At 59.6% G+C, this 56,026-nt stretch carries 51 protein-coding genes, 4 tRNA genes and 1 pseudogene (2 of these 56 running past the window's edge); 24 read left to right on the top strand and 32 right to left on the bottom strand.

Going from position 1 to position 56,026, the window contains the following annotated elements; genetic code table 11:
* The 3 genes and pseudogenes from J4D25_RS21275 to J4D25_RS21265 form a co-directional block, all read right to left on the bottom strand.
* Window positions 1–62, bottom strand: a pseudogene (locus J4D25_RS21275) (hypothetical protein); its annotated part reaches 259 nt to the left of the window's first position; the annotation flags it as partial.
* 23 nt (window positions 63–85) lie between these two features.
* Complete coding sequence (locus J4D25_RS21270) at window positions 86–319, bottom strand: PP0621 family protein (protein ID WP_057713250.1); 234 nt, start codon at window positions 317–319, stop codon at window positions 86–88.
* Between the two features lie 125 nt (window positions 320–444).
* A complete protein-coding gene (locus J4D25_RS21265) occupies window positions 445–1,467 on the bottom strand; it encodes an outer membrane protein assembly factor BamD (RefSeq protein WP_057713251.1) in 1,023 nt (340 codons plus the stop codon).
* Window positions 1,468–1,618: 151 nt separating this feature from the next.
* Here J4D25_RS21265 and rluD point away from each other — a divergent pair, with 151 nt between their 5' ends.
* The 7 genes from rluD to J4D25_RS21230 all read left to right on the top strand — a co-directional run bounded on the left by rluD (window position 1,619) and on the right by J4D25_RS21230 (window position 6,872).
* Window positions 1,619–2,581: a 23S rRNA pseudouridine(1911/1915/1917) synthase RluD gene (gene rluD / locus J4D25_RS21260; protein ID WP_008052092.1), complete on the top strand. Its 963-nt coding sequence runs from the start codon at window positions 1,619–1,621 to the stop codon at window positions 2,579–2,581.
* A complete protein-coding gene (gene pgeF, locus J4D25_RS21255) occupies window positions 2,578–3,297 on the top strand; it encodes a peptidoglycan editing factor PgeF (protein WP_057713252.1) in 720 nt (239 codons plus the stop codon). Before rluD ends, pgeF begins: the two co-directional genes overlap by 4 nt.
* Window positions 3,298–3,592: 295 nt before the next feature.
* Window positions 3,593–6,157, top strand: a complete 2,565-nt coding sequence (gene clpB, locus J4D25_RS21250; RefSeq protein WP_057713253.1) for an ATP-dependent chaperone ClpB — start codon at window positions 3,593–3,595, stop codon at window positions 6,155–6,157.
* 300 nt (window positions 6,158–6,457) lie between these two features.
* Window positions 6,458–6,533, top strand: a tRNA-Asn gene (locus tag J4D25_RS21245).
* Between the two features lie 9 nt (window positions 6,534–6,542).
* Window positions 6,543–6,619, top strand: a tRNA-Pro gene (locus J4D25_RS21240).
* Between the two features lie 5 nt (window positions 6,620–6,624).
* A tRNA-Lys gene (locus J4D25_RS21235) sits at window positions 6,625–6,700 on the top strand.
* Window positions 6,701–6,795: 95 nt separating this feature from the next.
* Window positions 6,796–6,872: transfer RNA gene (locus tag J4D25_RS21230), tRNA-Pro, on the top strand.
* Between the two features lie 176 nt (window positions 6,873–7,048).
* On the opposite strand, the gene J4D25_RS21225 is transcribed toward J4D25_RS21230, so the two are convergent.
* From J4D25_RS21225 to J4D25_RS21210, 4 genes are read right to left on the bottom strand one after another with little or no spacing between them, the layout of a single operon-like run.
* Complete coding sequence (locus tag J4D25_RS21225; RefSeq protein ID WP_057713254.1) at window positions 7,049–8,347, bottom strand: NAD(P)/FAD-dependent oxidoreductase; 1,299 nt, start codon at window positions 8,345–8,347, stop codon at window positions 7,049–7,051.
* Between the two features lie 60 nt (window positions 8,348–8,407).
* Window positions 8,408–8,581: a DUF3094 domain-containing protein gene (locus J4D25_RS21220; protein ID WP_007970531.1), complete on the bottom strand. Its 174-nt coding sequence runs from the start codon at window positions 8,579–8,581 to the stop codon at window positions 8,408–8,410.
* Between the two features lie 53 nt (window positions 8,582–8,634).
* Complete coding sequence (locus J4D25_RS21215) at window positions 8,635–9,162, bottom strand: MOSC domain-containing protein (protein WP_057713255.1); 528 nt, start codon at window positions 9,160–9,162, stop codon at window positions 8,635–8,637.
* A complete protein-coding gene (locus tag J4D25_RS21210; RefSeq protein WP_007970534.1) occupies window positions 9,159–9,785 on the bottom strand; it encodes a DUF1780 domain-containing protein in 627 nt (208 codons plus the stop codon). The genes J4D25_RS21215 and J4D25_RS21210 overlap by 4 nt, the downstream gene beginning before the upstream one ends.
* Before the next feature lie 219 nt (window positions 9,786–10,004).
* Here J4D25_RS21210 and J4D25_RS21205 point away from each other — a divergent pair, with 219 nt between their 5' ends.
* From J4D25_RS21205 to J4D25_RS21195, 3 genes are read left to right on the top strand one after another with little or no spacing between them, the layout of a single operon-like run.
* A complete protein-coding gene (locus tag J4D25_RS21205; RefSeq protein ID WP_057713256.1) occupies window positions 10,005–11,348 on the top strand; it encodes an aromatic acid/H+ symport family MFS transporter in 1,344 nt (447 codons plus the stop codon).
* 3 nt (window positions 11,349–11,351) lie between these two features.
* A complete protein-coding gene (locus J4D25_RS21200; protein WP_057713257.1) occupies window positions 11,352–12,572 on the top strand; it encodes a benzoate/H(+) symporter BenE family transporter in 1,221 nt (406 codons plus the stop codon).
* A 16-nt stretch (window positions 12,573–12,588) separates the two neighbouring features.
* Entirely contained in the window at window positions 12,589–13,857 is a 1,269-nt protein-coding gene (locus J4D25_RS21195) for an OprD family porin (RefSeq protein ID WP_057713258.1), read from the top strand.
* A gap of 9 nt (window positions 13,858–13,866) precedes the next feature.
* Here J4D25_RS21195 and J4D25_RS21190 read toward each other — a convergent pair whose 3' ends face one another.
* Window positions 13,867–14,109, bottom strand: a complete 243-nt coding sequence (locus J4D25_RS21190; protein WP_057713259.1) for a DUF2790 domain-containing protein — start codon at window positions 14,107–14,109, stop codon at window positions 13,867–13,869.
* Window positions 14,110–14,230: 121 nt separating this feature from the next.
* Here J4D25_RS21190 and J4D25_RS21185 point away from each other — a divergent pair, with 121 nt between their 5' ends.
* Both J4D25_RS21185 and J4D25_RS21180 read left to right on the top strand, forming a co-directional pair.
* On the top strand, window positions 14,231–15,163 hold the full coding sequence (locus tag J4D25_RS21185; protein WP_057713260.1) for a LysR family transcriptional regulator: 933 nt from the start codon (window positions 14,231–14,233) through the stop codon (window positions 15,161–15,163).
* 71 nt (window positions 15,164–15,234) lie between these two features.
* Complete coding sequence (locus J4D25_RS21180; protein WP_007990394.1) at window positions 15,235–15,924, top strand: energy-coupling factor ABC transporter permease; 690 nt, start codon at window positions 15,235–15,237, stop codon at window positions 15,922–15,924.
* Window positions 15,925–15,959: 35 nt separating this feature from the next.
* Here the strand turns inward: J4D25_RS21180 and yacG are convergent, their stop codons facing one another.
* Genes yacG through J4D25_RS21160 form a run of 4 tightly spaced genes read right to left on the bottom strand, consistent with a single transcriptional unit; the run spans window position 15,960 to window position 18,868 of the window.
* Window positions 15,960–16,160 carry a DNA gyrase inhibitor YacG gene (gene yacG / locus J4D25_RS21175; RefSeq protein WP_007970539.1) on the bottom strand — a complete coding sequence of 67 codons (201 nt, stop codon included), beginning with the start codon at window positions 16,158–16,160 and terminating at the stop codon, window positions 15,960–15,962.
* Window positions 16,157–16,780: a dephospho-CoA kinase gene (gene coaE / locus J4D25_RS21170; protein WP_057713261.1), complete on the bottom strand. Its 624-nt coding sequence runs from the start codon at window positions 16,778–16,780 to the stop codon at window positions 16,157–16,159. Before coaE ends, yacG begins: the two co-directional genes overlap by 4 nt.
* Window positions 16,777–17,649: an A24 family peptidase gene (locus J4D25_RS21165; protein ID WP_057713262.1), complete on the bottom strand. Its 873-nt coding sequence runs from the start codon at window positions 17,647–17,649 to the stop codon at window positions 16,777–16,779. Before J4D25_RS21165 ends, coaE begins: the two co-directional genes overlap by 4 nt.
* A 1-nt stretch (window position 17,650) precedes the next feature.
* On the bottom strand, window positions 17,651–18,868 hold the full coding sequence (locus J4D25_RS21160) for a type II secretion system F family protein (RefSeq protein ID WP_057713263.1): 1,218 nt from the start codon (window positions 18,866–18,868) through the stop codon (window positions 17,651–17,653).
* 227 nt (window positions 18,869–19,095) lie between these two features.
* Between J4D25_RS21160 and J4D25_RS21155 the strand changes: the two genes are divergently transcribed.
* Both J4D25_RS21155 and J4D25_RS21150 read left to right on the top strand, forming a co-directional pair.
* Entirely contained in the window at window positions 19,096–19,515 is a 420-nt protein-coding gene (locus J4D25_RS21155; protein ID WP_057713264.1) for a pilin, read from the top strand.
* 300 nt (window positions 19,516–19,815) lie between these two features.
* The gene (locus J4D25_RS21150) at window positions 19,816–20,172 is read left to right on the top strand and encodes a BON domain-containing protein (RefSeq protein ID WP_057713265.1); all 357 of its coding nucleotides are present in this window, start codon (window positions 19,816–19,818) and stop codon (window positions 20,170–20,172) included.
* Between the two features lie 199 nt (window positions 20,173–20,371).
* Here J4D25_RS21150 and J4D25_RS21145 read toward each other — a convergent pair whose 3' ends face one another.
* The 16 genes from J4D25_RS21145 to dksA all read right to left on the bottom strand — a co-directional run bounded on the left by J4D25_RS21145 (window position 20,372) and on the right by dksA (window position 41,438).
* Window positions 20,372–20,665 (bottom strand): DUF2845 domain-containing protein, encoded by a 294-nt coding sequence (locus tag J4D25_RS21145; RefSeq protein WP_173677975.1) that lies wholly within the window; start codon window positions 20,663–20,665, stop codon window positions 20,372–20,374.
* Window positions 20,665–23,622 (bottom strand): DUF748 domain-containing protein, encoded by a 2,958-nt coding sequence (locus J4D25_RS21140; RefSeq protein WP_057713267.1) that lies wholly within the window; start codon window positions 23,620–23,622, stop codon window positions 20,665–20,667. The genes J4D25_RS21145 and J4D25_RS21140 overlap by 1 nt, the downstream gene beginning before the upstream one ends.
* A gap of 93 nt (window positions 23,623–23,715) precedes the next feature.
* The gene (locus J4D25_RS21135; protein ID WP_057713268.1) at window positions 23,716–24,732 is read right to left on the bottom strand and encodes a class I SAM-dependent rRNA methyltransferase; all 1,017 of its coding nucleotides are present in this window, start codon (window positions 24,730–24,732) and stop codon (window positions 23,716–23,718) included.
* Between the two features lie 193 nt (window positions 24,733–24,925).
* Window positions 24,926–25,798 carry an oxygenase MpaB family protein gene (locus J4D25_RS21130; protein ID WP_057713269.1) on the bottom strand — a complete coding sequence of 291 codons (873 nt, stop codon included), beginning with the start codon at window positions 25,796–25,798 and terminating at the stop codon, window positions 24,926–24,928.
* Window positions 25,799–25,928: 130 nt separating this feature from the next.
* Window positions 25,929–27,866 carry an acetate--CoA ligase gene (gene acs, locus J4D25_RS21125; RefSeq protein WP_057713270.1) on the bottom strand — a complete coding sequence of 646 codons (1,938 nt, stop codon included), beginning with the start codon at window positions 27,864–27,866 and terminating at the stop codon, window positions 25,929–25,931.
* A 231-nt stretch (window positions 27,867–28,097) separates the two neighbouring features.
* On the bottom strand, window positions 28,098–29,762 hold the full coding sequence (gene pgi, locus J4D25_RS21120) for a glucose-6-phosphate isomerase (protein WP_057713271.1): 1,665 nt from the start codon (window positions 29,760–29,762) through the stop codon (window positions 28,098–28,100).
* Between the two features lie 224 nt (window positions 29,763–29,986).
* Window positions 29,987–30,367: an aspartate 1-decarboxylase gene (panD, locus tag J4D25_RS21115; protein WP_003228271.1), complete on the bottom strand. Its 381-nt coding sequence runs from the start codon at window positions 30,365–30,367 to the stop codon at window positions 29,987–29,989.
* A 234-nt stretch (window positions 30,368–30,601) separates the two neighbouring features.
* The gene (panC, locus tag J4D25_RS21110) at window positions 30,602–31,462 is read right to left on the bottom strand and encodes a pantoate--beta-alanine ligase (protein WP_057713272.1); all 861 of its coding nucleotides are present in this window, start codon (window positions 31,460–31,462) and stop codon (window positions 30,602–30,604) included.
* The gene (panB, locus tag J4D25_RS21105; RefSeq protein WP_057713273.1) at window positions 31,459–32,259 is read right to left on the bottom strand and encodes a 3-methyl-2-oxobutanoate hydroxymethyltransferase; all 801 of its coding nucleotides are present in this window, start codon (window positions 32,257–32,259) and stop codon (window positions 31,459–31,461) included. Before panB ends, panC begins: the two co-directional genes overlap by 4 nt.
* Window positions 32,260–32,623: 364 nt before the next feature.
* Window positions 32,624–33,109 carry a 2-amino-4-hydroxy-6-hydroxymethyldihydropteridine diphosphokinase gene (gene folK / locus J4D25_RS21100; RefSeq protein WP_057713274.1) on the bottom strand — a complete coding sequence of 162 codons (486 nt, stop codon included), beginning with the start codon at window positions 33,107–33,109 and terminating at the stop codon, window positions 32,624–32,626.
* 3 nt (window positions 33,110–33,112) lie between these two features.
* Window positions 33,113–34,513 (bottom strand): polynucleotide adenylyltransferase PcnB, encoded by a 1,401-nt coding sequence (locus J4D25_RS21095; RefSeq protein WP_056728631.1) that lies wholly within the window; start codon window positions 34,511–34,513, stop codon window positions 33,113–33,115.
* Between the two features lie 710 nt (window positions 34,514–35,223).
* Window positions 35,224–36,657, bottom strand: a complete 1,434-nt coding sequence (locus J4D25_RS21090; protein ID WP_057713275.1) for a sigma-54 dependent transcriptional regulator — start codon at window positions 36,655–36,657, stop codon at window positions 35,224–35,226.
* Between the two features lie 22 nt (window positions 36,658–36,679).
* Entirely contained in the window at window positions 36,680–39,634 is a 2,955-nt protein-coding gene (locus J4D25_RS21085; RefSeq protein WP_167362842.1) for a sensor histidine kinase, read from the bottom strand.
* Entirely contained in the window at window positions 39,618–39,794 is a 177-nt protein-coding gene (locus tag J4D25_RS21080) for a hypothetical protein (RefSeq protein WP_003176118.1), read from the bottom strand. The genes J4D25_RS21085 and J4D25_RS21080 overlap by 17 nt, the downstream gene beginning before the upstream one ends.
* A 77-nt stretch (window positions 39,795–39,871) precedes the next feature.
* Complete coding sequence (gluQRS, locus tag J4D25_RS21075; protein WP_057713277.1) at window positions 39,872–40,768, bottom strand: tRNA glutamyl-Q(34) synthetase GluQRS; 897 nt, start codon at window positions 40,766–40,768, stop codon at window positions 39,872–39,874.
* A 229-nt stretch (window positions 40,769–40,997) separates the two neighbouring features.
* Complete coding sequence (dksA, locus tag J4D25_RS21070) at window positions 40,998–41,438, bottom strand: RNA polymerase-binding protein DksA (RefSeq protein WP_008053890.1); 441 nt, start codon at window positions 41,436–41,438, stop codon at window positions 40,998–41,000.
* A 333-nt stretch (window positions 41,439–41,771) separates the two neighbouring features.
* On the opposite strand from dksA, the gene J4D25_RS21065 reads away from it, so the two are divergent.
* The gene (locus J4D25_RS21065; RefSeq protein WP_057713278.1) at window positions 41,772–42,944 is read left to right on the top strand and encodes a pyridoxal phosphate-dependent aminotransferase; all 1,173 of its coding nucleotides are present in this window, start codon (window positions 41,772–41,774) and stop codon (window positions 42,942–42,944) included.
* Window positions 42,944–43,657 carry a DNA/RNA nuclease SfsA gene (gene sfsA / locus J4D25_RS21060; protein ID WP_057713279.1) on the top strand — a complete coding sequence of 238 codons (714 nt, stop codon included), beginning with the start codon at window positions 42,944–42,946 and terminating at the stop codon, window positions 43,655–43,657. Before J4D25_RS21065 ends, sfsA begins: the two co-directional genes overlap by 1 nt.
* Here the strand turns inward: sfsA and J4D25_RS21055 are convergent.
* The 4 genes from J4D25_RS21055 to J4D25_RS21040 form a co-directional block, all read right to left on the bottom strand.
* Window positions 43,654–43,971, bottom strand: a complete 318-nt coding sequence (locus J4D25_RS21055; RefSeq protein WP_057713280.1) for a Rieske (2Fe-2S) protein — start codon at window positions 43,969–43,971, stop codon at window positions 43,654–43,656. The two genes, sfsA and J4D25_RS21055, sit on opposite strands and share 4 nt — an antisense overlap.
* 481 nt (window positions 43,972–44,452) lie before the next feature.
* The gene (locus J4D25_RS21050) at window positions 44,453–44,725 is read right to left on the bottom strand and encodes a TfoX/Sxy family protein (protein ID WP_057713281.1); all 273 of its coding nucleotides are present in this window, start codon (window positions 44,723–44,725) and stop codon (window positions 44,453–44,455) included.
* Between the two features lie 247 nt (window positions 44,726–44,972).
* Window positions 44,973–45,317 (bottom strand): pentapeptide repeat-containing protein, encoded by a 345-nt coding sequence (locus tag J4D25_RS21045; protein ID WP_008053898.1) that lies wholly within the window; start codon window positions 45,315–45,317, stop codon window positions 44,973–44,975.
* 91 nt (window positions 45,318–45,408) lie between these two features.
* On the bottom strand, window positions 45,409–46,965 hold the full coding sequence (locus J4D25_RS21040; protein ID WP_057713282.1) for a bifunctional aminoglycoside phosphotransferase/ATP-binding protein: 1,557 nt from the start codon (window positions 46,963–46,965) through the stop codon (window positions 45,409–45,411).
* 116 nt (window positions 46,966–47,081) lie between these two features.
* Between J4D25_RS21040 and mrcB the strand changes: the two genes are divergently transcribed.
* The 8 genes from mrcB to msrP form a co-directional block, all read left to right on the top strand.
* Entirely contained in the window at window positions 47,082–49,400 is a 2,319-nt protein-coding gene (gene mrcB, locus J4D25_RS21035; protein ID WP_057713283.1) for a penicillin-binding protein 1B, read from the top strand.
* Window positions 49,401–49,416: 16 nt separating this feature from the next.
* A complete protein-coding gene (locus tag J4D25_RS21030) occupies window positions 49,417–50,154 on the top strand; it encodes a tetratricopeptide repeat protein (RefSeq protein WP_057713284.1) in 738 nt (245 codons plus the stop codon).
* Window positions 50,154–50,489 carry a YqcC family protein gene (locus tag J4D25_RS21025; protein WP_057713285.1) on the top strand — a complete coding sequence of 112 codons (336 nt, stop codon included), beginning with the start codon at window positions 50,154–50,156 and terminating at the stop codon, window positions 50,487–50,489. Before J4D25_RS21030 ends, J4D25_RS21025 begins: the two co-directional genes overlap by 1 nt.
* Before the next feature lie 483 nt (window positions 50,490–50,972).
* Entirely contained in the window at window positions 50,973–52,697 is a 1,725-nt protein-coding gene (locus tag J4D25_RS21020; RefSeq protein ID WP_057716561.1) for an acetolactate synthase 3 large subunit, read from the top strand.
* 2 nt (window positions 52,698–52,699) lie between these two features.
* Window positions 52,700–53,191: an acetolactate synthase small subunit gene (gene ilvN, locus J4D25_RS21015; protein WP_003205610.1), complete on the top strand. Its 492-nt coding sequence runs from the start codon at window positions 52,700–52,702 to the stop codon at window positions 53,189–53,191.
* Between the two features lie 45 nt (window positions 53,192–53,236).
* Window positions 53,237–54,253, top strand: a complete 1,017-nt coding sequence (gene ilvC / locus J4D25_RS21010) for a ketol-acid reductoisomerase (protein ID WP_003228216.1) — start codon at window positions 53,237–53,239, stop codon at window positions 54,251–54,253.
* A 143-nt stretch (window positions 54,254–54,396) separates the two neighbouring features.
* Window positions 54,397–55,251, top strand: coding sequence for a CDP-diacylglycerol--serine O-phosphatidyltransferase (pssA, locus tag J4D25_RS21005; protein ID WP_007971084.1), 855 nt, complete (start codon window positions 54,397–54,399; stop codon window positions 55,249–55,251).
* Between the two features lie 58 nt (window positions 55,252–55,309).
* On the top strand, window positions 55,310–56,026 hold the 5' portion of the coding sequence (gene msrP, locus J4D25_RS21000) for a protein-methionine-sulfoxide reductase catalytic subunit MsrP (RefSeq protein ID WP_057713286.1). 297 nt of this gene lie beyond the right edge of the window; only the first 717 of its 1,014 coding nucleotides appear in the window; it begins with the start codon at window positions 55,310–55,312; its stop codon lies beyond the right edge, outside the window.

The following is a 56,026-nucleotide window of genomic DNA, read 5'->3' as shown; positions in this document are numbered from 1 at the left end:
TGAATAATCTGTGTCAGACGTCGATCTGCGCCTTTCAGTTCCTTGGGTGCGCGCGATAGTTCTTAATCGGCCGCTAGGTGACGTGTCAGCGGCCGCTGGAATCCTTGTCTTGCTCGAGGTGAGCCTGGCTGCAATACCAACGTTGGTCGAGGCTCAGCGCGCGGTCGCGGGGCAGGTGGACGCCACAATGGGCGCAACGGACCATGGGCGCCGCGTCCCGCTCGGCAGGGGGCCTGGGGGTGGAAGCCTGACCCTTGAACTTGCGCCAGAACCACACTGCAGCGGCAATCAGGGCAATCCAGAACAATAAACGAAGCATGGTGAGCTGCTTTTTGATTGATGAAGCGGCAGTTTAGCCAAGGACCTGACAGGCGCACAGTGTAATAAAGCGCCGAAATAAAAAAGGGAGACTCGAAAGTCTCCCTTTTTGCACAACCCGGGGTGTCAGTCGAACACGCCGAAGGTCATGTAGCTGAACCACGAGCGGTCACTGTTGTTGCCTTCCGCTTCGTGATTTTCTTCTTCGATCGCGTCGCCATTGTCGTCTTTAGGCTTGAGCTCGCTCGGGATGGCGTCCTTGGCGTCCTGGAACTGCCTCTGTACGTCCTGGTTGGCGCGGGTTTCGCCTGGTGGCAGCGGCGGACGGGACTCGATCAGGCCCAGGGTCGCCTTGCTCAGCCACGAACGGTTGTCCGCTTCGGCGACGGTCGGTACGAACTGGCCGTCCACCAGCGTCGGGTGGTTCGGGTAGTTGAGCTTCAGGGTTTCCAGGCTGGTGGCAGCCAGTTCGTCCAGGTGCAGGCGCTGGTAGGCCTCGGTCATCACCGCCAGGCCGTCGCCGACCGAAGGGGTTTCCTGGAAGTTTTCCACCACGTAACGACCGCGGTTCGCGGCGGCGACATAGGCCTGACGGGTCAGGTAGTAGTCGGCCACGTGAATTTCGTAGGCCGCCAGCAGGTTGCGCAGATAGATCATGCGCTGCTTGGCATCCGGTGCGTAACGGCTGTTCGGGAAGCGGCTGGTCAGCTGGGCGAACTCGTTATAGGAGTCGCGGGCGGCGCCCGGGTCACGCTTGGTCATGTCCAGCGGCAGGAAACGCGCCAGCAGGCCGACGTCCTGGTCGAAAGAAGTCAGGCCTTTGAGGTAGTAGGCATAATCGACGTTCGGATGCTGTGGGTGCAGACGAATGAAGCGTTCCGCAGCGGACTTGGCCGCTTCTGGCTCGGTGTTCTTGTAGTTGGCGTAGATGAGTTCGAGTTGCGCCTGATCGGCATAGCGACCGAACGGATAACGCGATTCCAGAGCCTTCAGCTTGGCGATGGCACTGGTGTAGCTACTGTTGTCCAGGTCATTTTGAGCCTGTTGGTACAGCTCGACTTCACTGAGGTTTTCGTCTACGACTTCCTTCGATGAGCAAGCAGCGGTCAATGCGAGGATGGCGATCAGCAGCAGGTGTTTCACTTGCATGGCGGCTTGCGTCCCTATGACGGCCGCTGTCTTGGGCGTGGCCGTCCTGTTATGATGAGCGCCCCGTTGAATAGCCTCGGGGCAAAAGACGCCGTATTTAACCACAAGCGCGCAGCCGAAACCAAAGGCTGTGCCGACGCCTAGTCTGAGCATGTCCGATAAAATTGAACTTCGCGCAGAGGTGCCGTCCGAATTGGGCGGCCAACGCCTCGATCAAGTCGCCGCACAATTATTCGCTGAGCACTCGCGCTCGCGCCTTTCCGCCTGGATCAAAGACGGCCGCCTGACTGTGGATGGGGCGGTTATCCGCCCGCGAGACATCGTCCACGGCGGCGCCATCCTTGAGCTGACTGCCGAGCAGGAAGCTCAGGGCGAATGGGTCGCTCAAGACATAGCCCTGGATATCGTCTATGAAGACGACGATATCCTGGTGATCAACAAGCCTGCGGGCCTGGTGGTGCACCCGGCTGCCGGTCATGCCGACGGCACCTTGCTCAACGCCTTGCTGCACCACGTGCCGGACATCATCAATGTGCCCCGCGCCGGTATCGTGCATCGCCTGGACAAGGACACCACCGGTCTGATGGTGGTGGCCAAGACCATTCAAGCGCAGACGCAGCTGGTTACACAGTTGCAGAGCCGCAGCGTCAGCCGGATCTACGAGTGCATCGTGATCGGTGTGGTGACAGCCGGTGGCAAGATCAACGCGCCGATCGGTCGTCACGGCCAGCAACGCCAGCGCATGGCCGTGATGGAGGGTGGCAAGCAAGCCGTCAGCCATTACCGCGTGCTCGAACGCTTCCGCTCCCACACCCACGTGCGGGTGAAGCTGGAAACCGGTCGTACGCACCAGATTCGCGTGCACATGGCGCACATCAACTATCCGTTGGTCGGAGATCCTGCCTATGGCGGTCGTTTCCGTATTCCGCCGGCCGCCAACCCAACCATGGTCGAGTCGCTGAAAAACTTCCCGCGTCAGGCGCTGCATGCGCGTTTCCTGGAACTGGATCATCCGACCACCGGTCAGCGCATGAGCTGGGAATCGCCATTGCCGGAAGATTTTGTCTGGTTGCTGACCCTGCTCAAGCAAGACCGTGAGGCGTTCATCGGATGAGTGACTGGCTGATTCCTGACTGGCCCGCGCCGGCCGGGGTCAAAGCCTGTGTGACCACCCGTGCGGGCGGCGTCAGTGTGGCGCCGTTCGACAGCCTCAATCTCGGCGATCACGTCGACGACAGCCCTGAAGCTGTTGCCGAGAATCGCCGTCGTCTGACCGATCATTTCTCCATTCAACCGGCCTGGCTGCAGCAGGTCCACGGGATTGTCGTAGCCCATGCCAATCCAGGCCGGGTGGACACTGCCGATGCCAGTTGGACATCAACGCCGGGCGTCGCCTGCGCGGCGATGACCGCTGATTGCCTGCCTGCGCTGTTTTGCGACCGTGCCGGTACTCGCGTCGCGGCAGCTCATGCCGGTTGGCGCGGGTTGGCGGCGGGTGTGCTGGAAGCTACGCTCGACAGTCTGGCGGTACCGCCTGCCGAGGTATTGGTATGGCTCGGTCCGGCCATTGGTCCACAAGCGTTTGAAGTTGGCTCCGAAGTGCGCGAAACCTTCGTGCAGCAACTGCCTCAAGCCGCAGAAGCCTTCGTGCCAAGTCAAAACCCCGGCAAGTTCATGGCTGACATCTATATGCTGGCGCGTTTGCGTCTGGCGGCTCGCGGTGTAACGGCTGTCTATGGTGGCGGTTTCTGCACCGTGACCGATCCTCGCTTCTTTTCTTACCGCCGTGCGCCCCGCACTGGCCGATTCGCCTCCCTGATCTGGCTGTAGCGCCCTGTCTCACGAATACTGTTCCTCTTTGACGGCGTCTGTTGCCGTCATGCTGCGTTGCCGCTCCTCGCCATAGCGGGCTATGACTCGTCGCGGCGCCTTGCCTGACGACAACAGCCACTCGCCAAAGAGGAACGTATTCGTAAGGCAGGGCGCGACCGCTAGACTTGCCTGACCTGCATCAACGTCCCGACGCTTGAAACTCCCAGAATCGACCACATCTATTGTGGTATCTGGCAGGTTTCTTCATTCAGGATGTTTTATAGGTCCGGCCTGCTCAAAAGGAAGGTGACCCATGCGTATAGACCGTTTAACCAGCAAATTGCAGTTAGCGTTGTCCGATGCCCAATCCCTGGCAGTCGGCCTCGATCATCCGGCCATCGAGCCGGCGCACTTGATGCAAGCCTTGCTCGAACAGCAGGGCGGCTCGATCAAGCCCCTGTTGATGCAGGTGGGCTTCGACGTCAACAGCCTGCGTAAAGAGCTGACCAAAGAGCTCGACCAGCTACCGAAAATCCAGAACCCGACCGGCGACGTGAACATGTCGCAGGATCTGGCGCGCCTGCTCAACCAGGCCGACCGTTTGGCCCAGCAGAAGGGCGACCAGTTCATCTCCAGCGAGCTGGTGCTGCTCGCCGCCATGGACGAGAACAGCAAGCTCGGCAAGCTGTTGCTCGGCCAGGGCGTGAGCAAGAAAGCCCTGGAAAATGCGATCAACAACCTGCGTGGCGGCGAAGCGGTAAACGACGCCAACCACGAAGAATCGCGTCAGGCGTTGGATAAATACACCGTCGACCTGACCAAGCGCGCCGAAGACGGCAAGCTCGACCCGGTGATCGGCCGTGACGATGAGATTCGCCGGACCATCCAGGTGCTGCAACGTCGTACCAAGAACAACCCGGTGCTGATCGGTGAGCCTGGCGTGGGTAAAACCGCCATCGCCGAAGGCCTGGCCCAGCGCATCATCAATGGCGAAGTGCCGGATGGCCTCAAGGGCAAGCGCCTGTTGTCCCTGGACATGGGGGCGCTGATCGCCGGTGCCAAGTATCGCGGTGAGTTCGAAGAACGCCTGAAATCCCTGCTCAATGAGCTGTCGAAGCAGGAAGGGCAGATCATCCTGTTCATCGACGAACTGCACACCATGGTCGGCGCCGGCAAGGGCGAAGGCTCGATGGATGCGGGCAACATGCTCAAGCCGGCCCTGGCCCGCGGTGAGCTGCACTGTGTGGGCGCCACTACGCTCAACGAGTACCGCCAATACATTGAGAAGGACGCCGCTCTCGAGCGACGTTTCCAGAAAGTGCTGGTGGACGAGCCGAGCGAAGAAGACACCATCGCCATCCTGCGTGGCCTCAAGGAGCGTTATGAGGTTCACCACAAGGTGGCGATTACCGACGGCGCGATCATTGCCGCGGCCAAGCTCAGCCATCGCTACATCACTGACCGGCAGTTGCCGGACAAGGCCATCGACCTGATCGATGAAGCCGCCAGCCGCATCCGCATGGAGATCGACTCCAAGCCGGAAGTGCTGGACCGTCTGGAGCGGCGCCTGATTCAGTTGAAGGTGGAATCCCAGGCGCTGAAGAAAGAAAGCGACGACGCGGCGAAGAAGCGTCTGGAAAAATTGCAGGAAGAAATCGCACGTCTAGAGCGTGAGTACTCGGATCTCGAAGAAATCTGGAATTCGGAAAAAGCCGAAGTCCAGGGTTCTGCGCAGATCCAGCAGAAAATCGAGCAGTCCCGTCAGGAGCTGGAAACGGCCCGCCGCAAAGGCGACCTGAACCGCATGGCGGAGTTGCAGTACGGGGTGATCCCGGACCTGGAACGCAGCCTGCAAATGGTCGACCAGCATGGCAAACCCGAAAACCAGCTGCTGCGCAGCAAGGTGACGGAGGAAGAGATCGCCGAAGTGGTTTCGAAGTGGACCGGTATTCCAGTGTCGAAAATGCTCGAAGGCGAGCGCGAAAAACTGATGAAGATGGAAAGCCTGTTGCACCAGCGTGTGATCGGCCAGGACGAAGCGGTCGTTGCGGTTTCCAATGCGGTGCGGCGTTCCCGCGCCGGGTTGTCCGACCCGAACCGGCCAAGCGGCTCGTTCATGTTCCTCGGCCCGACCGGTGTCGGTAAAACCGAGCTGTGCAAGGCCCTGGCCGAATTCCTCTTTGATACTGAAGAGGCGATGGTGCGGATCGACATGTCCGAGTTCATGGAGAAACACTCCGTGGCTCGCTTGATCGGTGCGCCACCAGGCTATGTGGGGTATGAAGAGGGTGGTTACCTGACCGAGGCCGTTCGTCGCAAGCCGTATTCGGTGATCCTCATGGACGAAGTCGAGAAGGCGCACCCGGATGTGTTCAACATCTTGCTGCAAGTGCTCGAGGATGGTCGTCTGACCGACAGCCATGGCCGCACGGTGGACTTCAAGAATACCGTGATTGTCATGACCTCCAACCTGGGGTCGGTACAGATCCAGGAACTGGTCGGTGACCGTGAGGCGCAGCGCGCGGCGGTGATGGATGCGATTTCCAGCCACTTCCGGCCGGAGTTCATCAACCGGGTCGACGAAGTGGTGATCTTCGAGCCGTTGGCGCGGGATCAGATCGCCGGCATTACCGAGATCCAGCTGGGCCGTCTGCGCAGCCGCCTGACCGAGCGCGAGCTGAAGCTTGAACTCAGCCCGGAAGCCATGGACAAGCTGATCGCGGTCGGTTACGACCCGGTATATGGCGCACGGCCGCTCAAGCGCGCTATCCAGCGCTGGATCGAGAACCCGCTGGCGCAGTTGATCCTGTCCGGTCGATTCATGCCGGGCGATACCGCTCACGGTGTGGTGGAAAACGACGAAATCGTCTTCGTCTGATCCAGATCGGCAACAAAATTGAAAAGGCCTCGCATTGCGAGGCCTTTTTTTCGTTAGGCTGTTGAACTCAAAGGAAAAGGCTTGTAAAGTGCGCCCCGCAGTAAGTCACCCGCCAGGGTTTCCGCTCCCCAAGCAGGAATCCAAAATAAGTTGCAAATCATTAACTTGAAAGCAATTTAGGGGGTTGACAGAGGTGCTGAAGATTGTAGAATAGCGCGCCTCAGACACACGAACGCAGCGATGCGAACGGGTTGAAGAGAACGCAGTAAAGCTTCAAAGTTGTAAATTGAAATGTGTAGTTCCGTGATAGCTCAGTCGGTAGAGCAAATGACTGTTAATCATTGGGTCCCAGGTTCGAGTCCTGGTCACGGAGCCAATTTCAAACCGGGGTATAGCGCAGTCCGGTAGCGCGCCTGCTTTGGGAGCAGGATGTCAGGAGTTCGAATCCCCTTACCCCGACCATTTTTGGGTCGTTAGCTCAGTTGGTAGAGCAGTTGGCTTTTAACCAATTGGTCGTAGGTTCGAATCCCACACGACCCACCATTTTTGAAACCAGTTAGCGCTGGAATCGAATCTTAAGATCAGAGGCCAAAAGCGCTGATCGAAGAAGGCGCCTTTCAAAGGTGCCTTTTTTTTACCGGGGTATAGCGCAGTCCGGTAGCGCGCCTGCTTTGGGAGCAGGATGTCAGGAGTTCGAATCCCCTTACCCCGACCATATTAAAAATCCTTGTATCGAAAGATACGGGGATTTTTTTTGTCTGCAGGAAACTGAAGAACGCCGCAAACCAGTGTGAGAGCGAGCTTGCTCGCGATGACGGCCTGACATTCAACACATGTACTGAATGCCAGACCGCTATCGCGAGCAAGCTCGCTCCCACAGTGGTTGAGGTGTTAGTGCAACTTGAGCCTTGGCTCGGTGCCGCGTCCGATCTTGCTGCCCAGCATCAGCATCGCTGTGCGGAACGGCCCGTACAGCGCCATCTGGTGCATGCGGTACAGCGACACGTAGAACATCCGCGCCAGCCAGCCTTCGAGCATCACGCTGCCGGTGAGGTTGCCCATCAAGTTACCCACAGCCGAAAAACGCGACAGCGAGATCAGCGAGCCGTAGTCGGTGTACTTGTACTCCGGCAACGCCTTGCCTTCGATGCGCAGTTTCAACGATTTGGCCAGCAACGAAGCCTGTTGGTGAGCGGCCTGGGCGCGTGGCGGCACATTGCGGTCGCTACCCGGTTGCGGGCAGGCGGCGCAATCACCGAACGCGAAGATGTTTTCGTCACGGGTGGTTTGCAGGGTCGGCAGCACTTGCAGCTGATTGATGCGGTTGGTTTCCAGGCCATCGATGTCCTTGAGGAAACCCGGTGCGCGAATCCCCGCGGCCCAGACTTTCAGGCTGGCCTTGATTTCGTTGCCGTCGGCGGTGATCAGGCTGTCGGCCGTCACTTCGCTGACAGCGGCATTGGTCATGACGTTGACCCCGAGTTTCTCCAGGGTTTTATGCACAGGCCCGCCAATGCGCTCCGGCAGCGCCGGCAGCACCCGTGGACCGGCTTCGATCAGGGTGATGTGCATGTTTTCCGGTTTGATCCGGTCCAGACCATAGGCTGCCAATTCGTGGGCGGCGTTGTGCAGTTCTGCGGCCAGTTCGACCCCGGTGGCACCGGCGCCGACGATGGCCACGCTGATTTGCTCGATCGTGTCGGTCTGAGCGGCGTGCGCGCGCAAATAGTGATTGAGCAGTTGCTGGTGGAAACGCTCGGCCTGTTTGCGGGTGTCGAGGAACAGGCAGTGTTGCGCCGCGCCCTGGGTGCCGAAATCGTTGGTGGTACTGCCGACGGAAATCACCAGCGAGTCGTAAGGCACTTCGCGGGCCGGCACCAGCTCCAGACCGGCTTCGTCGTAGGTGGCGGCCAGCTGGATTTTTTTCTTCGCGCGATCGAGCCCGCTCATGCGCCCCAGCTGGAACTCGAAGTGGTTCCATTTGGCCTGGGCGACATAGTTGAGTTCGTCTTCGGAAGAGTTCAGGGAACCGGCCGCCACTTCGTGCAACAACGGTTTCCAGATGTGGGTCAGGTTCGCGTCGACCAGCATCACGCTGGCCGTACCGCGCTTGCCCAGAGTCTTACCCAGACGGGTAGCCAACTCCAGACCGCCGGCGCCGCCGCCGACAATGACAATACGATGGGACATGGGGATAACTCGCAAGGCTAAAGGAAATCGGTGCAATTACCCGAGCGAGCGCAAGGCAGCTCATAGCGTCAGGTAACTGATAAGTCGGCTCAACAGGCCCAGACCAATGGTCACTGCCAATACCAGTACAAGGAGCATCCACGGCCGGAAAGGCCGGCGCTCGACTTGGTGCTGGGACAACTGCAGGTACTCTTCGACATGCTTTTGGTCGTCGGGGTTCAGGCGGCTGGTCATATCGGGCCTCGTCAGGAGTAGACGTTGCTGAATGTGTAGAAGCTACAGTGTTTTTACCCAGGGTTGAACGCAGCATAGCCGCTGTCCGGAATGGGTTCGACGCTAACGATGTCGTCCAGGCGAATGATGCCACTTTGTAACACCCGGGCAGTGATTCCGCCATGTCCGCGCACGGCCTGAAAGGTGCCGATGCCCAGGTTGCTTTCCAGGCGCGCGCAGGGCTGGCACCAGCCGGTGGTTTCGAACGTTGCCTGGCCGATCCGGAAGCGGCGGCCCTTGAGGCTGAACAGATTGATGCCACTGATAACGAGATTGCGCCGCAGATCTTCAGGCCGGACCGGATGATCCTGTGCTCGCCCCATCAGTGAACTGATCACCGCCAGGTGCTCCCACTGAATCAGCGTTACCTGCCGCGCATTGCGCACGCCGGGGCGGGCGTGGTCGCCGGTCAGGCCGGCCTCCAGGCGCGCTTCCACGGCATCGAGTTCAAGCATCGCCGAACGTGATTGCGGGCGCACGCCGATCCAGCGTACACGACCCTGTTGTGGCACCTCGGCGATCAGCTCCTGCAGCGGGCTCACAGACTGATCCCGACGTCGAACACAATGCTGCGCCCCAGGTTGCTGCGCAAGAAGTCCGGCGCATCCGGGTGAGCGAACAGCACGCGGGCGAATGTCGGCCCAACCAATGACAGCGAGCGCCAGCCCTGGCGCAGGTATTCGGTCGGCGGCGGGAAATGGCTGTTGAGGTCCAGTACTTCGCGTTTGAGGCTGGCGAAGGCAATGATGTCCAGCTCACCCAGATCCATGCCGCGCTCTTTGTAGTTGTGCGCTTTTTTGCGCAAGGTCGGCGCCAATCGCAGCAAGAACTCGTTGGCGGGGATGCGTCGTGGCTTGGCCTCGCGGCGCACCAGTTGGCTCAGGGAAAACGCGCTGCGTCGGCGTTGTAATTCGTCGCGCCATTCATCGTTGAGGCGCCGGCCCTCGTCGAGCACGAAGAACACCTCGAAACTGGCATCGCGAAACAACACATCCGGCGGCTCCCCGGCGGGGGCGAACTCATCGGCGCGATAGGGAATGTTCAAGCCTTGCAGCAGGCGCTGGCAGACCCAACGCTCACGCTCCCACTTGCGGGCATTGGACAGGAACGCGTTGGCTTGCTCGGCCGCGATGGTCAGCAGGCGTAAGTAATCTGAGTCATCCATAGGCCCAAGCTTAGCGTTCAAATGTGATCGCAAAGAAGACAATTTGTCGGAGAGGGTCAATGCCTCCCGCTCCCATGCCCGTTTCAGGGCCCTGCACAAAATGGATAGTGATCTGCGCGCACTGGATATTGCCACGTATCGGGCGGCTCTACCCTCGGCTGTACGGACGTAAGCCGTGTTACCGCCGCTCTAAAAAAACAACAACAAGAGATATATGCCATGCGCAAGATCGACGTACATGAGGTTATCGACAACGCTCGTTTCAACCGCTTTCACTGGATGGTGCTGTTCTGGTGTGCCCTGATCATCATCTTCGACGGTTACGATCTGGTGATCTACGGCGTGGTCTTGCCGATGCTGATGAAAGAGTGGGGGCTCAGTCCTCTGCAAGCCGGTGCACTGGGCAGCTATGCACTGTTCGGCATGATGTTCGGTGCGCTGTTCTTCGGTCCGCTGTCGGACAGGATCGGTCGCAAAAAAGCCATCACGATCTGCGTGATGCTCTTCAGTGGCTTCACCGTACTCAATGGTTTCGCCCGAAACCCCACCGAGTTCGGCCTCTGTCGCTTCATTGCCGGGCTCGGCATTGGCGGCGTGATGCCTAACGTCGTGGCACTGATGAACGAGTACGCGCCGAAAAAAATCCGCAGCACTCTGGTCGCGATCATGTTCAGCGGTTACTCGGTGGGCGGCATGCTGTCCGCCGGACTGGGCATTGTGCTGATCCCGAGTTTCGGCTGGCAGTCGGTGTTTTACGTGGCGGTCCTGCCGTTGCTGTTGTTGCCGCTGATCATGTATTTCCTGCCCGAATCGGTGGGTTTCATGTTGCGTCAGGGGCGCAATGAAGAGGCGCGCAATATTCTTCAGCGCATCGATCCGGCCTACGTCGCGCAAACCTCTGATCAATTGCAGATGGCCGAAGTGAAAGGCACGGGCACCCCGGTGTTGCAGTTGTTCCGTGAAGGCCGTGCGCTGCGCACGCTGATGCTGTGGCTGGCGTTTTTCTGCTGCCTGTTGATGGTGTACGCGCTGAGTTCCTGGCTGCCGAAACTGATGGCCAACGCCGGTTACAGCCTGGGTTCGAGCCTGTCGTTCCTGCTGGTGTTGAACTTCGGGGCGATCTTCGGCGCGGTCGGTGGCGGGGTGCTGGGCGACAAACTCAATCTGCCGAGAGTGCTGGCGGTGTTTTTCGCCATGGCGGCGGTGTCGATCACGCTGTTGGGCTTCAACAGCCCGATGCCGGTGTTGTACTTGCTGATCGCCATTGCGGGTGCCACCACCATTGGCTCGCAGATTCTTTTGTACGCCTGTGCCGCGCAGTTTTACTCCATGACGATTCGGTCTACCGGTCTGGGCTGGGCGTCGGGCATTGGGCGCAACGGGGCCATCGTCGGTCCGCTGCTGGGTGGTGCCTTGCTCGGGATCAGCTTGCCCCTGCAACTGAACTTCATGGCGTTTGCCTTGCCCGGTGCGGTGGCGACCCTGGCCATGACCGTGTTCGCCATCAGCAGCCGACGTAGCGCCGCTGGCGTCAACCCAGCGTTGTCAGCGACCGGTGCCTGAATCATGAAAGCGTTTTTCCAGGACTTCTCGTTGTCAGCCGCCGTGGCTGGATTCATTGCCACGGTGATTTCCTACGCCGGCCCGTTGGTGATCATCTTTCAGGCGGCAGAAGCGGCACATCTTTCGCGGGAAGTGTTGTCGTCCTGGATCTGGGCGATCTCCATTGGCAGTGCCGTGCTCGGCATCGGTTTGAGCCTGCGCTACCGCGTTCCGGTGATCATCGCCTGGTCGGCGCCGGGCTCGGCGTTGCTGGTGACGCTGTTGCCGGACATCTCCATGGCAGAGGCCGTGGGGGCGTATCTGGTCAGCAGCCTGATCATTTTCGTGGTTGGCATCTCGGGCGCTTTCGACCGGATCATCAGCAAACTGCCCGCCGCCATCGCGGCGGCGATGCTGGCGGGGATCCTGTTCAGTTTCGGCACTGGCTTGTTCGTGTCGATGCAGCGCAAGCCGTTGCTGGTCCTGGCGATGTTTGCCTGCTACCTGATCTGCAAGCGTGTGATGCCGCGTTATGCGGTGATGATGGTGCTGCTGATGGGCTGTTCGATTGCCGCGTTCACCGGTGATTTGCATCGTGACGCGCTGGTGATCGGCCTGGCCACGCCGGTATGGATCACGCCCGAGTTCAGCCTGGGCGCGATCCTGAACATCGCCTTGCCGCTGGTGATGGTGGCGCTGACCGGTCAGTTCGTACCCGGCATGGCGGTGCTGCGCGCCAGTGGCTATCCGACGCCAGCGAGCCCGATCATCGCCAGTAGCGCGCTGGGCACCGCATTGCTGGCGCCGTTTGGTTGCCATGGGCTGAATCTGGCGGCGATCACCGCGGCGATCTGCACCGGTCGCGAAGCTCACGAAGATCCTCGCAAACGCTACGTGGCCGGGGTCGTCGGCGGCCTGTGCTACCTGCTGCTGGGGATCTTCGGCGCCACGCTGGTCTCGCTGTTTTCAGCGTTCCCCAAAGAGTTGATTGCGGCGCTGGCCGGGCTGGCCTTGTTCGCCGCCATTGCCGGCGCGTTGACCGGCGCGATGGCGGTACCGAGCGATCGCGAAGCCGCGCTGGTGACCTTTCTGGTCACGGCTTCGGGCATGTCGTTGTTCGGGTTGTCCGCGGCGTTCTGGGGGCTGATTTTCGGCATGGTCACCCATGTGCTGTTGGGCGCTCGTCGTACCGTTCCCCTTCGCAAATCCACTGCAACTGAAGTCCTTCAATCAGTCGATCAATAACAATAAGAGAAAAACGATGAAACAGATTCTCCCAACAACCGGTTCGGCGTTGTCCCTGGCTGTCGTCTCGGGTTTTTCCACGGGGGCGATGGCAGCTGAAACCGGCTTTATCGAAGACACCAGCGCAACGTTGCAGGCGCGCAATTACTACTTCAGCCGCGACTATTCCGACATCGTCGGCGCCAACCAGCAATCGAAGGCTGAAGAGTGGGCCCAGGGTTTCATCCTCAACGTGAAGTCAGGATACACCCAAGGCACCGTCGGGTTTGGGGTGGACGTCATCGGCTTGCTCGGTCTCAAGCTCGACAGTGCTCCGGACCGGACCAATACCGGTTTGTTGCCGGTGCAGGACGACGGCCGCGCGGCAGACAACTACAGCCGTCTGGAAGGCGCGTTGAAGATGCGCTACTCCAAAACCGAGCTGAAAGTCGGTGAGTTGCAACCCAACCTGCCGGTGTTGGCATTCAGCGATATTCGCCTGCTGCCACCCAGTTATCAGGGCGCAAGCATCACCTCCAACGAGATCAATGGCCTGACGCTGCAGGGTGGTCACTTGAGTTCAACCAGCCTGCGCAACGAGGCTGGCGACGAAAAGATGCAGGCGATGCTGGGTCACGTGCCGCAGCGTCAGGTCAGCAGTGACGGTTTCAATTTTGCCGGCGCTGATTATGCGTTCAATGACAAGCGCAGCTCGGTCAGCGCCTGGTACGGGCAACTGGAAGATATCTACAACCAGCGTTTTCTGGGCTTAAAGCACAGTGAGCCAGTGGGCAACTGGATCCTCGGCGCCAACCTCGGTTACTACGATTCGCGCGAAGACGGCAAAAAACTGCTGGGCAATATCGACAACCAGGCGTTCTTCTCGTTGCTGTCGGCCAAGCGTGGCGGCCATACGTTTTACGTCGGCTATCAGGGCATGTTCGGCGACAGCGCATTTCCACGGGTATTTGCCAACATCTCGCCGCTGGGCAACGAAGTGCCGACCTATGAGTTCGCCTTCACCGATGAACGTTCCTGGCAGGCGCGCTACGACTACGACTTCGCAGCGCTAGGCGTACCGGGGCTGACCAGTACCGTGCGCTACATCAGCGGCAACAATGTCGATACCGGCAAGGGCTATGGGGGCAAGGATCGCGAACGTGACCTGGACATCGGCTATGTGTTGCAGAGCGGCAGCCTCAAAGGTTTGGGCATTCGCGTGCGCAATGCGATGGCGCGTTCAAACTACCGCAGTGATATCGACGAGAACCGCTTGATCCTCAGCTACACGTGGACCTTGCTGTGAGCCCGGTGATCACAGGTTGCTGGTGCAATCACCCATGACGTTGTAGGTCACACGGTGGGTCTGGCCTTGATGATCGACATACTCCATGGTCGCCGGTACAACCCCGCACGCGGTCGCGGTGTCGGACACTGAAACCACCTTGGCGATGTCCAGTGGCTGCGCCGGGTTGTAAAGGACTGCGAGGGGCTCGTTGTCAGCGGCCATGGCCGAGGTGGCGATGACGGTCAGCAACAAGCTGATCAACGTTTTCATGTTGGCGTGCTCCGTGTCGGTTTTGATGTCTGAATTTTAGTCTTTGCCACCGACGGATAAAGAGGCGAACGGCGGATGCAGCCTTACATAAAACGTAACAGTCATCGCCCGAGGGGGGCTTATGGATGTGCTTAACAACTTGCGCGTATTCATCCGGGTGGTGGACTGCGCCAGTTTCACCGGGGCTGCCGATGCGCTGGATCTGTCGACCGCGCAGGTATCCCGATTGGTGGCGGATCTGGAGGAACATGTACAGGCGCGGCTGCTGCAACGCACCACGCGGCGCTTGAGCCTGACCGACGCCGGCGAGCGCTTCCTGCTGCGCAGCCGGCAAATCGTCGAAGCCATGGATGAGGCGACGGCCGAGGCCCGTGGCGCTCATATCAATCCGGCCGGACGCCTGCGGGTGCACAGCATGAACGGCCTGGGTGTGCTGCTCACGCCGTTGATCGCCCGCTACAGCGAGCTTTATCCCGATGTGGTGTTCGAGCTGACCTTGTCGCAGCGCAATCCCGATCCGCTGGAGGAGGGGCACGATGTGGTGATTTCGATCGCTCCGGAACTTGCCGATTCGCAAATGGTTGCGCAAGCCATCGGGCAGATCTACAGCGTGCCCTGTGCCTCCCCGGCCTATCTGCGACGCCGGGGTGTGCCGCAGCAGCCGCTGGCGCTGAGCGATCATCAGTGCCTGCGCATGCTCGACCCGCTGTACGGCGATCAATGGCTTTTCCAGGACCAGGACGGCGAGCACGCCGTCAGCCCGGCCAAGACCTTTCAGTGCAATGTTGCCGAGTCGATGGTCAAGGCTTCGGAGGCGGGCATGGGCATCAGCCTGCTGCCGTTCTACACCGCGACGCGGCCCTTGAGCGACGGTACTTTGCTGCGTGTGTTACCTGCATGGCGCCTGCGCGAGCGCAATGTGTATGCGCTGTATCCTTCGCGACGCTTTCTCGATGCCAAGGTCCGCACCTGGGTGGACTTTCTCAAGTCTGAGCTACCGAAGCTGTTCGCCGAACATGACGCGGTGATGAACGATCCGCGGCATTGGGCTTGAAGTCGAAGGGCATGCGGGCGGCAGTGTAGACTGAGTGCCTGTTGTTCTTCGCCTGGGAGGCGCACGTAGCCATGATCGGTGCAGAGTTGCTGTCATCGCAAACCCTTGCGGTCGGCTGGCTGATCTATGTGCCGGTGTTGATCTGGGCGATCTGTCGCGCGCCGTGGGTTGAACTGTTCACCGACAGCCGTCGTCAGCATCTGCTGTTTGGAACGGTGTTTGCGCTGTTTCTGTTGTGGCTGGTGCGGCGCGACTTTGATACCGGCGTGTCTTACCACTTCATCGGCATGACCGCAGTGACGCTACTGCTGGACTGGCCGTTGGCGCTGGTGGGTGGCCTGGTGGCGCAAACGGGGCTGGTGTTGCTCGGGCGACAGGACCTGGCGGCGGTCGGGGTCAATGGCGCGCTGTTGATTGCGTTGCCGGTGCTGGTCACCGAGTGCTGCGCCATTCTGGTGGAGAGGGCGCAGCCACGAAATCCCTTCGTGTATATCTTCGTTTCCGGATTTTTTGCCGCCGCGCTGTCGGCATTGCTGTGTCTGTTGCTTGCGCTTTGGTTGTTATGGTTCGACGAGCGTTTTGCCATGCCGTACTGGCTGGAAGATTTTGTCGGATATCTATGGCTGATCATTTTTCCCGAAGCGTTTATCAACGGCATGATCGTCAGTGCGCTGGTCGTGTTTTGTCCGGAGTGGCTTGAGACGTTCAACCGCACACGCTACCTCTCGGCTCCCTGGAAGGACGACGATCCCAAGTCCTGATCCGCATCAAAACCTGGAATCGCCCACTCGATGGATCAATGGCGCGGGTCGAAGTCACCGCTGAACATCTCGTCCTCGGCATCGGGTGCCACTGGAATCTTGTGTTCTTCGGACGCCCAGGCACCCAGGTCGATCAGTTTGCAGCGGTCGGAGCAGAATGGCCGGAATTTGCTCTCGGCGGTCCATTCCACGGGGGCGCCACAGGTTGGGCATTCGACGGTTGTTGGTTGGCTCATGACTGGCCTCCACGCAAAGAAAGATAAAAATGATGCAGGCGTTCGACCTCGCTGTGCAGCCAGGCAAGGTCGCGGTCGTTGACCACGACGTCGTCGGCATGGTTCACGCGATCCTGGCGGCTGGACTGGGCCTTGAGGATCGCCTGGACTTGCTGCTCGCTGGTCTGGTCACGTTGCAGGGTACGTTCGATCTGCAATTGTTCGGGCGCATCGATCACCAGCACCCGTTGGGTCATGGCGTATTGCCCGGACTCGATCAGCAGCGGCGAAACCAGAATCGCATAAGGCGATTTTGCCAGCGCCAGGTGGTGAGCGATTTCTTCGCCGATCAGCGGATGCAGGAGGGCCTCCAGCCAGCGGCGTTCTTCTGGCACTTCGAAGATCAATTTGCGTAGCGCGGCGCGGTCCAGTTGCCCGTCGGCCTGCAGCACGCCGGGGCCGAAGTGTTCGGCGATTTGTGCCAGTGCCGGGCGACCGGGTTCAACGACCCAGCGAGCGGCATGATCGGCGTCGACCACATGCACGCCCAGATCGATGAAGTGTTGGGCGGCCGCACTTTTGCCGCTACCGATGCCACCGGTCAGGCCGAGAATCCAGGGTTTTTCCACAGGGCTATTCATTTCAAACCGACAAACTGCCAATAGAGGTCGGTTATTTGACCACCCCAGAGCAACGCAATCCAGCCGGCAATGGCCAGATAGGGACCGAAAGGGATCGGCGTCGAGGTTTTTGCATTGCGCCAGCGCAGCAGCATCAGCCCGATAATGGCCCCCACCAGCGAGGACAGCAGGATGGTCAGCGGCAAAATCTGCCAGCCACCCCAGGCGCCCAGCATCGCCAGCAACTTGAAATCACCGTAGCCCATGCCGTCCTTGCCCGTGATCAGCTTGAACAGCCAGAACACCGACCACAGCAGGCTGTAGCCGGCTATCGCCCCCCAAAGCGCCTCGTGCAACGACACGAACAGGCCGAAACTGTTGACGATCAACCCCAGCCATATCAACGGCAGCACCAGTACGTCCGGCAATATCTGATGCTCGGCGTCGATCAGGCTCATCGCCAGCAAACCCCAGCTCAGGACCAGCATCAGGCAGGCGGGCCAACCGAAGCCGAAGTGCCAGGCAACAAACGCCGACAACAGGCCGCAGGCCAGTTCGGTCAACGGATAGCGGGGGCTGATCGCTGCCGCACAGGCTGAGCAGCGGCCGCGCAAAAACACATAACTGAGCAGCGGGATGTTTTCCCAGGCGCGGATTCGGTGACCGCAGTTCGGGCACTGGGAGTGGGGCAGCAACAGGTTGTAGGTCGGCAGCGGCGTTTCGCCTGGCAGCCCGAGAATGTCATGGGCCTGCTCGCGCCAGTCGCGTTCGAGCATTTTTGGCAGGCGCCAGATCACGACATTGAGGAAGCTGCCGACCAGCAGGCCGGTGATGCCTGCGAGAAGGACAAAGGCCAGCGCAGATTGAGTCAGGATTTCATTCAAGGGCATGTCAGATCGCTGAGCCAAGTTGGAAGATGGGCAGGTACATGGCAACTACCAGTCCACCGACGATAACACCCAGCACCACCATGATGAACGGCTCCATCAGGCTGGTGAGGTTATCGACCATGTTATCGACGTTGTCTTCGTAGAACCCCGCGACTTTGTCGAGCATAGCGTCCAGGGTGCCGGACTCTTCGCCGATTGCAGTCATTTGTATCGCCATGTTCGGAAATACGCCGCAGGTGCGCATGGCGAAATGCAATTGCATGCCGGTCGAGATGTCCTGCCGGATGCGCAGTACCGCGCGCTTGAACACGCTATTGCCGGTCGCACCGGCCACTGATTCCAGAGCCTCCACCAGCGGCACGCCGGCAGCGAAAGTGGTCGACAAAGTACGGGCGAACCGGGCCACGGCGGACTTGTGCATCAGGGTGCCCACCAGCGGCAGTTTCAGCAGCCAGGTGTCCATCCGGTCACGCAAGGCCGGGGATGTCCTGAGGGCGTGGCGTACACCGAAGGTCATCGTGATCAGCGTGCCAAGGACCACCCACCACCAGGCCTGCATGAATTGCGAGAGGCCAATGACCATCACGGTGAAGGCCGGCAGTTCGGCGCCAAAGCCTTTGAACACCGATTCGAACTGCGGCACGACATTGACCAGCAGAATCCCGGTGACAATCGTCGCGACGAACACCACCACCAGCGGGTAGGTCATGGCTTTCCTGATCCTGGCCTTGAGGCTTTCGCTTTTTTCCTTGTAGGTCGCGACTCGCTCCAAAAGGGTGTCCAGGGCACCGGCCTGCTCGCCGGCATCCACCAGGTTGCAATACAGCTCATCGAAGTACCGGGGCTTCTTGCGCAGGGCGGCGGCGAAGCTGCTGCCTGCAGCAACTTCCTGTTTCAGTTCGTCCACCAGCTTGCGCATGGCCGGATTGTCGAAGCCCTCGCCGATGATGTCGAAGGACTGCAACAACGGCACGCCGGCCTTCATCATCGTCGCCATTTGCCGGGTGAACAGGGCAATGTCCTGGGCCTTGATACGCTTGCCCATGCTGAAAACCGAATGGTTTTTTTTGCGAACCTTGCCCGGACTGATGCCTTGCTTGCGCAGTTTCGCCTTGATCAGCGCCGGGTTTTGAGCGCTGAGTTCGCCGGTCACTTTTGTGCCTTTGCGGTCGATGCCTTCCCATGCATACACGCTGATTTTCGCTGCCTTGACCGCCATGTTCAGTCCTGGGTATTCCGATTGAATTGCTCTTATAGCCTAGTCAAAGGATGGGGCCAAACCCGCAAGGGTGATGTGACAAAAAACGTCAGATAGTACTGATCTTGGTAGTAAGTAAGGGCTTTGCGAACACCACGCCCCCGGTCAACAGGGGCTTCTGGCTTTGGCACAGGCTGTGCTGCCATGGGGCAGGTCATGAGCCTTCGACTCATGCATGGAGCTTGTACATGAACTATCAGAAAGGTTTTACCCTGATCGAGTTGCTCGTCGTGGTAGCGATCATCGGGATCCTGGCAACCCTGGGCCTGCCGATGTATTCCAAGTACCAGGCGCGGGCCAAGGTCACGGCGGCGATGGCCGAGCTGACTGCAATGAAGGTGCCGTTCGAGGATGTGATCAGCCAGGGGGAAACGCCGACAATTGCCAACGTGGCGCCCGCTGGCAAGACATCGACCAACCATTGCGCCCTGTCTGTGACGGCTACAACGCCGGGGGCGGGATCAATCGTTTGTACGTTGCACAATGCCCCGGGGGTGGTCCAGGGCAAAACCGTCACCCTGACACGGGACGAAGCCAAAGGCTGGTCATGCAAGAGCAGCGTTACCGAGGACTACTTGCCTAAAGGGTGTTCCGGTTCTGCGGCATGAATTGCTGAATCAAGTCCCCGCTTTTGCGGGGATTTTCCTGTTTGTCGACCCGTCGTCAAATGTTGCAGATAAAGCTCAGAAATTTCAGCATCTTAGGAACTTTCCATAAACCCGCAACTTGCATGCAGTGTTTGTGCTTCTCGTGCATTTTGCATGATTCCGAAAGTTGGCTGGTTTTGTAACTTATTGATTAATAAGGTTTTAGTTCCTTCTCCAAAGTTGGCACAGCGTTCGCAATATCCTTGGTAACCCTGCCGACAAGACATCCGGCAGACTTTCCGAAAAACAGGAGTTACTCGTATGAAGAAGTTCGCTATCACTGCCGCTGCTGCTACCGCGCTGACCCTGACCATGGCCAACGCCGCGTTTGCTCAAACCACCCAGGCAACCCAGTCGCCAATGGTGCTGGCTGCCGGTGAAATGACCGAAGTGAAAGAAGATACTTCCGATACCTGGATCACCACCAAAGTCAAGGCTGACCTGATGACTGAAAAAGGCATTCCAGGTAGCGACATCAAAGTTGAAACCAACAAAGGCGTGGTATCGCTGTCGTCGACCACCGCCGTGACCGATTCGCAAAAAGAAGCGGCTGTGGCCATCACCAAGAAAATCAAAGGCGTCAAGGCGGTCTCCGCTGACGGCCTCAAAGCCGAGTAAGGCAGGCTTCTCGCCTGGACCGGGAGAAGGCGCGACAGACGGGCAGAGTCATACGTCTGTTGCAACCTGAGTGTTCATGCGAAGGGCCATAAGGATGTGGCCGTCACAGGCCCCGCGCTTTTTTCCGGGGCCTGTTTTATGTGTAGTGCTGAAAATCAATTGTGGGAGCAAGCCCGCTACCACATTGGATAGTGGCTAATTAATTTCCGCGTTTACTGGTGATCTGCTTCAACCGATTACCTTCGAACCGCAAGTATTGATACATCCCGCCATTCGGTCCGTAGGTCCACTCCTCGACCTGAAACTCCTCGCGTCGATCGGCACTGCGCTTGTACCCCAGCAAGTCGCGGCTGACAGGCTCACCGCATTTCTGCACGACCTCACTCGAGCGGTCGCCGACGCTGATCAACTGGCTGCCACAGCGCAGGGTATCGGCCGCCCAGGCCTGACTGACGGAGAGCGCCAGAGCCAGGCCTGCCAGCTGCCGATGCATCACTCGGCATCCAGATGCATCGGCGTCACCACGCGGCCGTCGCTTTGCGCCTCGCCCAGATTGGCATCGATGAAGTACACCCGGTCATCTTCCAACTGGGCCTTGTCGACCAGATAATCTTTGATGCTGCTGGCGCGTTCCTGGCCCAGTTGACGCAACAGTACGTCGCTGGCACTCCAGAACTTGATCACCTCGGCACGCATTTTCGCGGTGCGTTCTTCCTTGCCCAGGTCCTTCCATTCGGCAGGGGGCTGGGTTTTCAGGCGGGTGCGGTAGATACCTTCGAGCAGCGGGCCCTTTTCTCCGTCCGGCACTTCCAGCAACGAAGCCTGGGCCGGGACCTTGTCACCGCGGCGCTGGAGCATTTTGTAGTAGTTGTACTGGTATTCACGCTCCAGGCGTTGTTCGGCGATCAGCGGGCCATCGCTGCTCTGGGCGGCGGTGCCTTCGATTTCCAGGCGCAGGGCCGGGCGTTCCTTGAGCGCCTTGGACAGTTTGTCTAGGGCGCCTTCGGCGTCCTTGCTCAATTCGCTGGAACCGGCTGCGAATGAAACGCTGCCCAGGTCTTCCGAACCACCACCGTTGACCAAGCCGCCAATGAGTTTGAACGGTGCTGCCGCGGCCTTGACGATCAGGTTGCGCAGGGTCTGCCAGATAATCGGCATGACGCTGAACTGAGGGTTGTTCAGGTCGCCAGTGACCGGCAGTTCGATGGAGATCTTGCCGTCGACGTCCTTGAGCAAGGCAATGGCCAGTTTCAGTGGCAGGCTCACGGCATCCGGGCTGTCGACTTTTTCACCCAGTTGCAGTTGTTCGACCACCACTTTGTTTTCAGCTTTGAGCTGACCCTTGGTGATCTGGTAGTGCAGGTCGAGATTGAGCCGGCCCTTGCGGATACGGTAGCCGGCGAACTTGCCGGAGTAGGGCGTCAGCGTGGTCAGTTCCACGCGTTTGAAGCTGGTGGCGATGTCGAGGCTGGCCATCGGGTCGAACGGATTGACCGAGCCCTTGATGGTCACCGGTGCGTAGCGATCGACCTTGCCCTTGACGTCGACACTGGCCGGTTTCGGCCGGCGGCTGTCGATGGTGCCGATCTGCCCGTTGAGTTGCTGGATGGCGGTGGCGAAGTTCGGGGTCAGGCTGAAGTCGGCGAAGTTGGCCGAACCGTCATTGATGAAAATGCCGCCGATGTGGATGCCCAGCGGTTTTTCGTTGCTGGCCGGTTTGTTCGCCGCCGGTTTTGCCCCGGAATCCGCTGGCTGTGGAATCAGCAGGTCATCGATGTTGGTGGTGCGATCATCGTTGATCATGAAACGCGCATAGGGCTGGAACAGGTTGATCTTGTCGATCGACAGGCTGTCCCCATGCTGATAGTTCAGGCCTTCGACCACGACCTGCTGCCACTTGAGGAAGTCGCGGGTTTTCAAGGTGTCCAGGGTATGCAACTGATCGACCTGGGCACGGCCGGTGACGCCGAAGGCCAAGGGCTCGGTGCTTTTCAGGTCGACCGCCAGATCGCTGCCGAGCATGCCGCTGCGCAGTTCCAGGCGAATGAACGGCGTGATGTAGGACTGGGCAACCCGCAGGTCGATGTCCTTGGTCTGTACCTTCAGCCTGGCGCTGACCGGGGCCAGGTTGACCTCGCCGTCGGCCATGATCTTGCCTTGCTTGCCTACACCGGTATCGAGCTTGAGGGTAAAGGGGGAACCGTTGAGGCTGTCGAAATTTTGCAGGTCGAGGTTCAGCGGACTCAGTTCCAGGGCGACGGCGGGTTGTGCCTTGCGGTCAGCCAGATGCACCTTGTAGTCGCGCAGTTGCACATCCTTGAGCAGCACCTGCCAGGGTTTGTCTGGCGCGGCCGGTTCAGGTTTCGGTGAGTCTGCCGCCGCCGGAGTGCCGGTCGGTTCGGCATCTGCCTTGGCTTTGGCGGTGGGTTTTGACGGCTGGCTGGCGAACAGTTTCTGCCAGTCGAGTTGGCCGTCCGATTCCAGCGCGGCCCAGGTTTCCAGTTTGTGGCTGCGGATCTTGCCCACCACCACTTGCTGTTTGGCCAGGTCCACGGTGGTTTCGCTGACGTCCAGGCGCTCGAGCTTTACCAGCGGCCGGCCATCCGGCGCCTTGATCGCGAAGGGGGCGATGCTGACCGCTACATTGCTCAGTAGCAGCTCGGTTTCCTTGGCCAGGTTGAGTTTGTAGTCGGTGCTGATGCTCATGACGCCGTTTTCGAGATCCAGTGGCACGGCATCGCGCACATAGGGCCAAAAGGCTTTCATCTTGCCGTCAGTGATTTTCAGCTTACCTTCGGAGGCGATCGGAATCAGGCTGAAGTTGCCGGTCCAGTCGATCTGTCCGCCATTGGGGCCGATGGCCACCAGGGTCATGTCTGCGCTGTCATCGGGCAGGGTACTGAGGTTCTTCAGTTCGAAATCGAGTGTGTCGTAGAGAAACTCGATGGGCTCGCTGGGCCGGGCATCTTCAAAATGCACGGCACCGCCCGCCAGTTTGATCCGCTCGATGCGCAGTGGAAACGGCTTGGCATCCGGGTCGGCCGGCGTGGGTTCGCTCTCTGGCAGTTTGAACAGCCCGAGCAGATTGAGTTTGCCGTCCTTGCTGAACAGGATTTCGGTCTTGGGCTTGGTCAGTTCGACATCAGACAGGTGCACCGCCTTGGTCCACAGGCTGTCGAATTGCAGATTGGCGTACAGGCGCTCGAAACCGACCTGCTCCTTGCCGGGTTCGCCGATGTTCAAGCCCCAAAGGGTCAGTTCAAGGCTGAACGGATTGAATTCGATCCGCTGGATGGTCGCGGGTGTAGTGGCGTAGTTGGCCAGTTGCTGGTTGGCAACGCGCAACGCGACACCCGGTAAAATCAGAAAACCCAGCAAGCTGTAGAGGGCCAGAGCAGTCAACAAGGCGCCGATGGCGCGAATCAATCCTTTGTACATGTGAGGCTTCATCTGTCTGAATCGGAGTGCGTTGGAGTATGGCACGCGTTTCCGGTTCCGAAGTGATTGGCCTGTTCATGAATTTTCAGATTTCTCCGACGACGGTCAGAGCTGCAGGATCAGGGTTTTCAGCGGTGGCTGTTGATCCATTGACGGAAAATCGGCGCCCGGTTTCATCACGGTCCATTCACGCACCGGCCGCCCGGCCTTCTCTGCACAACGCAAAACCTGTTCACGCCAGTCGTCCATGCTGACTTTCGCCAGGTTGTTGCAGCAGATCAGCACGCCGTTGTCGGCGGTGGTCAGCAAGGCCGGTTTGAGCAGGCTCTGGTAGTCGCGCAACAGGTCGACGGTGCCGAATGCACTCTTGGCCCAGGCTGGAGGGTCCAGCAGCACCAGATCGTACTGGCGCTGTTCCAGGCGCTGATAGCTCGGCAGCTTTTGCCCGCGGCGCTGGCTGATCGGCAGGCCGGCCAGTTGGCGAATGGCCGGGAAGTAGTCGGACTGGATAAATTCCATGGTCGGCAACTGCGGGTTGAGCTGCCCGTTCTCCCGACCGACCGCCAGGTTGCCTTCGGCGAAGTCCAGGTTGCACACCTCGCGTGCGCCACCGGCGGCGGCACTGAGGCCGACACCACAGGTGTAGGCAAACAGGTTCAGCACGCTTTTGTTCTTGCTGTGATCCTTGACCCAGCCGCGGGTGTTGCGCAGGTCGAGGAACAGCAGCGGGTCCTGTCCGGCATGGCGACCGCGCACCCGATAGTTCAGGCCCCATTCGTGGCCGACCAGGTCTTGCAGGGCGGCTTCGTCGGCGCGGTAGACGATGTCATCGCGATCGATGCGCGAGTTGCCACGGGAGCGGTCGTTGTAGACCAGCAGGGTTTCAAAACCCAGGTGTTGATTGATCGCTTCGTGCAGTTGCAGCAGCGTCTCGCGCTCCAGCGCCTGGTGGAAACTTTGCACCAGCAGCTGCGGGCCGTAGCGGTCGATGGTCAGGCCAGCGGCGCCTTCCTGGCTACCGTGGAACAGGCGATAGCAATCGGTGCCTTGCAGGTGCAGTTCGGCGAGCAGGTCCTGGCGTTGATCGAGGGCGGCGCGCAGCGCCTGATTCAAGGAAGACATGCTGGGCGCCTTGCAGGAGAGAATTGGGCGCGGGAGTTTAACACTGTGGCGAGGGGGCTTGCCCCCGTTCCAGTGCGTAGCACTGGCAAAATTTCGGAAACGCTCGAGAGCTTGGGGCCGCTTCGCAGCCCAACGGGGCGGTGCGGCGATCCGACAAGCCCCCTCGCCACAGAAAAAATCGCAGCAATACCTGTTAGGTCAATAACCCCATCCGCCGTTTAGCCCGCTGCACCGAACCGTTACGCACCGCCCAGCGCAACATCGGCGCACTGCGATTGACGCTGGCGCGGATCAGCTTGCGTTGCAGCGGGTTCTGGCTGACGCCGAGCATGTCGCTGGCCCAGTCCGGCAGCAGGTCGATCCCGGCCTGCATCATCAGGCCGCCGAAAGGCTTGGCCAAGCGACTGGGGGAAGGGGCGTTCAGCAACAGGCGCAGGACTTCCCGACTGCGTTCGTCGCACAGCAACTGAGGGCGCATACGCTCAAGATAGTCGGCAATTTCCTGCCGCGAGCGGGGCACATCCCGGGCGCCCAGGCGTTCGGCGACCAGGGCGATTTCCGCGTAATAGCGATCCTGGTCGGCAGGTGAAAGATGCGGGTTGCGATAGCGCAAATGCGCGGCGAGGAAGTTGCTGACTTCCGCCACATGCACCCACGTCAGCAGTTCGGGATCGCTGGCGGCGTAGGCACGTCCGTCCGGCGCTGTACCGGTGATCTGCAAATGGATGGTGCGGACTTTTTCGATCAGCCAGTCGGCATCCTGTCGAGAGCCGAAGGTGGTGCCGGAGATGAACTGCCCGGTGCGGCGCAGGCGGCCGAGCATGTCTTCACGAAAATTCGAATGGTCCCAGACCCCGGCCAATGCCAGCGGGTGCAGGGCCTGCAGCATCAGGGCACTGATGCCACCGATCAGCATGCTGCTGAAATCGCCATGGACTTGCCAGCTCACCGAGTCTGGCCCGAACAGCCCGGGGTCGCCCTTGGGGTTTTCCAGGTCGAGTTTGCCCAAAGACAAACCGGTCAGGCTCATGATCTGGGTTTCGATGCGGGTACGGATGAATTCCATGGCCACTCTGTAATTTTCTGTAGGAGCGAGCCTGCTCGCGATGGACGTTAACGGTAACGCGTTTCTCCTGAATGTACGCGGCGCGCTTGAGTTCATCGCGAGCGAGCTCGCTCCTGCAGAAGACAGAACGTTATTGATTCAGGCGTTTATCGATCAAGCCTTGTACCACGCTTGGATCGGCCAAGGTCGAAGTGTCGCCCAGATTGTCCAGTTCGTTGCAGGCGATCTTGCGCAGAATGCGCCGCATGATCTTGCCTGAGCGGGTTTTCGGCAAGGCCGGCGCCCACTGGATCAAGTCCGGTTTGGCGAAACTGCCGATTTCCTTGCTGACCAGGGCCAGCAATTCTTTCTTCAGTTCATCGTTGGTTTCGACGCCGTTCATGGGTGTGACGAAGACATAGATGCCTTGGCCCTTGATGTCGTGGGGATAACCGACCGCAGCGGCCTCGGCGATGTTCTCGTGCAGCACCAGGGCGCTTTCCACTTCGGCGGTGCCGATACGGTGGCCGGACACGTTGATCACATCGTCGATGCGCCCGGTGATCCAGTAGTCGCCATCTTCATCGCGCCGCGCGCCGTCACCGGTGAAGTAGTAGCCGGGGTAGGGCTTGAAGTAGGTGTCGACCATGCGTTGCGGGTCGCGATAGACACTGCGGATCTGTGCAGGCCAGCTGGACTTTATGGCCAGTACGCCGCTGCCGGCGCCCTTGATTTCCTTGCCTTGCTCGTCGAGCAGCACCGGTTGCACGCCGAACATCGGTTGTGTCGCACAACCGGGCTTGATCCGTTGGGCACTGACCAGCGGGCTGAGCATGATGCCGCCGGTTTCGGTCTGCCACCAGGTGTCGACGATCGGGCAACGCTCTTCGCCGACCTCATGGAAATACCATTCCCAGGCTTCCGGGTTGATCGGTTCGCCAACCGTGCCGAGTAGCCTGACGCTGGCGCGGGATGTTTGCTTCAACGGTTCCGGGCCTTCGCGCATCAATGCGCGCAGGGCCGTCGGGGCGGTGTAGAAAATGTTCACCTTGTGCTTGTCGATCACTTGCCAGAAGCGCGAGGTACTCGGGTAGTTCGGCACGCCTTCGAAAATCAGCGTGGTCGCGCCGTTGGCCAGCGGACCGTAGACGATGTAGCTGTGGCCAGTGACCCAGCCGACGTCGGCGGTGCACCAGAAGACTTCGTCGTCGCGGTAGTCCAGCACGTACTTGAAGGTCATCGCTGCTTGCAGCAGGTAGCCACCGGTGGTGTGCAGCACGCCTTTGGGTTTGCCGGTGCTGCCGGAGGTGTAGAGGATGAACAGCGGGTCTTCGGCGTCCATCGGCTCGGGCGGGCAATCGGCGCTGGCTTCGCGCAGGGCCTGCTGGTACTTGATGTCCCGTCCTTCGACCCAGTTCACCAGCCCCTTGGTGCGCTCGACCACCAGCACGCTGCTCACGTCCGGGCAGCTTTGCAGCGCCTTGTCGACGTTCTGCTTGAGTGACACGACCTTGCCACCGCGCACGCCTTCGTCGGCAGTGATCACGGTGCGGCAGTCGGCGTCGAGAATGCGGTCGCGCAACGAGTCCGGGGAGAAGCCGCCGAACACTACCGAGTGCACTGCACCAATACGGGTACAGGCCAGCATGGCGTAGGCCGCCTCGGGAATCATCGGCATGTAGATGCACACGCGGTCGCCTTTTTTCACGCCACGGTTTTTCAGCACATTGGCCAGGCGGCAGACGTTTTCATGCAGTTTTTTGTAGGTGATCGATGTCGAGTCGGCAGGGTCGTCGCCTTCCCAGATGATGGCGACCTGATCGCCGCGTTTCTCCAGGTGCCGGTCGATACAGTTGTAGCTGACGTTCAATTGCGCACCGGCAAACCAGCTGGCTTCACCGGTTTTCAGGTTGTAGCGCTGGACGGTTTCCCAGGGCGCGCTCCAGTCAAGAAAGCGCGTGGCCTGTTCGGCCCAGAAGGTGCTGGGGTGTTCGACGGATTGGCGGTACAGGCGCTGATAGTCGTCTTGACTCAATTGTGCGGCCCGGCGGACGGCATCGGCTTTGGGGAACGTGCTGATATCGAACATGACGGTTCCTTATGCTTGTTTTGCGACAAGGATAAAGATGCGCCGAGAGGTCCATGGGTTCAAGTCAGATACAAAACAACTGTGGGAGCGAGCTTGCTCGCGATGAGGGCATGGCGGTCAACATGGTTGTCGACTGACAGTCCGTCATCGCGAGCAAGCTCGCTCCCACAGGGAGTTGTTTTTGCCCACAGGATTCGGGTTGATCCAAAGCCCGTGGGTTGTGCTATCAAATCACCCGCGGTGACGACCACGGAAGTAATTGATCAGCCCTTGGGTCGAGGCGTCCTCGGCCGGGGTTTCTTCGCTGCCGACCAGGCGGTTGTAGACGCCTTTGCCCAGCTCCTTGCCCAGCTCCACACCCCACTGGTCGAAGGCATTGATGCCCCAGATCACGCTTTGCACGAAGACTTTGTGTTCGTACATCGCCACCAGAGCGCCGAGGCGACGCGGGCTGATGCGCTCGACCACCAGGGTGTTGCTCGGACGATTGCCCGGGATCACCTTGTGCGGCGCGAGTTTCTGCACTTCGGCGTCACTCATGCCTTTGTCGCGCAGCTCGGTTTCGGCCTCGGCAAGGGTCTTGCCGAGCATCAGCGCCTGGCTCTGGGACAGGCAGTTGGCGTACAGCCACTGGTGGTGGTCGGACACTGGGTTGAAGCTGACGATCGGCACGATGAAGTCGGCCGGGATCAATTGGGTGCCCTGGTGCAGCAACTGGTGGTAGGCATGCTGACCATTGCAGCCGACGCCGCCCCAGATTACCGGCCCGGTGTCTGTGGACACTGGCTTGCCGTCCTGGCGCACGCTCTTGCCGTTGGATTCCATGTCCAGCTGTTGCAGGTGCTTGGTGATGTTACGCAGGTAGTGATCGTACGGCAGGATCGCGTGGCTTTGCGCGCCCCAGAAGTTGCCGTACCACACGCCGAGCAAGGCCAGCAGCACCGGCATGTTCTGTTCGAAGGGCGCGGTCAGGAAGTGCTGGTCCATGGTGTAGGCACCGGACAGCAATTCCTTGAAGTTGGACATGCCGATGGCCAGGGCAATCGGTAGACCAATGGCCGACCACAGCGAGTAGCGCCCGCCGACCCAGTCCCACATCGGGAAGATGTTCTCTTCGCGGATGCCGAACGCTACCGCGGCGGCGTTGTTGCTCGATACCGCGATGAAGTGGCGATACAGCTCGGCTTCCGAACCACCCTGGGCCAGATACCAGGCACGGGCAGCCTGGGCGTTCTTCAGGGTTTCGAGGGTGTTGAAGGATTTCGACGAGACGATGAACAGCGTGGTCTCGGCGCGAAGCTTCATGGTCAGTTCGTGGAACTCGCTGCCGTCGATGTTTGCCAGGTAATGGCAACGCACGCCTTTCTGGGCATAGGACAGCAAGGCTTCGGACACCAGCTCAGGGCCGAGGAAGGAGCCGCCGATGCCGATGTTCACCACGTCAGTGATCGGCTTCTCGGTGTAACCGCGCCACAGACCGTCGTGGATACGGCCGACGAGGTCGGTGATCTGGTTCAGCACCTTGTGCACTTCGGGCATCACGTTGACGCCATTGACCGACAGCTTGTCGCCGACCGGGCGGCGCAGGGCCGTGTGCAGGGCCGGACGACCTTCGGAAGAGTTGACGATTTCGCCATCGAACAGCGACTTGATCGCGCCCTTGAGGTCGACTTCGTTGGCCAGGCCCACCAGCAGATTGCGGGTCTCGGCGTTGATCAGGTTTTTCGAATAGTCGAGAAACAGGCCGCAGCTGCTGAGGGTGAATTGAGTAAAACGCTGCGGATCGGCATTGAAGGCTTCGCGCATGCTGAAATCCTGCATGGCTTGGCGGTGGTCATTCAACGCTTGCCAGGCGGGCAGAGCGGTAACGTCGTGAGGAGTGCGGTAATACGCCATCGCTGCGGGTTTCCTTATTACTTGAACGGCCTTTTGAACACTAAAAATCCCGGAGCGCTGTGGGTGGGCGTTCCGGTCAACTGCGTCGACACGATTTCATGGCGCAGGGCGAATACAGTAAACCCCGCGCAATGATCTGTCTTGACTTTGTCTGACCTGTTTCCGGTACTTTTTTAACATCGAAGTTAGGAACGGCCCGACAAACGGAAGAGACAAGACTCGTATCAGGCAACCTGGACCGGAATGGCATTGCTGGTGTGGCTCAGTTCATTGCCCGGTGCCATGTAGAGCATGCGTGGCTTGAAGTTGAGCAGTTCGGCTTCGCTGTAATGAGCGTAAGCGCAGATGATCACGCGATCACCGACCTTGGCCTTGTGGGCAGCGGCGCCGTTGACCGAGATCATGCGCGAGCCTTCTTCGCCACGGATGGCGTAGGTGGTGAAGCGCTCGCCGTTGTCGACGTTGTAGATCTGGATCTGCTCGTACTCACGAATACCGGACAGGTCCAGCCATTCACCGTCGATGGCGCAGGAGCCTTCGTAATCGAGTACAGCGTGGGTGACTTCGGCGCGATGCAGCTTGGCTTTGAGCATGATGGCGTGCATGAGTATTTCCCAGGTCGGAATCGAACGGCGGGCAGTTTGCCCGAAGGGGTTGTGGGCGGCAATACGAATGAAGCGAAGGGTTTGAAGTGTACTTTTGTGGCGAGGGGGCTTGCCCCCGTTCCAGTGCGTAGCACTGGCAAAATTTCGGAAACGCTCGAAAGTTTGGGGCCGCTTCGCAGTCCAACGGGGGCAAGCCCCCTCGCCACAGACTCACTCCACAGAATTCGAGAGTGTTTAGATTGGCGCGTCGAGGTTCAGGTGCAGGTTGTCGATCAACCGCGTCGTACCGAGGAACGCCGCCACCAGAATCACCAGGTCACGATCCTGCGCCGTCGCCGGGCGCAAGGTCAGGGCATGGCGGATTTCCAGATAGTCAGGACGCAGGCCGGCTGCTTCGAGCTGTTTGATCTGGGTGCCGATCAGCGCCGGGTAGTCGCGTTCGCCCTGCTTGATCGCTTCGCCGATCGCATTCAGCGTGCGATAAACCACCGGTGCCACAGCGCGTTGCTCTTCGCTGAGGAAACCGTTGCGCGACGAAAGCGCCAGGCCATCGGTTGCGCGAACAGTGGGCTCACCGATGATCTGGATCGGCATGTTCAGGTCATGAACCAGCGCGCGAATCACCGCCAGTTGCTGAAAGTCTTTCTCGCCGAAAATCGCCAGGTCCGGCTGGACCATGTTGAACAGCTTGCTGACCACCGTCGCCACGCCTTCGAAATGCCCAGGACGGCTGGCGCCGCACAGACCTTCGGACAATTGCGGGACACTGACGCGGGTCTGGCCGGCCATGCCGTCGGGATACATTTCTTCAACGGTGGGGGCAAACAGCAAATGGCAACCGGCCTGGAGCAGTTTTTCCTGGTCGGCGGCGAGGGTGCGCGGGTACTTGTCGAGGTCTTCGCCAGCACCGAATTGCAGCGGGTTGACGAAAACGCTCGCCACCACGAAGTCCGCCCGTTGGGAGGCTTTGGTCACCAGCGCCACGTGGCCGCTGTGCAGGTTGCCCATGGTTGGCACAAAGGCGATGCGTTTGCCTTCGCCACGGGCTCGGGCCACGGCGGCCCGCAGTTCGCGTACGGTTTTTACGGTGTTCATGCAGAGAATCCGTGTTCGATCCCAGGGAAAGTTGCCGCTTTGACTTCAGTCACGTAGGCATTCAATGCAGCGTCAATGCTGGTCTGGCCAGTCATGAAGTTTTTCACGAATTTCGGCACGCGACCGGTAATGGACAGGCCCAGCATGTCGTGCAGAACCAGCACCTGGCCGTCGGTGCGATTGCCGGCACCAATACCGATCACCGGAATCTTCACCGCCTGGGTGATTTCTTCCGCCAGTTCGCTCGGGACGCACTCGAGCAGCAGCATTGCCGCGCCAGCCTGTTCCAGGGCGATCGCGTCGGCACGCATCTGCCGCGCCTGGTTTTCATTGCGACCCTGGACCTTGTAGCCGCCAAGGATGTTCACCGACTGTGGCGTCAGGCCCATGTGCGCGCAGACAGGGATGCCGCGCTCGGCCAGCAGGCGGATCGAGTCGGCCAGCCACAATGCTCCTTCGACCTTGACCATGTGCGCGCCGGCCTGCATCAACAGGGCGCTGTTGGTCATGGCTTGCTCGGTGGTGGCGTAGGCCATGAAAGGCAGGTCGGCGAGGATCAGGGCATCGCTGTTACCGCGTTTGACGGCGGCCACGTGGTAAGCCATTTCCGAGGTGGTGACAGGCAAGGTGCTGTCGTGGCCCTGCAGAACCATGCCGAGGGAGTCGCCCACCAACAGCACTTCGACGCCGGCCTGATTGCAGGCGTGGGCGAAGGTCGCGTCGTAGCAGGTCAGCATGGTGATTTTTTCACCTTTTTGCTTCAGACCTTGCAGGGTGGTCAGGGTGATGGCTGGCATGAAAAGTTCCTCATTCAGGCGCTGTGGAAACTACTGCGAGTAACGCGCGTGATTCTTCGTTGAATACAGGCGCACGCTCTTTCGTCGTGCTTTTAAGGCCTGGATTGCGCCCTTGAACGCCGTGTAGGCGGCAGCGGGACGCCTATAGTCGTGAGGAGAACGAGGGAAGTCAATTGCGTGTGTTACCGCATTGTTACGGGTGGGGTGTTACCGGGGTAACTGATGCGATTCAGCAGCAGATCTTGTGCGCGACACAAAACCAATGTGGGAGCGGGCTTGCTCGCGAAGGGCGCATCAGATTCAACATTAATGTTGATTGATACACCGCTTTCGCGAGCAAGCCCGCTCCCACAGGGTATTTGTGTCACGTCGGGAGGAGGCGTTCCAGGCCGACGAACGGGCATACCTTGAGCAGTTCGGCCAAGTTCCGGCCATCGGCCAAGTGCAGATCCGCAGGGGCCAGTTCCGCCAGCGGGTACAACACGAAGGCCCGTTCCTGCATGTGGTAATGGGGAACCTTGAGGCGCGGTTCGTCGATCAGGCGATCACCGAACAGCAAGATGTCGAGGTCCAGCGTGCGCGGTCCCCAGCGCTCAAGACGCTCGCGACCCTGGCCGTTTTCGATGGCCTGCAAGGCATCCAGAAGATCCAGCGGCGCCAGTGCGCTGTCGAGAGCGGCGACTGCATTGGTGTAACGCGGTTGGCCGGGCAGAAGCGAGTCACTTTGGTAAAACGCAGAAACCCCGACCAACTCCGATTGCGGCAACTGCGCCAGCGCTTCGACGGCGCTGCGCAATTGTTCGGCGGGGTCAGCCAGATTGCTGCCCATGCCGATGTAGATGCGTTCCATGGATTACTCGCCCGTGGTGCTCGAAGCGCCGGCAGCGCGTTTGCGCTTGGAACCACCGCTGCGGCGACGCTTGCGCGGGGCGCCGGTGCCTTCGTCCTTGCCGCTGAGGTCGCGAATCATGTCGCGACGCTCGCTTTCGTTGGCGTCCTGATAGTCCGTCCACCATTCGCCCAGGCCATCGGTCTGCTCGCCGGCGCTTTCACGTAGCAGCAGGAAGTCGTAGCCGGCGCGGAAGCGCGGATTGTCCAGCAACAGATCGGCACGCTTGCCGCTGCGGCGGGGCAGGCGTTCCTGCATGTCCCAGATTTCGCGGATCGGCATGGTGAAGCGTTTCGGAATCGCAATGCGCTGGCACTGCTCGGCAATGAGTTCGTGCGCCGCTTCCTGCATCGCCGGAATCGGTGGCATGCCACGCTCCTGCAGGCGCAGGACGCGGGCCGGCAGGGCAGGCCAGAGCAGGGCTGCAAACAGGAATGCCGGGGTCACCGGTTTGTTCTGCTTGATCCGCAGGTCGGTATTGATCAGGGCTTCGCTGATCAGGGTGTGGGTGTACGTCGGGTTGTATTCCAGTGCTTCAGCGCTGGCCGGGAACAGTGGATCGAACAACTGCAGGTCGACCAGCATTTCAAACGTGTCGGCGGCATGGCCGGAGAGGAACAGCTTGAGCACCTCTTCGAACAGACGAGCCGACGGGATCTCGCGCAGCATCGGCGCCAGGCCGCGGATCGGCAGGGCGCTGTGTTTTTCGATGCCGAAGTTCAGCTTGGCGGCGAAACGCACGGCCCTCAGCATCCGTACCGGGTCTTCCTGGTAGCGTTGCGTCGGATCGCCGATCAGGCGGATCAGGTGATTGCGGATGTCGTGTACGCCGTTGGCGTAGTCGAGGATGCGTTCGCTGACCGGATCGTAATACAAGGCATTGATGGTGAAGTCGCGACGTTGCGCGTCCTCTTCCAGGGTGCCGTAAACGTTATCGCGCAAGATGCGCCCGCTTTCGTTGCGCGAAGACTGGTTGCTGTCTTCCTCGTCTTCGTTTTGCGGGTGATTGGCGCGGAAGGTCGCGACTTCGATGATTTCGCGGCCGAAGTGGATGTGCACCAGTTTGAACCGGCGCCCGATGATTCGCGCGTTACGGAATTCGGCCCGTACCTGCTCGGGTGTGGCGCTGGTGGCAACGTCGAAATCTTTCGGGGTGATACCCAGCAGCATGTCGCGCACGCAACCGCCAACCAGATAAGCCTGATAACCGGCGTTCTGCAGGCGTTCAACGATATTCACCGCGTAACGGCTGAATTGCGCCTTCTGCAGCGAGTGTTGGCCGCTGTTGAGCACTTCAGGCGTGCTGCGAATGTGTTGCGTAGGACGCTTGGGAGAACGGAATGACTGGAACAGCTTCTTCAGCATGGGATGCACTGTTTGAAGGAATATTCGGCCATAACAGAAGAATGACCGCATGATGGGCGGGGATTCTAGCATTTAGTCGGGGGATGGTGTAGGAGACAGCAGATATGAGATGTAGGAGCGGGTTATGGGGGGGGAATCGCAGAAACCACAAGGGGAGCCGAAGCTCCCCAAGAAGTAGTTGCATGCTCTATTTTTATTTTTGGTTTCGGGCTTCTTGTTTTTGTTGAGTGCCCTCGCCATGAAGCTTTCCTTCATGACCCTCCCAATCGGGAGCCAAGAGCAAACGGATTGCTTTGGTCGCTGAATTGCAGTGATCTTTCGATCCAACCAGTACAGGCTCTGTCTTAAGACAGTTTTTTGTTGTTCTCGGCCTGGTCGTGGGGCAAGCCCCAAATACAACGCCTCTCCAAAAGAATCAGTTAGCTGCGCCTCTCGCCGTCTTGTTTTTATTGTGCGTGAGTCGATTCGTCTTATTTTTATTGTCTTGTGCATTGCTTGTTATTGTTCTTGTACCAAACATATAGCAGGGTGCGTGCCAACTTTTGCGAAACCCAATAAAACAAGGGGTTAGGCCGGTCGGCAGGCATTTCGAGGGCCAAAAAAAGCCGGGGCTTCGTTACCGTAAGCCCCGGCTTCTGTTACGTGAAAAAACTGAGGTAACAGTTTTTTCACCAAAGTCATGTGTTACCCGCACATGAGACAGGTACGGTTCAGCTTTCGCTGGTCACCCCGGTCTTGCGACGTGGGATGCCCAGGCGCTGACGGCGCTCCCACAGGCATTTTCGGCTGACCCCGAGTTTGCGGGCCAGCTCGGTTTCGGTCATGTGGTCCTGATGTTCGAGGACGAAATGCTGGAAGTAGTCTTCCAGGGAGAGATCTTCGGTCGGTTCGTGGTTGCTGTTACTGGCGTTGCCCTGTTGTGGCGCCAGGCCAATGAATTCGTCGTCTTCCAGGTCGCCCAGTTCGATGTCGATACCCAGCAGCTCGGCGGAGATTTCCGGGCTTTCGCACAGGATAACGGCGCGCTCGACAGCGTTTTCCAGTTCACGAACGTTGCCCGGCCAGGAGTAGTGACGAATGGCTTGCTCGGCATCCGCGGCGAATTTCAGGTCGGTGCGGTTGATCCGCGCACTTTGCCGCGCCAGGAACGCATTGGCGATTTCGTTGACGTCCGCACCGCGTTCGCGCAGGGCTGGCAGCTTCAGCGCGATAACGTGGAGGCGGTAATACAAGTCTTCACGGAACTGGCCGATTTTCGCCAGGCTCTTGAGGTCGCGGTGAGTCGCGGCGATCAGGCGCACGTCGACTTTTTGCGACTGCACCGAGCCCACGCGACGAATCTCGCCTTCCTGCAATACGCGCAGCAGGCGAGCCTGGGCTTCCAGTGGCAGTTCGCCGATTTCGTCGAGGAACAAGGTGCCGCCGTCCGCCGCTTCCACCAGGCCGGCGCGCCCGGCGCTGGCGCCGGTGAATGCGCCTTTTTCGTGGCCGAACAGTTCGGACTCGATCAGGCTTTCCGGAATGGCCGCGCAGTTCACCGAAATCATCGGCGCCTTGGCACGTTTGGACAGGTTGTGCAGGGCGCGCGCCACCAGTTCCTTACCGGTACCCGATTCGCCCTGGATCAGAACGTTGGAGTCGGTCGGTGCCACTTTGCGGATCTTGCCGTACAGGTCCTGCATCGGTGGGCACGAGCCGATAATGCCGATCTCACCGTTGCTGTTGTCGGTACCGGATTTCGCCGCACCGTTGGCGGCTTTGCCGGCAACCGCTTCACCGCCGGCTTGTACCGTTTGTCGGTCACGCAGGATTCGTGCGGCCGCTTGCAGCATTTCGTCATGGTCGAATGGCTTGGCAATGTAGTCCACCGCGCCCATTTTCATCGAGTCGACCGCCGAGCGCAGGCTGGCATAGCTGGTCATGATCAGCACCGGCGTGCCCTGGGCGAGCTTGATCAACTCCGTGCCAGGCGCGCCCGGCAGGCGCAGGTCACTGATGATCAGGTCGAACGAGGGAATGGTGAAGCGTTCTTGTGCTTCCTGCACTGATCCGGCTTCGCTGACCTGGTACTGGTTACGTTCCAGCAGACGGCGCAAGGCGGAGCGGATAATGGTTTCGTCTTCGACGATCAAAATGTGCGGCATTGATTCGATACTCTCGACGGTCTCAGTTCACAGCGGACGTCGCTTCGACATGACGCGGCAAGGTAACCCTGATTCGGGTACCGCGTTGGCTTTGAACATCAGCCGGGCTGTCGATGGTGATTTGTCCATAATGCTCTTCAACGATGGAATAGACCAGTGCAAGGCCCAGACCGGTGCCTTCGCCAGGGTCCTTGGTGGTGAAGAAAGGTTCGAACAATCGGTCCATGATGCTCGACGGAATACCGCTGCCTTCGTCCTCCACGATCAGATCGACCGTGTGTTCGCCGGCTTCGCTCTTGACCCGTACCGCACTGCCGGGAGGCGAGGCGTCACGGGCGTTTGAAAGCAGGTTGATCAATACCTGGGCCAACCGTTGCGGGTCGCCTTCGACCCAGTGTTCGGGGTCGCACAGGTTGTAGAACTGCACTTCGAAATTGCGTCGGTTCAGGGCCAGCAGGCCGATGGCATCCTGAGCCACTTCGGCCAGACAGACGGGCTCGTCGTTGTGCTGATGGCTGCCGGCATGGGCAAAGCTCATCAGCGACTGGACGATGCGCGACACGCGTTTGGTCTGCTCGAGGATCTGGCCGCTGATTTCCTTCAGCTCGCCGTCTTCTTCACGTTCTTCGCGCAGGTTTTGCGCCAGGCACGCGATACCGGTGATCGGGTTGCCGATTTCATGGGCCACGCCGGCCGCCAGTCGACCGATGCTGGCCAGGCGCTCGGAGTGCACCAGTTTGTCCTCGAGCATCTGGGTTTCGGTCAAGTCTTCCACCAGCAACACCAGGCCACTGTTGCCCGGCGCGAGGGGTTCGTCGATCGCCGCTTTGTGCAGGTTCAACCAGCGTGTCTGGCCGTCGAGGGCCAGGTGCTGTTTGTGCAAGTGCTCGTCCGGCAGATTGATGAAGCCTTGCAGCAGGTCTTTCCATGGGTCGGCAATGGTACTCAGGCGCGAACCGACCACGCGCTGCGCGGCGATGCCGGTGAGTTCCTCCATGGCCTTGTTCCACATGAGGATCTCCTGATCCTTGGCCAGTGAGCAAACGCCCATCGGCAATTCCTGAAGGGTCTGGCGGTGATAGCGGCGCAAGGCATCGAGCTCGGCGGCCAAGCCGGTCAGGCGTGAGTGGTAATCCTCGAGGCGGCTTTCGATGAAGTGAATGTCTTCGGTGACGTAGTTTTCGCCGCCAGCCTTGTACGGCAGGAACGTCTCGACCATGTCCTGGGCCACGCTCGGGCCCATCAGGCCGGAGAGATTGGCTTCGATGCGGTCACGCAAGCGACGCAGGGCATAGGGGCGGCGCTCGTCGAAAGGCAGATAGAGGTCGCGCAGTGCCTGTTCCACTTCTTTCTGCGCCGCTTTTGCACCCAGTGGCTTGGCCAGTTGCGTGGCGAACTCCTGGGGCGAGGCGGCGTGCAGTTCCCGGCGTTGCGGGCGGCGAACGTTATCCACAGCGCAGGCTTCGGCAGCGCTGGCCTCTTCGGTGCTGGCGTTGGTGAACAGCGAGATCAGCGTGAACATCAGCACGTTGGCCGCCAGCGAGGCAATCGCCGCCATGTGCCAACTGGTGTCGTCCAGCACGTAGATCATGTTCAGCAGTGGAATGTAGAAGCCTTGCAGGTTGCCAACCAGCGGTAACAGCATGGTCACCAGCCACACCAGGATCCCCGCCAGCAAGCCGGCGATGAAGCCGCGACGGTTGGCGGTCGGCCAATACAGGACCGAGAGCACGCCCGGCAGGAACTGCAACGTGGCGACGAAAGCGACAATGCCGAGGTTGGCCAGGTCCTGCTCGGCTCCGAGCATCAGGTAGAAACCGTAGCCGGCCATGATGATTGCGACGATCAGCGCCCGGCGAGTCCACTTCAGCCAGCGGTAGATGTTGCCTTCGGCCGGTGGTTGATACAGCGGCAGGACCAGGTGGTTCAAGGCCATCCCGGACAGTGCCAGCGTGGTGACGATGATCAGGCCACTGGCGGCGGACAGCCCGCCGACATAGGCCAGCAACGCCAAAGCCTTGCTGTTGGCGGCGATACCGATTCCCAGGGTGAAGTATTCCGGGTTGGTGGTGGCGCCCAGTTTCAGGCCGGCCCAGAGAATCAGCGGCACTGCCAGGCTCATCAGCAACAGGAACAGCGGTAGGCCCCAGCTCGCACTCACCAGCGAACGCGGGTTGAGGTTCTCGGTAAAGGTCATGTGATACATGTGCGGCATCACGATCGCCGAGGCGAAGAACACCAGCAGCAGCGTACGCCACGGGCCTTCCTGCAACGGTGTGTGCAGGGCGGCGAGCGCGGTCTGGTTTTGCAGCAGCCACAGTTCAAGCTGTTGCGGGCCGTCGAACACGCCGTAAAGCGCATACAGCCCGACACCGCCGAGGGCGATCAGCTTGATCACCGACTCGAAGGCAATCGCGAACACCAGGCCTTCATGCTTTTCGCGGGTGGCGATGTGACGGGAACCGAAGAAAATCGTGAACAGCGTAATCAGTGCGCAGAAGCTCAGGGCCACGCGATGCTGTACCGGCTCTCGGGTGAGGATGCTGATGGAGTCGGCGACCGCCTGAATTTGCAAGGCCAGCAGCGGCAGTACGCCGACCAGCATGAAAATCGTGGTCAGCGCACCGGCCCAGGTACTGCGGAAGCGGAAGGCAAACAGATCCGCCAGCGACGACAGTTGATAGGTGCGGGTGATCTTCAGGATCGGGTAGAGCAGCACCGGCGCCAGCAGGAATGCCCCGGAAACGCCCAGGTAGCTGGACAGAAAACCGTAGCCGTATTGATAGGCCAGGCCCACGGTGCCGTAAAACGCCCAGGCACTGGCGTAGACGCCCAGTGACAGGGTGTAGGTCAGCGGGTGGCGAATGATCGCCCGGGGAATCATGCCCCGTTCGCTGATCCAGGCCACACCGAACAGCACCGCCAGGTATGCGGCGCTGATCAGGATCATCTGGGTCAGACTAAAGCTCATCGGCATCTTTTTGGCTCTGCAGGATGAAGGTCACGACGATCAGAATCAGCCAGAGCAGATAAGGGCGATACCAGGCGCCAGTGGCGTCGATCCACCAATCCATGATGGCCGGGGAAAACAGGTAAATCCCCACTACCAAAAGCAGGACCAAGCGATAGATGTACATCCCGGCCTCTCTTTTTTATGCGCGTGCCCGAAAACGTGCGGCGATGGTAACGGATGGGTGCGCCACTGCAAGTGCGATCACAATAGCTGTGCCTCGGGCAGGCTCAGTGTGCGCGGGATCAGCGAGGCATCCCAGTGGGCAATGCCCCAATTGAGCACTTCCCGTGGCGTGGCGTACGTCAGTTCGGTTCCCGGGTTCTGTCCCAGCGCCCGTAGCGCCCGCAGCAGCAGTGGCGTTGCCTGATCCTCGGTCAACGGCGGCGAACGGTAGGATTTACCGAGTTTGTTGCCGTCAGGCTGGGTAATCAGCGGGATATGCAGATAACGCGGTTGAGGCAGGCCGAGCAGTTCTTGCAGGTAGAGCTGGCGGGGCGTGGAGTCCAGCAAGTCGGCACCGCGAACGATATCGGTGATGCCTTGCCAGGCGTCGTCCAGGACCACCGCCAATTGATAAGCGTAGAGCCCGTCGCGGCGGCGGATCACGAAATCGCCGACTTCCCGCCCCAGATGCTGTCGGTATTGGCCCTGCACCCGGTCAATGAAATGGTATTCCAGTTCCGGTACGCGCAGGCGGATGGCCGCATCGTCAGTGCCATGGCCGGCATTGCGGCACAAGCCCGGATAAATCCCGTGATACGGCTCCAGCTGTTTGCGCGAGCAGGTGCAGGCGTAGGCCAGGCCTTGATTGAACAGGCGATCGATCACCTCGGCGTAGGCATCGTGCCGCTCGCTTTGGCGAACCAGGCCGCCATCCCACTCAAAGCCATAGCTTTCCAGTGCCTTGAGAATGGCCGCCTGGGCGCCGGGTACTTCACGGGGGGGATCGAGGTCTTCCATGCGCATCAGCCAGCGTCCACCCACCGAGCGCGCGTCCAGGTAGGAGGCCAGCGCGGCGACCAGTGAACCAAAATGCAGGTGGCCGCTGGGCGTCGGGGCGAAACGCCCGATGTAGGTGGGGGAGGTGGTGGCGGTCATCAGGGCAAGGCTACTTATTCCAGGCTGTCGTCAGATTCCTGTAGGAGCGAGCTTGCTCGCGATTGCCGTCAACGATAACGCCGGGAGCCTGGTACCCCGCGGCGTTCTCAGGTTCATCGCGAGCAAGCTCGCTCCTACAGTGATGGCGATTTTAATCGCAACGGGCATCAGCGAATTTTGGAAACAAAAACGGAGCGTTCGCACGCTCCGTTCTTCGTTCAAGTCGCAATTATTTGCCGACTTGCTTTTCCTTGATTTCCGCCAGGGTCTTGCAGTCGATGCACAGGTCGGCGGTAGGGCGCGCCTCGAGGCGCTTGACGCCAATCTCGATGCCGCAGGACTCACACCAGCCGTACTCTTCGTCTTCGATCAACTGAAGTGTCTTGTCGATCTTCTTGATCAACTTGCGTTCACGATCGCGGGCACGCAGTTCGAGGGCGAATTCCTCTTCCTGGCTGGCACGGTCTGCCGGATCAGGGAAGTTGGCCGCTTCGTCCTTCATGTGGTCCACGGTCTTGTCGACACCTTCCATCAGCTCTTTCTTCCACTGATTCAGAACCTTGGTGAAGTGCTTGCGCATGGGCTCGCCCATGTACTCTTCGCCGGTTTTCTGAACATAGGGCTCGAAGCCGCTGATCGTCTGGTTTTGCTGCTTTGCTTGGGTGGACATGAAATAGACCGCCTCTACTCTTGTAATCCATCTGCGCAGGATTGCTCCATCACCGACACCTGCCGGCCCTGCGGCTGCAAGCGGGCGAACTTACCAGATCAACTCGGGCCGCGCTACTCCCGGATGTCGAGCTCGCGGCACAGGGTGCTTGCAAATGATGACAAACCGTTGTCTGGTGGCTCTGGAACCCTGCTCAATTATTGATTTTAGTCAAACCTTGCGCGCGCGCCTGAGTCGTTTGTGATCGGCCTTACAAGGCCTCTGACCGCTTTAGGTTCTCGCTCGTTCCTGCGCTTGGGTAGAATCGGTTTTTTTTCCGTTGAAGGAAGGCCAATGGCTCAGCCCTACAGTGCCCGCAGTCGCGCGATCGAACCTTTCCATGTCATGGCGCTGTTGGCGCGGGCCAATGAATTGCAGGCCGCCGGCCACGATGTGATCCACCTGGAAATCGGCGAGCCGGACTTCACCACCGCCGAACCGATCATCCGGGCCGGCCAGGCTGCGCTGACAGCGGGAAAGACCCGTTACACCGCCGCACGCGGCATTCCAGAGCTGCGCGAGGCCATTTCGGGCTTCTATCAGCAGCGTTATGGTTTGAACATCGATCCGCGGCGCATTCTCATCACGCCTGGCGGCTCCGGCGCGTTGCTGCTGGCCAGCGCTTTGCTGGTCGACCCCGGTAAACACTGGTTGCTGGCGGATCCGGGCTACCCGTGTAACCGGCATTTCCTGCGGCTGGTCGAAGGCGCGGCACAACTGGTACCGGTCGGTCCGGAGGTGCGCTATCAATTGACACCCGGCCTGATCGAGCGTCATTGGGACCACGACAGTGTTGGCGCATTGGTGGCGTCGCCTGCCAATCCGACCGGCACGATCCTGACTCGCGACGAGCTGGCGAAGCTGTCTGTCGCGATCAAGGAGCGCCACGGTCATCTGGTGGTCGACGAGATTTATCACGGCCTGACCTACGGCACCGATGCGGCCAGCGTGCTGGAAGTCGACGACAGTGCATTCGTTCTGAACAGTTTTTCGAAGTACTTCGGGATGACCGGTTGGCGGCTCGGCTGGCTGGTGGCCCCCGACGCGGCCGTCGGTGAGCTGGAAAAGCTCGCCCAGAACCTCTACATCAGTGCTCCAAGCATGGCGCAGCACGCTGCGCTGGCCTGTTTCGAGCCGGCAACCATCAGCATTCTCGAAGAGCGTCGCGCCGAATTTGGCCGGCGTCGGGATTACCTGTTGCCGGCCTTGCGTGAACTGGGCTTCGGTATTGCCGTGGAGCCGGAAGGGGCTTTCTATTTGTACGCCGATATCAGCAAGTTCGGCGGCGATGCCTTCGCGTTCTGCAAACACTTTCTCGAAACCGAGCACGTGGCATTCACCCCAGGGCTGGATTTCGGGCGTTATCAGGCCGGGCATCATGTGCGGTTCGCCTATACGCAAAATCTCGAGCGTTTGCAGGAGGCGGTCGAGCGCATTGCCCGTGGGTTGCGGAGCTGGCAAGGCTGATGCGTTTTAATCCTCCCCTCGAAGAAGGGCGCCTGATCCGACGTTACAAGCGATTTCTCGCCGATATCGAAACCGTTGGCGGCGAATTGCTCACCATTCACTGCCCGAACACTGGCTCGATGCTCAATTGTCAGGTCGAAGGCGGGCAGGTCTGGTTCAGTCGCTCCAACGACCCGAAACGCAAGTTGCCTGGCACCTGGGAGGTCGGTGAAACCCCGCAAGGGCGGCTGTTTTGCGTGAATACCGCCCGAGCCAATGGTTTGATCGAAGAGGCGCTGCGGGCGGGCGTCATCACCGAGCTGAACGGTTTTACCGGGCTCAAGCGTGAAGTGGCTTATGGTCAGGAAAACAGTCGTATCGATTTCCGCCTTGATTACCCCGAAGGGCCGGCCTACGTCGAAGTCAAAAGCGTGACCCTGGGCTTCGACGGTACGGCGGTGGCGGCGTTTCCCGATGCAGTCACCCAGCGTGGCGCCAAGCACTTGCGGGAGCTGGCCCACCTGGCCAGGGACGGTATTCGCGCGGTGCAGTTGTACTGTGTTTGCCTGACCGACATCGAGGCCGTGCGCCCGGCGCAGGAAATCGATCCGGCTTATGCGCAGGCCTTGCGTGAGGCGATTGCCTGCGGGGTCGAGGTATTGGCTTACGGTGTGCGGTTGAGCCACGAAGAAATGTTGGTCGACCGGCGTCTGGACGTGTTGCCGGGTGGTTAAAGGCTGATCCAGATCCCCTGTTCATCCTCGCGGCAAGCCACGCCGGTCAAGGCTTGCCCCGCGCAAGGGCCGGCGACGCATTCACCGTCTTCGATCAGGAACAGTGCGCCATGGGTGGCGCACTGGATCAGGCTGTTGCTGGGGTCGAGAAACTGGTCGGGATGCCACTCCAGGGCGACGCCCCGGTGCGGGCAGCGATTGATGTAGACGTAAACCTGTCCGCTGCGGCGCACTGCAAAAAACTTTTGGTCATCGATGTCGAACCCGCGGCTGCTGTCATTGACCAACTCGGCGCCTGCGCAAAGCAACTTCATGTCTATCCTCGGTCCCGCAACTCGTGACGGGATATGTCCGAGCTGGGCGGTTAAATGCTATCAAATGGCGGTCTTGCCCGCTGGGGACAAGTGCCTGTCGTCGAGGATACTTGGCCTGATCATTCGATGCCCGGGAAACCTTCAAAGAAAGCTGTTTATGCGCCTGACCACCCGTGTCGTCGTGATCTGCATGGAGCATCCATCGCGGCATCCTGTCAGTACTTTTCCACAGGCAAAAAAAGACCCGGCAAGAGCCGGGTCAAATAACCGTGATTAGCCTGATGAGGAGATAATCCGAGAGTCCGAACCAAGGGCTTTTCAGAATATCGACCAGTCTCGCGACCAGTTGTGATAATCATATCGATTCTCATTACCAAGTCAACCGCTGTTTTTCGATTTCCTTGCGATTTGCCGGATTTGTGTCTGCAGGCCCCGCAATCATTGGGTTCCAGGTTGCAAAACTTCAGAAATAGTTGTCGGATCAATTCTTGTTGCGTGTAGAGATGGCTTCCAGTTGTTTGTTCAGGGCTTCCTTGCGCTCGGCAGGAATATCATTCCAGTGAACGTCCATCAGGGCGCCTTCAATTGCGTACAACAACACCTTGGACGCCCGAAAACCGCGCGTGCGCACGGCCCGATAAGCATCCACCGCCCCGAGGCGACGCAAGTCCGAAGCGCTATGGATGCCCACGGCATGCAGCCATTGCGCTGACGTCTTGCCAAGATTCTTCAGGTGTTGCAGTTCATCATTCATCAAGCCTCCTTGCGATGGCCGAATGGAGAGCGTGGGCAATCTTCTGAGGAGTGTAGCCATCAGTAGGAAAAGCGTGATTGTTTGCTCGTTTACGACGCAAATGCTTCTAAGAAACGAGTATTGGCAGTGTATGAACAAGTCTATGAGCGCAGTGGAGAGAGAGGCGGGGAAGAATCTGGAAACAAAGGGCGAACATCCCCACCGTCCAGCGCAACGGGGCGCCGGACGTGTCAGTCAGCGACGATGATCAGCGGGTGCGATAGCGCAATCGCGTGCCGAAGTTCATCGACATCAGGATTTCGTCGGCACTGAGTTCCACTGGAAAGTACGTACCGGAGATCTGCGCGTGGGCCAGGCTCGCGCCTTCCAGGTTCGCTTTGCGAAAATCGATGCCACGCAAGTCGGCGGAACGGAAGTAGGCGTCGCTGAAATCCACGCCGTCGGCATTCAGTTCGCGCAGGTCCAGCCCCCGGAAATCTCCACCCACCATGTCGATGGGGCCATCCTTGGGGCGTTCACTGTTGAAGCCTTTGATGTCGTCTTTGTGCAGCAGGGCATATAGCGGTGTGTCGAGAAGTTTTGGCTGGCTCATGTCGCATCACCTGATGTTTTTATGACGCCAGTATAGTGCCACTATTTGACAGTCGTGAAGCCAGCGAGGGCCTCACGACTGAAATAGTTACTTACAGCCCTGGCAGGCGCTGGCGAATTTGCTCCACAACGGTATCGAGCGTCCCGCTTTCATTGGTCTGGACGCGTTTGCTGCAGAGGATTTCCGCGGGTGTCAGCGCTTCACGGCTGTCTTGCTGGGCGGCGATAACAGCCAGGGTGGCGTCGGACGGGTCTTTCTTGTCTGCCTGGCGCATGGCCAGCCAGCTTTCGATCACGGCCTGTGGCGCATTGCAGTCGAGGATCAGGAAGGGTGCACCCGTGGCCTCGGCCACCTTCGCTGCACTGTCACGCTGATCACGCTTGAGGTAAGTGGCGTCGACCACCACCGGGAAACCCGCACGCAGAATAACGTCGGCGATTTCGTGGAGGCGGGCATAGGTCGCTGCGCTGGCGTCGGCGCTATAGATGCCGGCCTGCACGTCATTCTCGACGGTTTGCTCGCCGAACAGGCGCTTGCGCTCGACATCGGAACGCAGGCGAATCGCGCCCAGGGCTTCGACCAGGCGCATGGCGACATGGCTCTTGCCGACAGCGGAAACACCGTGGGTAATGGCCATGAAGCGTGAAGGAATGGTGCTGTAGCTTTCGGCCAGGTTGGCGTAGTTGCGGTACTGGCGCAAGGTCGTGGCGCGCTGCACCGCAGTGGCGTCGGCCGGCATGCTGAACAGGGCAACCTTGGCGCGAACCAGTGCGCGGTAGGCTTTATAGAAGTTCAGCAGTTCGAGACCGCGATAGTCGCCGGTCAGCTCCAGGTACTGGCTGATGAAGCGACGTGCCAGGCACTTCAGGCCGCGATCTTCCAGGTCCATCGCCAGGAAGCCGGTGTCGGCATAAACGTCGGTAAAGCGAAACGGTTCGTTGAATTCGATGCAGTCGAAGATCACGACCTTGCCGTCGATCACGGTTGCATTGCCCAGATGGATATCACCGTGGCATTCACGAATGAAACCTTCGGCCTTGCGTTGGGCGAGCAGCGGTTTGAGGCGCTCGAAGCTGCTTTCGGCCCAGGCTTGCAGGGCGTCGAGTTGCAACAGGTCGGCTTTATCGCTGAGGAACGGACGAATCTGTTCGAAGTTCTGCCGCACCGGCGCCATGACGCTGTCCGGGGTGCCGGCTTCGTGCCCGGCCGGCACTTTCGGCGCGCTGAGGTGGAAGCGGGCGATTTGCTCGGCCATCTCGTCGATGTGCGCGGTGGTCAGTTCGCCATTGGCTTGCAGGGTGCTGAGCAAGCCGTTTTGCGGGAACTGACGCATCTTCAGTACATATTCGATGGCTGGGCCTTCACCGCCCAGTTGCGGAGCCTCGGCGCTGCCGGTGACGGGCAGCACTTCGAGGTACAAATCGTCGGTCAGACGCTGGTTCAGGCGCAGTTCTTCAGCGCAAAAGTGTCCGCGAGCCTCAAGGCTGGTGAAGTCGAGAAAACCGAAATTGACCGGCTTCTTCACTTTATAGGCATAGGGGCCGGTAAGCAGTACCCAGGAAATATGGGTCTCGATGACCTGGAATCCCTCTACAGGATGCGGGTAGAGGGCAGGGTTTTGCAGGGCAGCGATCAGGGACTGGCTCACAGGCGATCCTTCAGAGTCTGGGAAATTCAAGGCCGTCATTATGGCCGCAAGTCCGCTTGACGCAAACCTCGGAGCGCTCCTGTTGAGGATGAATAAAGTGCGTATAATCCGCCGCCATGACTCGTACTCGAACTCCCCGTACCCCGAAAAAACCACCCTCCAGGGGCCTGCGCCCGTGGCTGGGCTGGGCCATTAAACTCAGTCTGGTCGCCCTTGTGGTGCTGGCCGGATTCGCCGTTTACCTTGATGCGATCGTCCAGGAGAAGTTTTCCGGCAAGCGCTGGACCATCCCGGCCAAGGTTTACGCGCGCCCGCTCGAGCTGTTCGTCGGACAGAAGCTGAGCCGGGATGATTTCCTGACCGAGCTCGATGCCTTGGGCTATCGCCGCGAAAGCGTGGCCAACGGTCCGGGGGCGGCGTCGGTCAACGGCAATACCGTTGATCTGAATACCCGTGGCTTCCAGTTCTATGAAGGCATGGAGCAGGCGCAACCGGTGCGGGTGCGTTTCTCCGGCGATTACGTGGCCGAGTTGGCGGGGGCAAAAGGCTCGAAGCTGTCGGTGGTGCGCCTGGAGCCGCTGCTGATCGGCGGCCTGTACCCGAAAAACCTCGAAGACCGGATTCTGATCAAGATCGATCAGGTGCCACCGTACTTGCTTGAAACGCTGGTGGCGGTCGAGGATCGCGATTTTTATCATCACTTTGGTGTTTCGCCGAAGTCGATCGCCCGTGCCATCTGGGTCAACGGTTCGTCCGGGCGCATGCGTCAGGGCGGCAGTACCCTTACGCAGCAGTTGGTCAAGAACTTTTACCTGACCAACGAGCGCAGCCTGAGCCGCAAACTCACCGAAGCGATGATGGCGCTGCTGCTTGAACTGCACTACGACAAGCGCGAAATCCTTGAGGCTTACCTCAACGAAGTGTTTGTCGGGCAGGACGGTCAGCGTGCGGTGCACGGTTTCGGTCTGGCCAGCCAGTTCTTCTTCAGCCAGCCGCTGGCCGAGCTCAAGCTGCATCAGGTCGCGCTGCTGGTGGGCATGGTCAAGGGGCCTTCTTCCTATAACCCCCGTCGTAATCCGGAGCGTGCCCTCGAGCGGCGCAACCTGGTACTCGATGTGCTGCAAGAGCAGGGCGTCGCGACCGCCGAGCAGGTTGAGGCGGCGAAGAAAATGCCGCTGGGCGTGACCAAGCGCGGCAGTCTGGCGGACAGCTCGTTCCCCGGCTTCCTCGATCTGGTCAAGCGTCAGTTGCGCGAAGACTATCGCGACGAAGACTTGACCGAAGAAGGGCTGCGCATCTTCACCAGTTTCGACCCGATCCTGCAGATGAAGGCTGAGGCCTCGGTCAACGACACCTTCAAGCGTCTGGCAGGACGCAAGGGTTCCGATGACGTCGAAGCGGCAATGGTCGTGACCAACCCGGAGACCGGGGAAGTGCAGGCCATGATCGGCAGTCGCCAGGCCAGTTTTGCCGGGTTCAACCGGGCGCTGGATGCTGTACGGCCGATCGGCTCGCTGATCAAGCCGGCTGTTTATCTGACCGCACTGGAGAAACCGAGCCAGTACACATTGACCAGTTGGCTGTCGGACGAGTCCTTCTCGGTCAAAGGCGCGGATGGTCAGGTCTGGAAGCCGCAGAACTACGATCGTCGTTCTCACGGTACGGTGTTCCTCTATCAAGGCCTGGCGCATTCCTACAACCTGTCGACCGCGCGTCTTGGTTTGGCGGTCGGTGTGCCGAACGTATTGAAGACGGTGGCGCGCCTGGGTGTGACGCGTGAATTCCCGGCCTTCCCGTCGATGTTGCTCGGGGCCGGCGGCATGACGCCAATCGAAGTGGCGACCATGTACCAGACCTTGGCCAACGGCGGCTTCAATACGCCGATGCGCGGGATTCGTAGCGTGCTGACTGCCGAGGGCGAGCCACTCAAGCGTTATCCGTTCCAGATTCAGCAGCGTTTTGATCCGGCCTCCATTTACCTGATCCAGAGCGCCATGCAGCGGGTGATGCGTGAGGGTACCGGCAGCTCGGTTTATAACGCGTTGCCAAGGACGCTGACCCTGGCGGGCAAGACCGGTACCAGTAACGATTCGCGAGACAGTTGGTTTGCCGGTTTCAGCCAGGACTTGCTGGCGGTGGTCTGGCTGGGTCGCGACGACAACGGCAAGACGCCATTCACCGGCGCAACCGGGGCCTTGCAGGTCTGGACCAGCTTTATGCGCAAGGCCGACCCGTTGCCGCTGGACATGCCGCAGCCGGATAATGTCGTTCAGGCCTGGGTGGACTCGCGAACCGGGCAAGGTTCTGACGCCGGTTGCCCGGGTGCCGTGCAGATGCCGTATATTCGCGGCAGCGAACCGCCTCCCGGTGCCGCTTGCGGTGGTGAAAACCCTGCCGAGACGGTGATGGACTGGGTCAAGGGCTGGATGAATTAAGCAAAGAGGGTTTCAAGTGAACAAGTGGTTGATTCCAGCGGTTGCCGCCGTAGCTTTGCTCAGCGGTTGCTCTAGCGTACAACGTGGCTCGATTCCGGTTGTGGATTCCGGCACCGCCGTGTCCAACAGTGAGCGGATCTCGGCCAATGGCGGTTTCCGCCAGACGACCGTCAAGCGCCCTGCGCAGGGTCAGTCGCAGACCCAGGCGATTCCGCAAGGTGACAGCGGCGTAGTGGTGATGGTGCCAGGCGCGGCAACGACTTCGACGCCGATCAGCACCACGCCGATTACCCCGGGTCCGATCACGCCGGGGCCGATTGACACGTCGCCGGTCCAATCGGCGCCGATCAATCCGGGCAGCTACAGCATGCCGTCGTCGCCAAGCGGGATTCCATCGGCCAGTTCGGGCGGGCTTTCTGCCGACGAGCAATTGGACGGCCCGGTATTGGCTTTGCTGACCACCGCTCAACAGCAACAGGCGAGCGGTGATCTCAATGGTGCCTCCTCCAGCCTCGAACGCGCCCAGCGCGTTGCTCCGCGTGAGCCGCAGGTGCTTTTCCGTCTGGCCCAGGTACGCATGGCTCAGGGCGATGCGGCCCAAGCCGAGCAGTTCGCTCGCCGTGGACTGACCTTTGCCAATGGCCGTCCAGCCCTTCAGGCCAACTTGTGGGAGCTGATTGCCCAGGCGCGTGAAAAGCAGGGTGACTCCCAGGGCGCGACATTGGCTCGACAGAAGGCCAAGGTAATGCTGTGATGGATGTGCGCTTTCTGAAAATCGCCGATCAACTGTTGTTGATCGAGCGCGAGTTGCGGGTGCAAGGGTGGTGGGATGAAGTCCCGCCCTCTGCCGAAGCGCTTTCCAGTGTCGAGCCGTTTTCGGTCGACACACTGAATTTCGAGCAATGGCTGCAATGGATCTTCCTGCCACGCATGAAGATGATCCTCGAGCAGGATTTGCCGCTACCCAATGCTTCGGGCATTCAGGAAATGGCTGAAATGGTCTTTGCCGGGCGCAATGTCCAGGGTAGGGATCGGCAGTTACAGGTGCTGCTCAAAGAATTCGATCAACTGATCACCGCGTCCCGCTGAGCCAGAAGCTGCCAGTGTCCGCTGGCAGTTGTTCACAATATCTCTCTATTTTGTCGGCCGTTTCAGGGTAAGTGCATTCGCGTGCCAATTTTTTGCCAAAAGTTGCGCAATCAAAGCTAACACGGGGTGGATTTACGGGTTTTTTCTTGCGTTCTCATGTGCTTAGTAGAATAAAGCACATAGACGACTTGACTTGCGAAGGCCGAAACAGAAGAATCCAAAGTCCGCTGTACAGGGACTGCCAGAAGCAGACCCTCTCAGCAGATCATGAGGCGCATATCCGCGTCGACCTGTTACACCCGCAACGCGTTACCTCGCGCTGGGTGGGAAAGCCCCGCAACACTTGGGACGATCCCAATACTTGCTCAGTCAGTGCTGACGTAGTCGGCGACCACCGTCGCTCATGCTCTGCCGAGAAGTAAACCTATTAAGACCCGTCCCATTTTTCGTGGGCGGTATTCTGGCGTTTTAGAGGTGAGCAACGTGGAGCTTTTATCTGGCGGTGAGATGCTCGTCCGCTTCTTGCGTGACGAAGGCGTCAAATATATCTACGGGTACCCGGGTGGTGCTCTTCTTCATGTCTACGATGCCCTGTTCAAAGAACCGGAAGTGACCCACATCCTGGTTCGTCACGAGCAAGCGGCTACCCATATGGCTGACGGCTACGCCCGTGCCACCGGTAAAGCCGGCGTGGTACTGGTGACTTCCGGTCCTGGCGCAACAAACGCCATCACCGGTATCGCCACCGCCTACATGGACTCCATTCCAATGGTGATCATTTCCGGCCAGGTGCCTAGCACCATGGTTGGCACCGATGCGTTCCAGGAAACCGACATGATCGGTATCTCCCGGCCGATCGTGAAGCACAGCTTCATGATCAAGCACGCGTCGGAAATCCCGGAAGTCATGAAGAAGGCATTCTACCTGGCGCAATCCGGTCGTCCTGGCCCGGTCGTTGTCGATATCCCGAAAGACATGACCAACCCGGCCGAGAAGTTCGAATACGTCTTCCCGAAAAAAGCCAAGCTGCGTTCCTACAGCCCGGCTGTTCGCGGTCACTCCGGTCAAATCCGCAAGGCGGCAGAAATGCTCCTGGCGGCCAAGCGTCCTGTGTTGTACTCGGGCGGCGGCGTGATCCTGGGCGGTGGTTCCGCACCACTGACCGAACTGGCGAAGATGCTCAACCTGCCAGTGACCAATACCCTGATGGGCCTCGGTGGCTACCCTGGCACCGACCGTCAGTTCATCGGCATGCTCGGCATGCACGGCAGCTACACCGCCAACCTGGCGATGCACCATGCTGACGTGATCCTCGCTGTCGGCGCACGTTTCGACGACCGTGTCATTAACGGCGCGTCGAAGTTCTGCCCGAACGCCAAGATCATTCACATCGACATCGACCCGGCTTCGATCTCCAAGACCATCAAGGCCGACGTGCCTATCGTGGGGCCGGTTGAGAGTGTCCTGACCGAAATGGTCGCGATCCTCAAGGAAATCGGCGAGACCCCGAACAAGGAGTCCGTTGCCAGCTGGTGGAAGCAGGTTGACGAGTGGCGCGGTGATCGCGGCCTGTTCCCGTATGACAAGGGCGACGGCAGCAAGATCAAGCCTCAGACCGTGATCGAAACCCTGTGCGAAGTGACCAATGGCGATGCCTTTGTGACCTCCGACGTGGGTCAGCACCAGATGTTTGCTGCGCAGTACTACAAGTTCAACAAGCCGAACCGCTGGATCAACTCCGGTGGCCTGGGCACCATGGGCTTCGGTTTCCCGGCGGCCATGGGCATTCAGTTGAGCTATCCGGATGCCGACGTCGCCTGTGTGACGGGCGAAGGCAGTATCCAGATGAACATCCAGGAACTGTCCACCTGTCTGCAATACGGTTTGCCGGTAAAAATCGTCATTCTGAACAACGGCGTTCTGGGTATGGTTCGTCAGTGGCAGGACATGAGCTATGGCAGCCGTCACTCGCACTCCTACATGGAGTCGTTGCCTGACTTCGTCAAGCTGGCTGAAGCCTATGGTCACGTTGGCGTGCGCATCACTGAATCGAAAGATTTGAAGTCGAAGATGGAAGAAGCGTTCGCCATGAAAGATCGCCTGGTGGTGATCGATATTTCGGTCGATACCAGCGAGCACGTCTACCCGATGCAGATCAAAGACGGCTCCATGCGCGATATGTGGCTGAGCAAGACGGAGCGTACCTAATCATGCGGCACATTATTTCCTTGCTTCTGGAAAACGAACCCGGTGCTCTGTCTCGTGTGGTTGGCCTGTTCTCGCAGCGCAACTACAACATCGAAAGCCTGACTGTGGCACCAACCGAAGACCCGACCCTGTCGCGTCTGACGCTGACCACGGTCGGTCACGATGAAATCATCGAGCAGATCACCAAGAACCTGAACAAGCTGATCGAAGTGGTAAAACTGGTCGACCTGTCGGAGAGTGCTCACATCGAGCGCGAACTGATGCTGGTCAAGGTCAAAGCCACCGGCGCCCAGCGCGCCGAGATCAAGCGCACTACCGATATTTACCGTGGGCAGATCGTCGATGTCAGCGCCAGCGTGTATACCGTTCAACTGACCGGTACCAGCGACAAGCTCGACAGCTTCATTCAGTCCATTGGCACCGCCTCGATTCTGGAGACCGTCCGTAGTGGCGTGACCGGCATTGCCCGCGGCGACAAAGTACTCAGCATCTAAACCAAATTAGCGAACGGCCTGAACGGCCTGATATAGGGGAAATTCATGAAAGTTTTCTACGATAAAGACTGCGACCTGTCGATCATCCAGGGCAAGAAAGTTGCCATCATCGGTTACGGTTCCCAGGGCCACGCTCAAGCGTGCAACCTGAAAGACTCCGGCGTTGACGTGACTGTCGGCCTGCGTAAAGGTTCGGCTACCGTTGCCAAGGCTGAAGCCCACGGCCTGAAAGTGACCGACGTTGCTTCTGCTGTTGCAGCTGCCGACCTGGTCATGATCCTGACCCCGGACGAATTCCAGTCCTCCCTGTACAAGAACGAAATCGAGCCGAACATCAAGAAAGGCGCCACCCTGGCCTTCTCCCACGGCTTCGCGATCCACTACAACCAGGTTGTGCCGCGCGCTGACCTCGACGTGATCATGATCGCGCCGAAGGCTCCAGGCCACACCGTACGTTCCGAGTTCGTGAAGGGCGGCGGTATCCCTGACCTGATCGCTATCTACCAGGACGCCTCGGGCAACGCCAAGAACGTCGCCCTGTCCTACGCTGCCGGCGTTGGCGGCGGTCGTACCGGCATCATCGAAACCACCTTCAAGGACGAGACTGAAACCGACCTGTTCGGCGAACAAGCCGTTCTGTGCGGCGGTACCGTTGAGCTGGTCAAGGCCGGTTTCGAAACTCTGGTTGAAGCTGGCTACGCGCCGGAAATGGCCTACTTCGAGTGCCTGCACGAACTGAAGCTGATCGTTGACCTCATGTACGAAGGCGGTATCGCCAACATGAACTACTCGATCTCCAACAACGCCGAATACGGCGAGTACGTGACCGGCCCTGAAGTCATCAACGCCGAATCCCGTCAGGCCATGCGCAACGCCCTGAAACGTATTCAGGACGGCGAATACGCCAAGATGTTCATCAGCGAAGGCGCTACCGGCTATCCTTCGATGACCGCCAAGCGTCGTAACAACGCCGCTCACGGTATCGAAATCATCGGCGAGCAACTGCGCTCCATGATGCCGTGGATCGGTGCCAACAAGATCGTCGACAAAGCTAAAAACTAAGTCACGCGCTTGTACGAAAAACGCGGCTTAGGCCGCGTTTTTTCGTTTGGGGGGCCGGTTCTGGTATAAAGCTGCATCGTTTGCGGCCGAACCGTCGTCCCAGACACCTGTCCAAACTTTCCACCCGTTGCAAGGTAATGTCCATGAGCGAACGCCCCGAAGAGCCAAACCAGGCTTCTGACGCCGAAAGCCTGCTGCCCATCGATGAACATGTCGAGGAAGGGCATGACGCCGAAGGTCGTAAAGTCCGGCATCGTGGTATCTATCTTCTGCCGAATCTGTTCACCACTGCGAATCTGTTCGCAGGGTTCTATTCCATCATCAACTCGATGAGCGCCCAGGCGGCCTTGAGTGCCGGTGACTCGGCCAATGCGAGCAAGTATTTCGCGTTCGCGGCCATCGCGATCTTCGTCGCAATGGTGCTCGATGGTCTTGATGGGCGCGTGGCCCGCATGACCAATACCCAGAGCGCCTTCGGTGCCGAGTACGACTCGCTGTCGGACATGGTTGCCTTTGGTGTTGCCCCGGCATTGCTGGCCTTCGGTTGGGCCTTGGGTGACATGGGCAAGGTTGGCTGGATGGTCGCCTTCATCTATGTGGCGGGCGCAGCCTTGCGCCTTGCGCGCTTCAACACCCAGGTCGGTACGGCGGACAAGCGCTACTTCATCGGTCTGGCCAGTCCTGCCGCTGCGGGTGTGGTTGCAGGTATCGTCTGGGCGTTCAGTGACTACGGCATTCAGGGTTCCAAGATGTCCTTCCTGGTTGCGCTGATGGTTGCGGCGGCCGGCATGCTGATGGTCAGCAACATCAAGTACAATAGCTTCAAGGAACTGGACCTGAAGGGGCGAGTGCCTTTCGTGGCGATTCTCGCCGTGGTGCTGGTGTTCGCAGTGGTGTTCAGTGACCCTCCGCGCATCCTGCTGCTGGTGTTTCTCGCCTATGCAGCCTCCGGCCCGGTTCAATATCTGTTACGTCTTCGCCGTAACAAGAGCGCGTAATTTCCCTCATACTCCGCAGTCTATGGGTGCATCTGTCCTCCAAAGCTGCGGAGTAACCATGCTGATCAAAGTCCCCAGAGCGTCCGACTGCCACGAGTCGGACGTCACGCCTGAATCCCTCTATCTTTCTCGACGCAAAGTGCTCGGCGCCACGGTTGCGGGCTTCGCTCTGGGCAGCCTGCCGCAATGGGCCAGCGCTGGCGATGCTGTGCGTTATCCGGATGTCGAGCCCGGCAAGGCGCCTTCCTGGTTCAGCGAAAAACTTCCGGCTACCCAGTGGGGAGCGATCAGCGTCAAGGATGAGGCGATCACGCCGTTCAAGGATGCGACCCACTACAACAACTTCTACGAGTTCGGCACAGACAAAGGTGATCCGGCCGCCAATGCCGGCACGCTGAAGACGGAGCCGTGGTCGGTAGTGGTGGACGGGGAGGTGGGCAAGCCTGGGCGGTATGCGCTGGAGGACCTCATGAAGCCGTATCGGTTGGAGGAGCGAATCTACCGGCTGCGTTGCGTGGAAGCCTGGTCGATGGTCATTCCCTGGATCGGTTTTCCGCTCTCGGCCTTGCTCAAGGAAGTCGAGCCGACCTCGAAAGCCAGATTCATCCGCTTCGAAACCTTGCAGGATCCCAAAAGCATGCCGGGGCAGCGCTCCGGTTTTGCCTTGATCGACTGGCCCTATGTGGAAGGGTTGCGACTGGATGAGGCCATGAATCCGTTGGCGATTCTCGCAGTGGGGATGTACGGGCGTGAATTGCCTAATCAAAACGGCGCG

It is taken from the genome of Pseudomonas sp. GW456-L13 (assembly GCF_017350115.1).
In the GTDB taxonomy this organism is placed as follows: domain Bacteria; phylum Pseudomonadota; class Gammaproteobacteria; order Pseudomonadales; family Pseudomonadaceae; genus Aquipseudomonas; species Aquipseudomonas jessenii.
This window is presented reverse-complemented; position numbering and strand designations above follow the sequence as displayed.

What these genes read in the sequence shown, in the direction of transcription:
- dksA (WP_008053890.1), bottom strand. Translation starts at nt 41,438, where the DNA reads ATGTCCACCCAAGCAAAGCAGCAAAACCAGACGATCAGCGGCTTCGAG.
- J4D25_RS21095 (WP_056728631.1), bottom strand. Translation starts at nt 34,513, where the DNA reads ATGCTGAAGAAGCTGTTCCAGTCATTCCGTTCTCCCAAGCGTCCTACG.
- mrcB (WP_057713283.1), top strand. Translation starts at nt 47,082, where the DNA reads ATGACTCGTACTCGAACTCCCCGTACCCCGAAAAAACCACCCTCCAGG.
- J4D25_RS21200 (WP_057713257.1), top strand. Translation starts at nt 11,352, where the DNA reads ATGAAAGCGTTTTTCCAGGACTTCTCGTTGTCAGCCGCCGTGGCTGGA.
- J4D25_RS21195 (WP_057713258.1), top strand. Translation starts at nt 12,589, where the DNA reads ATGAAACAGATTCTCCCAACAACCGGTTCGGCGTTGTCCCTGGCTGTC.
- pgi (WP_057713271.1), bottom strand. Translation starts at nt 29,762, where the DNA reads ATGGCGTATTACCGCACTCCTCACGACGTTACCGCTCTGCCCGCCTGG.
- J4D25_RS21085 (WP_167362842.1), bottom strand. Translation starts at nt 39,634, where the DNA reads ATGCCGATGAGCTTTAGTCTGACCCAGATGATCCTGATCAGCGCCGCA.
- J4D25_RS21210 (WP_007970534.1), bottom strand. Translation starts at nt 9,785, where the DNA reads ATGGATGACTCAGATTACTTACGCCTGCTGACCATCGCGGCCGAGCAA.
- sfsA (WP_057713279.1), top strand. Translation starts at nt 42,944, where the DNA reads ATGCGTTTTAATCCTCCCCTCGAAGAAGGGCGCCTGATCCGACGTTAC.
- acs (WP_057713270.1), bottom strand. Translation starts at nt 27,866, where the DNA reads ATGTTCGATATCAGCACGTTCCCCAAAGCCGATGCCGTCCGCCGGGCC.
- folK (WP_057713274.1), bottom strand. Translation starts at nt 33,109, where the DNA reads ATGGAACGCATCTACATCGGCATGGGCAGCAATCTGGCTGACCCCGCC.
- J4D25_RS21045 (WP_008053898.1), bottom strand. Translation starts at nt 45,317, where the DNA reads ATGAGCCAGCCAAAACTTCTCGACACACCGCTATATGCCCTGCTGCAC.
- J4D25_RS21135 (WP_057713268.1), bottom strand. Translation starts at nt 24,732, where the DNA reads ATGTCTTCCTTGAATCAGGCGCTGCGCGCCGCCCTCGATCAACGCCAG.
- panD (WP_003228271.1), bottom strand. Translation starts at nt 30,367, where the DNA reads ATGCACGCCATCATGCTCAAAGCCAAGCTGCATCGCGCCGAAGTCACC.
- J4D25_RS21165 (WP_057713262.1), bottom strand. Translation starts at nt 17,649, where the DNA reads ATGCCCTTGAATGAAATCCTGACTCAATCTGCGCTGGCCTTTGTCCTT.
- gluQRS (WP_057713277.1), bottom strand. Translation starts at nt 40,768, where the DNA reads ATGACCGCCACCACCTCCCCCACCTACATCGGGCGTTTCGCCCCGACG.
- ilvN (WP_003205610.1), top strand. Translation starts at nt 52,700, where the DNA reads ATGCGGCACATTATTTCCTTGCTTCTGGAAAACGAACCCGGTGCTCTG.
- J4D25_RS21090 (WP_057713275.1), bottom strand. Translation starts at nt 36,657, where the DNA reads ATGCCGCACATTTTGATCGTCGAAGACGAAACCATTATCCGCTCCGCC.
- J4D25_RS21220 (WP_007970531.1), bottom strand. Translation starts at nt 8,581, where the DNA reads ATGACCAGCCGCCTGAACCCCGACGACCAAAAGCATGTCGAAGAGTAC.
- J4D25_RS21265 (WP_057713251.1), bottom strand. Translation starts at nt 1,467, where the DNA reads ATGCAAGTGAAACACCTGCTGCTGATCGCCATCCTCGCATTGACCGCT.
- J4D25_RS21190 (WP_057713259.1), bottom strand. Translation starts at nt 14,109, where the DNA reads ATGAAAACGTTGATCAGCTTGTTGCTGACCGTCATCGCCACCTCGGCC.
- J4D25_RS21055 (WP_057713280.1), bottom strand. Translation starts at nt 43,971, where the DNA reads ATGAAGTTGCTTTGCGCAGGCGCCGAGTTGGTCAATGACAGCAGCCGC.
- ilvC (WP_003228216.1), top strand. Translation starts at nt 53,237, where the DNA reads ATGAAAGTTTTCTACGATAAAGACTGCGACCTGTCGATCATCCAGGGC.
- J4D25_RS21130 (WP_057713269.1), bottom strand. Translation starts at nt 25,798, where the DNA reads ATGGAATTCATCCGTACCCGCATCGAAACCCAGATCATGAGCCTGACC.
- yacG (WP_007970539.1), bottom strand. Translation starts at nt 16,160, where the DNA reads ATGAGCCAACCAACAACCGTCGAATGCCCAACCTGTGGCGCCCCCGTG.
- panC (WP_057713272.1), bottom strand. Translation starts at nt 31,462, where the DNA reads ATGAACACCGTAAAAACCGTACGCGAACTGCGGGCCGCCGTGGCCCGA.
- J4D25_RS21140 (WP_057713267.1), bottom strand. Translation starts at nt 23,622, where the DNA reads ATGAAGCCTCACATGTACAAAGGATTGATTCGCGCCATCGGCGCCTTG.
- coaE (WP_057713261.1), bottom strand. Translation starts at nt 16,780, where the DNA reads ATGAATAGCCCTGTGGAAAAACCCTGGATTCTCGGCCTGACCGGTGGC.
- J4D25_RS21205 (WP_057713256.1), top strand. Translation starts at nt 10,005, where the DNA reads ATGCGCAAGATCGACGTACATGAGGTTATCGACAACGCTCGTTTCAAC.
- J4D25_RS21065 (WP_057713278.1), top strand. Translation starts at nt 41,772, where the DNA reads ATGGCTCAGCCCTACAGTGCCCGCAGTCGCGCGATCGAACCTTTCCAT.
- J4D25_RS21025 (WP_057713285.1), top strand. Translation starts at nt 50,154, where the DNA reads ATGGATGTGCGCTTTCTGAAAATCGCCGATCAACTGTTGTTGATCGAG.
- J4D25_RS21145 (WP_173677975.1), bottom strand. Translation starts at nt 20,665, where the DNA reads ATGCATCGGCAGCTGGCAGGCCTGGCTCTGGCGCTCTCCGTCAGTCAG.
- J4D25_RS21180 (WP_007990394.1), top strand. Translation starts at nt 15,235, where the DNA reads ATGATCGGTGCAGAGTTGCTGTCATCGCAAACCCTTGCGGTCGGCTGG.
- pgeF (WP_057713252.1), top strand. Translation starts at nt 2,578, where the DNA reads ATGAGTGACTGGCTGATTCCTGACTGGCCCGCGCCGGCCGGGGTCAAA.
- J4D25_RS21160 (WP_057713263.1), bottom strand. Translation starts at nt 18,868, where the DNA reads ATGGCGGTCAAGGCAGCGAAAATCAGCGTGTATGCATGGGAAGGCATC.
- pssA (WP_007971084.1), top strand. Translation starts at nt 54,397, where the DNA reads ATGAGCGAACGCCCCGAAGAGCCAAACCAGGCTTCTGACGCCGAAAGC.
- rluD (WP_008052092.1), top strand. Translation starts at nt 1,619, where the DNA reads ATGTCCGATAAAATTGAACTTCGCGCAGAGGTGCCGTCCGAATTGGGC.
- J4D25_RS21050 (WP_057713281.1), bottom strand. Translation starts at nt 44,725, where the DNA reads ATGAATGATGAACTGCAACACCTGAAGAATCTTGGCAAGACGTCAGCG.
- clpB (WP_057713253.1), top strand. Translation starts at nt 3,593, where the DNA reads ATGCGTATAGACCGTTTAACCAGCAAATTGCAGTTAGCGTTGTCCGAT.
- J4D25_RS21150 (WP_057713265.1), top strand. Translation starts at nt 19,816, where the DNA reads ATGAAGAAGTTCGCTATCACTGCCGCTGCTGCTACCGCGCTGACCCTG.
- J4D25_RS21080 (WP_003176118.1), bottom strand. Translation starts at nt 39,794, where the DNA reads ATGTACATCTATCGCTTGGTCCTGCTTTTGGTAGTGGGGATTTACCTG.
- J4D25_RS21270 (WP_057713250.1), bottom strand. Translation starts at nt 319, where the DNA reads ATGCTTCGTTTATTGTTCTGGATTGCCCTGATTGCCGCTGCAGTGTGG.
- J4D25_RS21155 (WP_057713264.1), top strand. Translation starts at nt 19,096, where the DNA reads ATGAACTATCAGAAAGGTTTTACCCTGATCGAGTTGCTCGTCGTGGTA.
- panB (WP_057713273.1), bottom strand. Translation starts at nt 32,259, where the DNA reads ATGCCAGCCATCACCCTGACCACCCTGCAAGGTCTGAAGCAAAAAGGT.
- J4D25_RS21225 (WP_057713254.1), bottom strand. Translation starts at nt 8,347, where the DNA reads ATGTCCCATCGTATTGTCATTGTCGGCGGCGGCGCCGGCGGTCTGGAG.
- J4D25_RS21185 (WP_057713260.1), top strand. Translation starts at nt 14,231, where the DNA reads ATGGATGTGCTTAACAACTTGCGCGTATTCATCCGGGTGGTGGACTGC.